The sequence below is a fragment of the Streptosporangium sp. NPDC048886 genome, assembly GCF_055586905.1.
The window spans coordinates 208,832-261,314 of sequence record NZ_JBVJHH010000011.1 but is presented as its reverse complement, the minus strand read 5'-3'; the positions used below and the strand labels follow the sequence as shown (position 1 = coordinate 261,314).

The window sequence follows — 52,483 nt, the reverse complement described above, 5'->3', positions numbered from 1 at the left end:
GGGCGGCGTGTGGGCGCTCCCGCTGGGGGGGGGCGGCCGGGCGGGGGGGGGGTCGGGGGGGGGGTGGGGGGGGTGGGGGGCGGCGGGCCCCGGGCCGGACCCCTCACCCGCGTCACGGCGGAGCCCACACCGCGCGGCGGCCGGCCGGACGCCCCGTACGGCGGCGCCGGCCGGCGATCCCGTCGCGGCGGCTAGCGGGAGGCCTCGTCCAGCATCGCCAGCTCGTCGTCCCGCAGGGTCAGCCCGGCGACCGCGAGCAGCGGCTTGAGCTGCTCGACGCTGCGGGCGCTGGCGATCGGCGCGGCCACCGTGGGCTGGGCGGCCAGCCAGGCGAGCGCGACGGTGGCCGGGGCGGCGTCGTGGGCGGCGGCCACCTTGTCCAGGGCCTCCAGCACCCGCGGACCGCGTTCGGTCGCCAGGTAGGCCGACGCCTGACCGGCGCGGGGGCTGTCCACCTCGACCCCGGGCCGATACTTGCCGGTCAGGAAGCCGCGGGCCAGGCCGAAGTACGGGGTGCTGGTCAGCCCCGCCGCGGCGACCACCTCGCGCAGCGCGCCCTCGTAGTCGCGCTCCAGCAGGTTGTAGTGCTGCTGCAGCACCCCGTACCGGGCCAGGCCGTCCCGCTCGGAGATCGCCAGCGCCTCGGCCAGCCGCTCGGCGCCGTAGTTGGAGGCGCCGATGTTGCGCACCTTGCCCTCGCGGATCAGGGAGTCGAACGCGCCGAGGGTCTCCTCCAGCGGAGTCTCGGCGTCGTCGATGTGCGCCCAGTACAGATCGATGTGGTCGGTCCGCAGGCGGCGCAGCGAGTCTTCGGCCGCCGCGCGGATGTTGGCCGCCGACAGGCCGCGACGGCCGCCCAGCGAGCCGACCTTGGTGGCCACCACGACCTGGTCGCGGTTGCCGCGGGAGACCATCCACTCGCCGATGATCGTCTCCGACTCCCCGCCGGAGTGCCCGGGGGCCCATTCGGAGTAGACGTCGGCGGTGTCGATGAAGTTGCCGCCCGCTTCCGCGTAGGCGTCCAGGACGGCGAACGAGGCGTCGCGGTCGGCGGTCCAGCCGAATACGTTGCCCCCCAGGCAGAGGGGGAAAAGGTTCAGCTCAGAAATGCTCATGGTCGTCAGCTTATTGGCTGAATAATCGCGCACTCAGCGGGCATCCCGGCAGGCTGCCGGGCAATTATTATGTCCGGCGTCAATAGGGACGGTCGGAGGCTCTCATGGCACCCGGTTCACGGCTACGCGGACTCCTCATCGGCGCTGTGATCGTGGGCGGGCTCTGCGTCCTGCTCGTGGCCGCCGCGATCGCCCTGGCCGTCAACCAGCGCCACCCGGCCCCCGCGCCGGCCGCCTCCCCCGCCTCCGCCCAGCCGTCGGAGACCTCCGGCGGCGCCGAGGTGGTCAAGGAGCGGCGGCTCGGCGGACGCAGGATGGAGCTGACCCTGCGCTCCCCGGCCCTCGACGGCGTCACCACGGTCCGGCTGCTGCTGCCCGAGGGATGGTCCAAGGACTCCGGCCGGAGCTGGCCGACGCTCTGGCTGCTCCACGGGGGACTGGACGGCTACCAGGCATGGTCGAAGTCGGACATCGAGGAGCTGACCGAGGACGCGCAGGTCATCGTGGTGATGCCGGACGGAGGCAGGTGCGGCAGCTACTCCGACTGGTACAACGGCGGCGACGGCGGTCCGCCCCGGTGGGCGACCTACCATCTGAAGGAGCTGCTGCCCCTGCTGGAGAGCCGCTACGCCGCGAGCGGGGAGCGGGCCGTCGCCGGATACTCCATGGGCGGTCAGGGGGCGATGCTCTACGCCGCGACCGGGAACTTCCGGGCCGCGGCCTCCTTCAGCGGGGCGGTGCACATCCTCATGCCAGGAGTCGACCTGGCCGTCATGCTCGGCACCACCGCGGGCTGCTTCGGCACCGACTGGAAGCGCATCTGGGGCGACCCCCATGACGACCGCGGGATATGGCAGGCCCACGACCCCTACCACCTGGCGGGCAGGCTCCGCGGGGTCCGGCTCTACGTGGCCGCCGGTGACGGCCGCAAGAGAGAGGGCGAGCTCTTCGGCGACATCACCGAGGAGCTCGCCGACCGGGCGGCCAGATCCTTCACCGGCCGGCTCAAGGAGCTGGGCATCCCCGTCGAGACCCATTTCTACAGCGGACGTCACAACATGACCTACTGGAACGGGGAGCTCCGCCGCGCGCTGCCGATGCTGCTCGACGCCATCGGCGCCAGGTGAGCCGCCGGCCGGGCCCGCCCGGGCGGGCCCGGCTCCCGCCACGGGCCGTACGGGGTGGCCAGAGGGCCGCCGGGACGGTCAGTGGCCGCCGGACAGGTCCATGTCGCGTGGGGTGAGCAGCCACACCGCGACGGCGGCGGCCAGCATGAGGCCGCCGCCGGCCGCGCCGGTCACGGCCAGCGAGTCGGTGAAGGCGGCCTGGGCCTGGCGGGCCAGCTCGGCCCCGGCCCGGCCGGCGCCTCCGGCCACCTCCAGCGCCCCGCCCAGCGACTCGCGGGCCACCTCGGCGGCCCGGCCGGTCACGCCCGCCATGACCGGCTCGGACGGCGCGAGCCCGCCGCGGTAGACCGCCGCGGCGACGCTGCCGAGGACGGCCACGCCCAGCGCCCCGCCCAGCTCGTAGCTGGTCTCCTCGATCGCGGCGGCGCTGCCGGCCCGCTCGGGCGGCGCGCTGGACATGATGACCGCCGAGGCGATCGCCAGCGACCCCATGCCCACGCCGATCAGCAGGAGCGCCGCGGCCACGGCCGGGTAGGAGAGCGGGGCCGGTGCGGCGAAGAGGACCAGGAACCCCGCCCCGGCGACGGCCAGACCGCCGGCGAGCACCGTCCTGGTGCCGACCCGGACGGCCAGGCGGGGGGCCAGCGGCGAGACCAGCCCCGCGCCGGCCGCGGTCGGCAGCAGCCGCACCCCGGTCTCCAGCGGGGAGTAGCCCTGGACGAGCTGCATCCACTGGGCCATCAGCAGCAGCATCCCGGCCATCGCGACGGAGGTGGTCAGCGCGGCGACGGTGCCCGCGGTGAAGGAGGGACGGCCGAACAGGCGGACGTCCAGCAGCGGATCGGGCCGGTCGAGGCAGCGCCTGACGAACCAGACCAGCGTCACCACCGCGACGGCCAGGGAGATCGGCACGCTGGGATCGCCGAACCCCTCCTTGCCGAGGTGCTTGATCGCCCACACCAGGGCGACCATCCCCACGATGGACAGCGCCGTGGCCGTCGCGTCCCAGCGGCCCGGGCGCGGATCGCGGGACTCGGGCAGCAGGAGGAGGCCCGCGACGACCGCCGCGACCATCACCGGGACGTTGACCAGGAACGCGGCGTGCCAGCTGAACCTCTCCAGCAACGCGCCGCCGAGGATCGGGCCCAGCGCGCCGCCGAGCGCGGCCATGGCCGACCAGACGCCCAGCGCGGTGGCCCGCTCGCGCGGATCGGTGAACAGGGTGCGGATCATCGACAGGGTGGACGGCATGATCATGGCGCCGCCGATGCCGAGGAACGCCCGCGTGACGATCACGTCGCCGGGGCTGTCGGCCACCAGCACCGCGGTCGAGGCGAGGCCGAAGATCGCGAATCCGGTGAGCAGCATCTTCTTGCGGCCCCACCGGTCGCCCAGCGCGCTGACCGTGACGAGCAGGCCGGACAGCACGAGCGCGTAGACGTCCACCATCCACAGCAGCTGCACCGAGTCCGGCTTCAGGTCGGCGGAGATCGCCGGCAGCGCCACGTTGAGGATGGTCATGTCCATGACCACCAGCAGCAGGCTCGCGGACAGGACGCCGAGCCCCGCCCAGCGGCGCGGGTGCGGCGCGCCGAGTGCCGGTCCCCGTCCGGCCGCGCGCGTCATGCGGTCCCTCGCAGGAAGGTCTCGACCAGCAGCCGCTCGATGTCCCTGCGCGCGACGTCGCCCCGCCGCAGGCTCTCCCGCACGGCGATGATGAGGCCGTAGGCGGTGTTGCTGATCCACCTGACCGGCAGGCCGGGGCGGAGCACGCCGGCCCGCTGCGCGGCCAGGTAGAGCGCGAGCTCGCGCTCCTCCAGCTCGTCGGCGCGCTCGCGCAGCCCGGGCAGCTTGGTCATCACGTGCTCGGTCAGCGCGAAGCCGTACTCCTGCACGTCGTCCACCATGCCGGCGAGCAGGTCCCGCAGGGCGGCGGCGAGACGCTCGGGGTCGGCGGAGGCGGTGGCCTCCTCGATGGCGGCCCGCCGCTGCACCCGCTCCCAGCCGTCGAGCGCCTTGCGGCCGAGGACGGCCAGCAGCTCCTCCCGGCTGGCGAAGTGCCGGTGGAGCGTGGCGCGGCTGACCCCGGTGGCCTCGGCGATCTGGGCCATGGAGGCGGTCGGATCCTCGTTCAGGTGCTGTATCGCCAGGGCGATGATCTGGTCGCGACCCACGGCCACCATGCATCTCCGTTTCATATGAGACAACTTCGTCTCAAACACTACATGACCGTACCGACTCTTCCGGACGGCGCGCGTACGGCGCTCTCCCCCCGGCGGCATGGAAATCCGGCCTGGCCGGGGGCTATGGTCGGGCTGTGGGCAGCCTCAGACAGCGCTCCGGCAGGGCCGGGCGCCCGCGCGACACCTCGGATCCCGGCACGCGCACGCGCATTCTCGACGCCGCGGAGGAGCTGTTCGCCGGGGGCGGTTACGAGGCCACGCCCACCGCGGAGATCGCCCGGCTGGCCGGGGTGCCCAAGGGGCTCGTCTTCCACTACTTCCCGAAGAAGATCGACGTGCTGGTCGCCCTGGTCGACGAGCGCACGCTCGTGGAGGAGGCCCCCGAGGTGGAGGCGGTCCCCGGCGACGCGGCCGGGGCCCTGTCGCGGCTGGCCCGCCGGCTGCCGCTCAGCGCGTCCCCGGCGATGCGCCGCATCCTGTTCCGGGAGGCCGACACGCACGGCTCGGTCCGCGACCGGCTCGGCCGGCTGAACGGCGAGATCATCCGGCGGGCCCGGTTCGCGCTGGAGCTGGCGCTGCCCACGGCGCGCGGCGACGCCGCCCGGCTGGAGGTGGCCGCGGTCACCTTCGCCGCGGTCCTGCTCTACCAGGAGAGCCTCTGCCAGCTCACCGGCCACCACATCGACCCCGACGCGGTCGCCGAGCTGATCGCCCACGCCCTGGGCTGAGCCTCCGCCGCCCGCCCCGCCTGCCTTGGGCCGCACCGCCCGGCACCGCCCGCACCGCCCGGAACCCGGCGTTCCACGGGTGGCCGGTGGCGGCCGATCTCAGGCCGGGACCGCCTCGACCTCCGTCTCCCTGACCGGACGGGGCCCGGCCAGCTCCGTCAGCTCGTCCATCGCCTCCTGCAGGTGCCCCATCAGCCGCCACACGTCCTCCACCCGGTCGGGGCAGGCGAGGATGCCGAAGTTCAGTGAGCCGTCGTAGGAGAAGCAGGTGATGTTGACGCCGCCGCTCACGTCGGTCAGCACCGACATCGGGTAGTAGGCGAGCACCCGGGCCCCGCACAGATACAGCGGGAGCTGGGGCCCCGGCACGTTCGAGACGATCAGATTGATCGGCGGCAGCACGATCGAGGCCAGCCGGAAGACCGTGGAGGTCGCCAGCGCGGTGACGGCCGCGGGCAGCATCGACGGCAGCTCGCTCAGCCAGGTCGCGGGGGAGCCGGCGAAGCGCCGCTTGGCCGTGCGCATCGTCCGCCCCGTGATCCGCAGGCGGTCGAGAGGGGAGGAGACGTCGGTCGGCATCGGGACGACCATGACGGAGAGCCGGTTGCCGACCGTCTCCTGGACGCCCGGGGCGCGGACCGCGACCGGGACGTCGGCGACCAGCGGCTGCTCCGGCAGGGCGTCCCGCTCGCGCAGCCAGGAACGCAGCGCCGCCGCGCACAGTGTCATGACCACGTCGTTGACGCTGATCCCGAAGGTCCTGGCGATCCGCCTGACCTCCGCCAGCGGGATCGAGCCGTAGGAGAAGCGCCGCTCGGCGCTGATCGGGCCGTTGAACGGCGTGCGCGGGACCGACAGGGAGGGCAGCTCCGGCAGCTCCCCGGTCCGGCCCCGGATCATCCGGGCCGCCGCGGCCACCGCCCGGGCCCCCGGGAGGGCGGCCGCCAGCGGGATCGCGTCGAGGTCGGCCGCCATCCTGCCCAGTGAGCGCAGCGCTCTGGCCGGGTGGGTCACCGACCGGGTCACGGCCGCGGCGAGCATCGTGGCCGGCCCGGGGGCGGCGGTCGCCGCCGGGGACGCGGGCGGCTCGACCACGCGGGGCTCGGGAGTGAGGTCCAGCAGGGCGGCCAGGGTCTCCGCGCCCGACACCCCGTCGACGGCGCAGTGGTGGACCTTGGCGTAGAGGGCCACCCGGCCGCCGGTCAGGCCCTGGATGAGGTGCATCTCCCAGAGCGGGCGGCCGCGGTCCAGCCGCCGCTTGTGGATCCGGGCGACCGCCTCGGCCAGCTGCGCCTCGTCGCCGGGCAGGGGGAGGGCCGTCTCGTAGACGTGGTCGGCGACGTCGAGCCCGGCGGCCTCCGTCCAGTAGGGGTGGTCCAGGCCGAACGGCACGCCGGCCAGGCGCAGGCTCAGCGCCGGGGCGAGGTGCAGCCGCCCGCGCAGCAGCTCGATCAGGGCCTCACGCGTGAGGACACCGGCGGGAGCCCAGGCCGGGTCGAGGATCGCCACCCCGGCGACGTGAGCCGCGGTGGTCGCCGATTCGGCGTGCAGGAACTGCGCGTCGAGTGCGGTCAGCTGGCGCATTGATCGAGCCTCCGGATGGAGAGCGGACAAGGACGGGAATGGCCATCATCGTTCAGGTCGGTTACCGCCTCGTTTCGTCTGGGCGACCTTGGGAGTCTTTCAGATGAAGTCGGATGATCCGGCCGTGAATTACGGTGCGGGACCTCCGTCGATCACCGGGTACGCGCGCCGTGCAGGGAGAATTCAATGCCCTTCCGGAGGAGTAAGAGTTGTGTATTGAATTGCCCTGTGATCGGTGCGGCCGGTGTGCCCGGGGCGGTTCTGGACTATCCGTTCACGACGATCACGGGATGGTGAACGACGGCGTCGAAGAGATATCCGTAGTCGTTGTGCGTGGTCCGGTCCGGCTGGACCGCGCCGGTCTCGTCGGTGGCCCGGGCGAGCAGGGTGTGCGGGCCGGCCTGCTGGGGGTTCCAGGTGATGTGCCAGCGGGTCCAGGCCGGCACGACGTGCGGGCCGCGCAGCTGGGCGCGGTGCCAGGTGGCGCCGCCGTCGAAGCTCACCTCCACCCCGGCGATCCGGCCGTTGCCCGACCAGGAGCGCCCGTGCAGCACGTGCGGCCGCCCGGCCGCCAGGGTGGCGTGCCAGGGCAGCTCGAAGGCGCTCCTGACCCCCTGGGCGGTCAGCGGGGGGCTGCCCTCGGGCGGGTAGGCGGCGCCGAACATCCGGTAGAACTCGGTGTTCCACGGCGAGGCCAGCGGTGAGGTGGAGACCTCGATGTCGCCCACCCACTTGATCGAGGCCAGGCCGATCCAGGAGGGGACGATCAGCCGCACCGGATGGCCGTGGTCGGGCGGGAGGGGCCGGTCGTTCATCTCGTAGGCGAGGATCACGTCCTTGAGCGCCTTGGACACCGGGATCGGGCGGCGCACCCGGCCGTGGTCGACCCCGTCGGCCACGTAGGGGGCGTCGAGTCCGCGCGGCATGACGTCGACGGCGTCAGGGGTGATCCCGGCGCGCTCCAGCACCGTGGCCAGCGGCACTCCGCGCCAGCGGGCCACCCCGATGCCGCCCAGCCGCCAGGGGGTGCCGGAGATCTCCTGGCCCTGCTGGGTGGCGAAGAAGCTCCGGCCGTTGCCCGCGCACTCGATCGCCGCGTCCCGCGTCACCGCGGGCAGCGCGAGCAGCTCCTCGTAGCCGAAGCTCCTGGGGTTGCGCAGCCCCGTGCCGTGCAGCTCCAGCCGCCAGGTCGCCGCGTCGATGATCGGGGTCGAGGTGTGGTTGCGCACGAAGAACCGGTCGTTGGAGACGTGGTAGCCGACGCCGCGCATCGCCTCCCAGCGCATCTCGGCGTTCGTCCCGTGCCCGATGAACGTCTCCGGCGGCAGCGGCTTGACGATCCCCGTGACGCCGCCGGCGGGGACCGGCTCCCCGTCGACGGCCGCGAGCCGGAGCCGGTCGCGCCCGCCCCGGGCGAGCTGCCCGGCGCGGGCGCGGTGGTGGACGGCCTCGTCGTTCAGGTCCTCGTACGGCATGCGGCGCCTCCCCTTCCCTTACATCTATTTCCTACCAAAAAACCATGCAATCTGCGAAGGGGGAGTGAGGATTATGTGACTGTCAGCGATTCAGAAAGGCTAGCAGCCGATCCAGCGGCCAAGTGTTGATCACGTCGTCGGCGGTCAGCCAGGCGCGCTGGGCGAGGCCGACGCCGAAGCGCTGGTTGTCCAGGTGGGGGACCGCGTGGGCGTCGCTGTCGATGGAGAACTTCACGCCGTGGTGGCGGGCCAGCCGTACGAGATCGGCGGGCAGGTCGGAGCGGTCGGGGAAGGAGTCGATCTCCATCGCGGTGCCGGTGCGGGCGGCGGCGCGGAACACCGCGTCCCAGTCGGCGTCGACCGGCGGGCGCCCGCCGATCTTGCGGGTGGTGGGGTGGCCGATGATGTGCACGTGCGGGTTCTCGCACGCGGCGATGAAACGGCGGGTCATCTCCTCGCGCGGCTGGCTGAAGTGCGAGTGCACGCTCGCCACGCACACGTCGAAGCCCGCCAGCACCTCCGCGGGCCAGTCGACCGAGCCGTCGGGGGCGATGTTGAGCTCCGAGCCGTGCAGCAGCCGCATGCCCGGGTGGTCTCCCTGGAGCCGGCGCAGCCGCTCGCGCTGCTCCAGGGCCTTGTCCAGGGTCATCCGCTGCATCGCCAGGTCGGGGGCGTGGTCGGTCACCGCGTAGTAGGAGTAGCCGCGCGCGCCGGCCGCCGCGACCATGTCCTCCAGCGAGGCGATGCCGTCGGTCAGGTCGGTGTGGGTGTGCAGGTCGCCCCGGAGGTCGCCGACGGTGACGAGCGCGGGCAGCTCGCCCCGGAGCGCGGCGGCGATCTCCCCGCCGTCCTCGCGCAGCGTCGGCGGGATCCACGGCATGCCGAGCGCCTGGTAGATGTCCTCCTCGTGCTCGGCCGCGATCACCCGGTCACCGTCGAACAGGCCGTATTCGGAGAGCTTCCAGCCCTTCTTCACCGCGATCTCGCGCAGGTGGACGTTGTGCTCCTTGGACCCGGTGAAATACTGCATCGCGGCGCCCCACGAGCCGGCCGGGACCACGCGCAGGTCCACCTGGAGGCCCTCGACGGTGCGGATCGAGGTCTTCTTCTCGCCCGAGGCGATGACCTCCGCGGTGTAGGGCATGGCCTTGAAGTCGTCCATCAGGGTCACCGGGCCGACGGCGAGGATGTCGATGTCGCCGATGGTGTCCTTCATCCGGCGCAGCGATCCGGCGTGGGCGATCCGCTCGGCGGCCAGCGAGGCGACGATCCGCTCGGCCAGGCGCATGGCCACGCCGGTGTGCACCCTGGCGCCGTCCCGCTCGAGCTGCTCGATCCCCTTGAGCAGGTTCTCCTCGGTCTTGGCGCCGAAGCCCTTCAGGCCCTTGAGTCGTCCCTGCCCGATGGCCTCGGCGAGGGCCTCGGGGGAGTCGATGCCGAGCTCCTGGTAGAGGAAGACCGCCTTCTTCGGCCCGAGCGAGGCGACCCGGGTCAGCCTCCGCACCCCGCCGGGGACCTTCCCACGCAGGTCGTCGAGCTGGCGGAAGCTCCCCCTTTCGAGGTATTCCTCGACCTTCTTGGCGATCGCCTCGCCCACCCCCGGCACGCTCCGCACGGCCGTGGCCGCGATGTCGTCGGGGAAGCCCGCGATCGCCTTGGCCGCCTTCTGGTAGCTGCGCACCCGGAAGGCGTCGCCGCCCGTCATCGCGAACAGCTCGGCGTATTCCTCCAGGGCGGCCGCCACAGCGTCATTAGCTCGTGCCATGGGGCTCAGCCTAGAAGATCGCACCGACGTTTTCCCGGCCGTCCCGCCGGGACGGCCGGGCTCACGCCGCCGCGCCCGGGTCCGGGCGCCGGCCGTCCCGCCGGGGGCCGTTGGACGTAGGCCGAAGGCCCGATGCCGGACGCGGGCCCCGGCCGTAACGTCGTAGGAGCAAGTCGTTTCCCAGACGTCACCAGGAGGTCCCGTGCCAGCGCAGCTCGACCACACGATCGTGCACAGCAGTGACCGTTCCGCCTCCGCCCGCTTCCTCACCGGGCTGCTCGGCGCGCCCGAGCCCCGGGCCTACGGGCCGTTCGCCGCCGTCCCGCTCGCCAACGGCGTGACCGTCGACTACGCGGACTCCATCGTCCGCGCCGACCGGATCGTCATGCAGCACCTGGCGTTCCTGGTCTCGGAGGAGGAGTTCGACGAGATCTACGCCCGCATCACCGAGCGCGGGCTGCCCCACTGGGGGGATCCGGGTCATACCGAGCCCCAGCAGATCAACCACCGTCACCGCGGCCGGGGCGTGTACGTCGACGACCCCGACGGCCACTCGCTCGAATTCCTCACCCACCCGTACGTCATGGACGAGTGAGCGCACCCGCCCTCCCGGGAGGGTCAAGCATCCGTTGGCGAACGCGGGGACAAGGCGGACGGACGGGCGGGTAGGGAAGGCCGGTGAAGGGCGAAAGCCACACGGAAACCTGGCAGGTCCTCCCTCCTCCGGCCACGGCGGAGGAGGCCCGGGCCGCGCCCGGCGGTCCCGGCGGCCCCGCGCCGCCGGGACGCATCCGGTCGCTCCGGCCGCCGGGTCACCGCTGAACGGATGTCGCATGGAAGAGACGGACGAGATCCGGGGGACGGCCCTCCCGCTGGAGGAGGCGGCCGACCTCGACCCCCTCATGGATCGCATCGGCGACGCCCGGTGCGTGCTGGCCGGCGAGGCCAGTCACGGAACCCACGAGTTCCACGCCTGGCGGGCGGCGCTGACCCGCCGGCTCGTCGAGGAGCGCGGCTTCTCCTTCGTGGCGGTGGAGGGAGACTGGCCGGACTGCTGGCAGGTCCACCGCTCGGTCACGCTGGCCGACGGCTCCCCGGAGGATCCGACGCAGGCCCTGGACGCCTACCACCGCTGGCCCACCTGGATGTGGGCCAACGCGGAGACCGCGCACTTCTGCCGGTGGCTGCGGGGGCACAACGCGCTCCGGCCGGCCGGGGAGCGGGTGGGCTTCTACGGCCTGGACGTCTACAGCCTGTGGGACTCCCTCCGGACCGTCGTCCTCTACCTGCACGAATACCACCCCGACTACGTGGAGACGGCGTTGGAGGCCTACCGCTGCTTCGAGCCTTGCGGCGAGGACCCCCAGACCTACGTCCGGAGCGTCCGGCTGGTGCCGGAGGGGTGCGAGCGGGAGGCGGTCGAACTGCTGTGCCGGGTACGGCACGCGCTGCCCGCCGAGGCCGCCGACCCGGTCGAGCGGCTCAACATCTGGCAGAACGCCGAGGTCGCGGCGGCCGCCGACCGCTACTACCGATCCATGATCAGCGGTGGGGCGGAGGCGTGGAACGTCCGCGACATCCACATGGCCGACACCCTGGAGCGGCTGCTGCACTTCCACGGCGACGGCGCGAAGGCGGTCGTGTGGGCGCACAACACCCACGTCGGCGACGCCAGGGCCACGGACATGGCGCGGGGCGGGATCGTCAACCTCGGCCGGCTCGCCAGGGAGCGGCACGGCGCGGACGGCGTCGTGCTGGTCGGCTCCGCCACCGCCCACGGCGAGGTGGTCGCCGCCCCGCGGTGGGGGGCGCCCATGGAGGTCATGCCGGTGCCCCCGCCGCCTCCGGACACCCTCGAAGGGCTGCTGGGCGGCGCCGGGACCGGCCCGGAGCAGCGCGCCCTGTTCGTCTTCGCCGACCGGCCGGACGCCCGCTGGCTGAGGGCCCGGCTGGGGCACCGCGCCATCGGCGTGGTCTACGACCCGGTACGGGAGTGGCGCAACTACGTGCCCGGCACGATGGGCGACCGTTACGACGCCCTGTGCTGGATCGCCAGGACCTCCGCGCTCCAGCCGTTGCACCTGGAGCGGGAGGGCCGGGGAGAGCTGGAGACCCTGCCCACCGGGGTGTGAGGCCGGAGCCGGACCCCGGCGTGGCGGTCCCTCAGCGCCCGGAGGCGGAGATCACCTCGGAGACCAGGCCCGGGGAGGTGATCCGCCGGGCGTACTCCGGCTGGCGCAGCTCGCCGCCCATGAACGGGTGGGGGTTGCGGTGGACGGCCGGGCTGGGTGCGTCCACGAGGGCGGCGAAGTGGATCTCCTTGACCCCCGTCGCCGCCACCACCCGGTCCACGTTGCGGGGCGTGATGCCGCCGCCGGGCATGATGATCAGATCGTCGCCCGCCCGCTCGACCAGGGACGCGATCAGCGGCGCGCCCTCCAGCGCGGTGGTGTCCTGGCCGGAGGTGAGCACCCGGTCGACGCCCAGCGAGGTGAGCGCGCCGAGGGCGGCGAACGGGTCGGCGGTCATGTCGAAGGCCCGGTGGAAGGTGACCGAGAGTCCCTCGGCCGCGCCGATGAGCCGCTTGGCCACCTCGACGTCCACCTCGCCCGCCGGAGTCAGCACCCCGATCACCACGCCGTGCGCGCCCGCCTCCCGGAAGGTGGCCACGTCGCGCTCCATGGCCGCGATCTCGTGCTCGTCGTAGATGAAGTCGCCGCCCCGGGGACGGATGATCACGTGGACGCGGATCGACGAGACCGCGGCGAGGGTCGTCTCGACGGTGCCGAGGGTCGGAGTGAGGCCGCCCTCGAAGAGCGCCGAGCACAGTTCGACCCGGTCGGCCCCGGCCTGCTCGGCCGCGAGCGCGCCCGCCGTGCTGTCGATGCAGATCTCGTAGGTGAGGCTCATTCTTCTTCCCCCAGAACATGGATCTCGCCGACCGGGACGCCCCCGCCCAGCACCGGAACACTCGCGAACTCCCCGGCCGTTGCGACGTCGCCGCCCGCCGCCCGGAGGGTGGCCAGCGCGATCGCCGTCGTGGCCCGCGGGCTGCCGTCGATGACCTTGACCGCCGCCGCGTGCCCGCTGGCGAGCGCGACGACGAGCACGCCCTCGGCCCCGCCCTTGGCCACCGCCCCGGGCAGCGCCCGCATCAGGGAGGTGTTGACGTGGCCGGTCCCGCCGACGTATTCGGGATGCTCGCGCATCGCGTCGGCGACCGCCCGCGGCGCCGTCCCGGGCGCGGCGAGGACCAGGGCCTGCACGGCCCGCGCCAGCCCGGTCAGCGACAGTCCGAACAGCGGCGCGCCGCACCCGTCGACGGCCACGTGGGCCGTCTCCTCTCCCGACAGCTCCTCCACGACGCTCCGGACCCGCCGCTGCACGGGGTGGCCGGCGTCGAGGTAGGAGTCGACGGCCCATCCCGAGGCCACGGACGCGGCGAGCATCGCGGCGTGCTTGCCCGAGCAGTTCATCCGCTCGCGCGAGGCCGCCAGGCCCTCGCGGATCAGACCGTGCCGGGTGCTCTCGTCCTCCGGCCAGTCGGCGGGGCAGCCGAGGGCCTCGAAGCCCAGCCCCGCCTCGCCGAGCATCTCGGCGACCAGCCGTACGTGGAAATCCTCACCCGTGTGGCTGCCGGCGGCGATGGCCAGGCGCGGGCCGTGCAGGTCGGCGCCGGACAGCAGGCACGCCAGTGCCTGGAACGGCTTGGCCGACGAGCGCGGCAGCACCGGGGCGCCGACCAGGCCGCGGGCGACGGCGGTGCCGCCGTCGGGCGCGAGGCCGACCGCGCTGCCGAAGTGCACGCTTTCGGAGAATCCCGAACGCACCACCTCGGCGAGCGGGACGAAGCCGGAGGCTCCCCCGGCGGGCGGGACGGGTTCAGGCACGGGAGAGTCTCCTTCGCGGTTGGCGGGCTCGCGGTTGGCGGGCTTCGAGGGTGCGGGCGAGTTTGGACAGCGACGCGTTGACCACCAGGTAGACCAGCGCGACGACGATGTAGGTCTGGATGAGCAGGCCGTTGTAGGTCGCCAGGACCTTGCCGCTGTAGAGCAGCTCGGCGTAGCTGACCACGAAGCCCAGCGAGGTGTCCTTCAGCAGGCCGACCGACTGGCTGACGATCGAGGGCAGCACGCGCCGGGCCGCCTGCGGGAGCACGATCATGCGCATGGTCTGGCCGTGGGTGAGCCCGACGGCCAGGCCCGCCTCGCTCTGACCGCGCTCGACGGACAGGATCCCGGCCCGGAAGATCTCCGCGAACGCCGCCGCGTTCGACACCGCCAGCGGCACCACGAGCTTCCAGAACAGCGGCAGGTCCAGCCCGTAGCGGGGCAGCGCGAACAGCACGACGTAGACCAGCAGCAGCGCCGGGACGGTCCGCACGACCTCCACGTACGTGGCGGAGGGCACGCGCACCCACCGGCGCCGCGACAGCCGTCCGAGGGCCAGCGCCAGCCCGGCGGCCATCGCGAGCACGGCCGAGACGACCGCCGCCAGCACGGTGGACCACAGTCCGTCGAGCAGGTAGCGCCACATCGGCCACGTCGCGTACGGCTGCCAGCGGTCGGCGTCGAGCTGGCCGTTGGCGGCGAACTGGCGTATGGCCAGCGCCAGCAGGGCGAGCACCGCGACCGCCCCCACCACGGTCGCGATCCGGATCCTGCGGCGGGCGCGCGGCCCGGGCTCGTCGAAGAGCAGGCTGCTCATCGGACCATCACCAGCCGTCGTTCGAGCCGCCCGGTGACGAACCCGGCACAGGCGGCGATCAGCGCGTAGGCCAGGCCCGCCCCGACGAAGATCGGGATGGGCTGGGCCTCCATGAGGTTCACCCGGTTGGCCGCGGCGGTCAGGTCGACCACGCCGACCGCGGCCGCGAGCGAGGTGTTCATCGTCAGCGCGATGAAGACGTTGCCCAGCGGCTGGATCACCGTGCGCAGCGCCTGCGGCAGGATCACGTGGCGCAGGGACTGGCCGAAGGTCAGCCCGAGCGCGCGGGCCGCCTCGCCCTGCCCGGCGGAGACGGCGTTGACGCCGGAGCGCAGCGCCTCGGCGATGTACGCGGCCTCGTAGAGCGCGATGACCACGATGGCCGTCTCCAGCAGGCCGGCCTTGATCCCGATCTCCGGCAGGCCGAAGACGGCCAGCACCAGCAGCACCAGGAGGGGCAGGTTCTGGAAGGTCTCCACGTAGGCCGTGCCGATCCCGCGCAGCACGCCGACCGGGCTGACCCGCATGGCCGTGATCACGAGCCCCATGACCGCGGCGCCGGCGAACGACGCCGCGGTCAGCTGGAGGGTCACGATCAGTCCCTGCCAGAACTCGGGCAGGTGATCCAGGATCGCCGACATCAGGAGCCCGGCACCGAGCCGATCTGCGGCGGGGCGGGAGCCTCGCCCTGCACGACCGTGCCGATGGAGTTCTTCCAGGTCTGCTGCCAGAGACCGGCGGCCTGGGTCTTCTTCAGCCAGTCGTTGACGAACTTCTTGAACTGGTCGTCACCGTGCTTGAGGCCGATGCCGTACGGGTCGGTCGTGAAGGGCTGGCCGACGACCTGGATCGAGGGGTCCTTCTGGGCGTTGGCGATCAGGAGCGTCTCGTCCTGGACATAGGCGTCGCCGCGTTCCTGCTTGAGCGCCTGCATGCACTCGGGGTCGCTGCCGAAGGTCACGATCTTCGCCTGCGGCGCGAGCTTCTTGATCGCCGGGATGGCCGGGGTGTTGGCCCCGGCGATGACGGTCTTGCCGTTGAGGTCCTCCGGCTTGGCGATGCCCGAGGTGCCCTTCCGGACCGCGAGGGTCAGGCCGGAGGAGTAGTACGGCCCGGCGAAGGCGACCTGCTCGGCCCGTTCCGGCGTGATCGTGTAGGTCTGGAAGACGACGTCGACGGTGCCGTTGCTCAGCAGCGCCTCACGGGTCTCCGACGCCGAGTTGACGATCTTCACCTTGGGCTCGCCGATGATGTACTTGGCGAGAGCCTTGCCCATGTCCGCGTCGAACCCCTCGACCTCGCCGGTCGTCGGGTTCTGCTGCGACAGCAGCGGGGCGTCGAGCGACCCGCCGACGATCAGCTCGCCGCGCTGCTTGATCTTCTCCATCGTGGAGCCGGGCAGGATGTCGGCGGCGGCCGCCACCGGCGCCTTGGCGAGCAGATCACCGCCCTTGGCCTCGCCCGGCACCGCCGGGCTGCCCGAATCCGTGCCGGAACAGGCCGAGAGGCCGATCATCGACACGGCGGCGACAGCGGCCATCCGCTTCATGGACACCATCGGGCCCACCATCCTTTGCGATCAGTGAGTGAGTACCTTGGCCAGGAAGTCCCTGGCCCGGTCGGTCTGGGGAGCTTCGAAGAAGGCGTTCGGCTCGGCCGTCTCGACGATCTGGCCGCCGTCCATGAACACCACGCGGTCGGCGGCCCGGCGGGCGAAGCCCATCTCGTGGGTGACCACGACCATGGTCATGCCGTCGGCGGCGAGCTGGACCATCACGTCCAGGACCTCGCCGACCATCTCGGGGTCGAGCGCCGAGGTGGGCTCGTCGAAGAGCATCACCTTGGGCCGCATGGCGAGCGCGCGGGCGATGGCCGCCCGCTGCTGCTGGCCGCCCGACAACTGCGCGGGGAGCTTGCCGGCCTGCTCGGCGATGCCGACGCGCGCCAGCAGCTCCCGCGCGGTCCGCTCCGCCTCGGCACGGCTGACGCCGCGCACCTTCACCGGGGCGAGCATGACGTTCTCCAGCACGGTCTTGTGCTGGAAGAGGTTGAACGACTGGAAGACCATGCCGACGTCGGCCCGGAGCCTGGCCAGCTCGCGGCCCTCGACCGGGGCGGGGACGCCGTCGATGAGGATGTCGCCCGAGCCCGCGCTCTCCAGCCGGTTCAGGCAGCGACACAGCGTGGACTTGCCCGACCCGGAGGGGCCGATCACCACGACGACCTCGCCCTGCGCCACCTCAAGGTCGATGTCGCGCAGCACGTGATGATCGCCGAACCATTTGTTCAGCCCTTGCACCTGAATCATTGCCGTCTTCCTTCGAAATCGAAGATAAAGCGGAACGTAATGGATGATTCCGGCTGAAGTCAACACGTTGCCGTAGTAAGTACAGACGTGGTATTCCTCTGTCCATGTCAGGCAAAGAGAGGTTGCTCGTGCGGGGAGCCCAGGGCGATCTCATGCGTCTCGTCGCCACCGGCCACGCCGAGTCGCGCGCCGAGCTGGCCCGCCTCTCCGGCCTGGCGGCGTCAAGCGTCTCCCTGCGCGTGGAGGAGCTGATCGGGGCCGGGCTGCTCGTGGAGGAGGGGTCGGGCACCTCTCGCGGCGGACGGCGGCCACGGCGGCTGCGGGTCAGTCCCACCGCCGGGCTGCTCGCGGTGGCCGACCTCGGAGCCCACCACGTCCGGCTCGGCCTGCTCGACCTCAGCGGCACCCCCCTGGTCGTCGAGGAGCGTCCCTGCGACATCGCGCTGGGCCCGGAGGCGACCCTCGACTGGATGGCGGCCTCCTTCGACGAGCTGCTGCTGGCCCACGGCCCGCCCGGCGTCCCCCTGCGCGGGATCGCCACCGGCATCCCCGGGCCCGTGGACCCCGCCAGCGGCCGCGTGGTGTCCCCCTCACGCATGCCCGGCTGGAACAGCTTCCCCGTCGCCGAGCATCTCGGCGCGCACTACGACCTGCCGGTGCTCGTCGAGAACGACGCCAACCTCCTGGCCGTCGGCGAGGCCCGAGCCTGGCCCGGCTGCGACAATCTCATGGTGCTCAAAGCCGGCAGCGGCATAGGGTGCGGCGTGATCGTCGACGGCCGCCTGCACCGGGGCAGGGGCGCGGCCGGCGACATCAGCCACGTCCGGGTCAGCTCCGACTCCTCCGTCGTGTGCTCCTGCGGTCACTCCGACTGCCTGGAGGCATACGCGAGCGGGGCGGCGCTGATGGGCGCCCTGACCGAGCAGGGCATCGCCGTACGGCGGCCCGCCGACGTCGTCGCGGCCGTCAACGACGGCGTGCCCGAGGCCACCGCGCTGGTCAGGAACGCCGGCCGCCTCATCGGCGAGGTGCTCACCGTCCTGGTGAACTTCCTCAACCCCGACGCCATCGTGGTCGGCGGCAGCCTGTCCACGGCCGAGCCGCTGATCGCGTCGATCCGGGCCGCGGTCTACGAGCGCTGCCTGCCGCTGGCCACCCGCGACCTGGAGATCGCCGTCACCCGCTCGGGTCCCGACGCGGCGCTGCTCGGCGCCGGCTCCCTGCTCCTGGACACCGTCCTGGGCTGAGCGGGCGGGCCCGCCGGGCCACACGGGCCCCGGCCGACCCGCGCCGGAGAACCGGCGCGGGTGGTGGCCCCCTCCGAGCCTGCCAGTGGGGCTTGAGCACCTACCGGGTCATCGCCGAGTTGCAGTTGCTGTTGGCCTGCTGGGCCGGGGTCTGCCCCATCTGCCGCCGCGCGTTACCCGGACACGCCCAGCCTGTCCCCGCCTAACCAAGCACTACTAGGCGATGACTGGTGGCGGACCCATGTCCGCGTGGTGGGCGAAGCCGTGATCCATGCCGAAACCGGTGCCCGGCTGATCGGGGCCGGTGCCGAGGGCGAGGTCCGTTTCCGGCAGGTCGCTGGAGTTCTGCCCACCGAAGTCCGTGCCCGGCAGATGACCGTGGGGTGTGCCGTCGCCGGTGTGGTGGCCGGTGCCGCCGACGTGGGGGTCGCCGAAGTCCGTACCTGGCAGCGTTCCCGTCGAAGGCCCCTTCGACGGGAACGCGTCGTCGCTCGCCCCGGGCCGGAGGTCTCCATGGTGCTCGGTCGAGACCGTTGGCTTGTGCGCGGGGGTGGTGTGGGAGTCACTGGAACCTGGACCCCCGTGTGACTCCAGGACGCGGGGTGCCAACGACTGTGGATCGTCGATTCCGTTGTGCGACTGGACCTGGTCCAACTCGCTCTGCGCGATTCCTGGCCGGTGCGCCGCGTCCGCGGGTACGCCGCCGTCCAGCCCGGGTTGCGCGTGGTGCGGCCTGATCTGCCACTCCTCGCGAGCACCCGCGTCGAAGAGGATCGGCTGCTCGGGGGTGCCGCCGGCGGCCGGCGTGTGTGGTGCGGACGCCGCGGGTGCGGGCGTGGCGTGGTCTGCGGGCTCCTGCGGAAGGCCGGCTTCGTGGTGCGGCGCTTTGGGCTGCGGCGCCAGGTCCGTCTTGTGAGCCTCGTGGGAGGCCGAGTGTTCCGTCATGGTGAAGGGCGGGGAGTAGTGTTCGGCCGCCTGGTGGTCGGCCAGGGTTTGCGACGCGGTGTGTGGCGCGTGCTCCTGGCCCATCGGCGTCTTGCCGGGATGTTCGGCCGGCTGGTGTTCGGTTGTCGTGTGCTTGTCAGAGCCCGAAGCCATCGTCGCCACTCCGTTCTGGTCTGAGGTGGGAGGCCGGAGGTCAGGTCCACGGCCCTCGGATCGGCAGGCGTTCGGAGGGGATGCGGGATTCGAGGTAGCGGCCGATCTTCTTGACCAGCGCCGGAGTTCCGACGCCGGACATTTCGATCCGGGTGACGGACGACGCCCCGTTGTCGTTGTAGCGGATCCCCAGCGACGCGGTGTGCGTGAAGTAGCTGCCGAGGGTGCGCAGATAGCTGGGCGACTCAACAATCTGGTAATACCAGATGAATTGGACGGTGCGCCGGATAAGTCCTCTCCTTACCTCGACGCCGTATTCGTAGACGTCCGATCCATTGATCCAGGAATTCAGGAGAGCGCCCGGAATCCCGATGACCACTATGATCAGGATGAAGGTCGTGCCACAGACGGAGAGCAGCGTGTCCAGGGACGGCAGGGCCAGCGCGTCCCCGAGGTTGCCGAAGATCCGCACCGGTGGGCGGAAATATCCGGTGACGATCCCGCCCACGGCGACGAGCAGCGCTGCCGCCCCCGCGACCCGAGGTGCCCCGAACAGGATGCCGGCGACGACGAAGAGCGGCACACCGGGCAGGTCGCCGACCAGTGCGGCCACCAGCAGGACCGCGGCCACCGTGGACAGGAGCGCCTTGCCCAGCATGGCGGGGGCGAGGTGTCTGGCCTGGAGCCGGAGCGCGTCCTTCAGTTCGCCGCGGTCGACGGCGTGGCGGCTGTCCACCCGGGTGCGCAGCGGCGGCGGAACCTCCTCGCTTGAGGGGAAGGTGTGGCTCAGGTCGGTGGAGCTGCCGGGAGCGGTGCCCGAAGGCGGCTGCTCGCACTGACGCAGTCTCGCGCGCGCATCAGAGAACTCGGCGAACTCCAGGACGCGCCGGTAGGCGTCCGTGGCTCCGGCTCGGTCGCCTGCCGCCTGCAGGATGCGGCCCAGGCGGTAGGCCGCCTCGTGATGCTCGGGCACGGCGGCCAGCACGCGGCGCAGGTGGGGGACGGCGTCGGCGGCGCGTCCCAGGTCGGTCAGGCACACGACGAGCGCGTAACGCGCGGCGGTGTGGTCCGGGTCGCGGCGGAGAATGCCTTCCAGGAGTGTCAGTGCCTCCTGCGGCAGTCCCTTGCGACGTAATTCGCTCGCTTGCTCGTAGGCTATTCGGGCATCCTGATCGGATTTTTCCGATGGCTCCGATAAAGGGTCCGTGTCTGCGGTGTCTGCTTCTCGCACGCCCCATTTTCGAGCTACGTGAACCGCTTTGCCAAGCGATGATTCCAAACAGTGACCAGTCGAATCCGCCAGGTGAATTATCAGTATATTTCATGATAATTGGGCGTCCTTGCGCCAGGCTGGGACGGTCGATCAGGGTAGAAGCTCCCCAGGCCGACGCGGGCCACAGCGAGGGCGACGGCGAGGCCGAAGCCTCCGGTCGAGCAGGCAGCCGACCAGGAGGCCGGGCGGGGTCGCCTTGGGCGTGCGCAGGAGCAGCCGGGAGCGGCGGCCTCTGGACCGGTTCCGCGCGGTACTGCGCGCGGAGGCGGCGGGCTGGAGGTCGTGCGGGGCGTACTCATGTAGGGGGCGGCCCACATAGGCCAAAACCCACATTCGATCTTGCTGGGCTGCTGGCGTACCGGATGACGCACCCGAGTCGCGCGGCGGCCGTTCCGGTGGACCCGCAGGCTGCCGACACCTGACGGCGGCCATCGCTGTGACCACAAACGTTTCCCGGGTTGCCTGGCACGCTGACTTCGGCCCGCAGGTTCGTGGACCAAGGGTCAGGCTTATCGAATGCACCACGCACCCGTGCCACCCGACTACACCACCAGGCATGGGTACATCAGTCGATGCGGCGGTTGGCGCGCGCTCGCCACAGCACCTGCCGCGCCTCCTTGCTGGAGAGACGGGTCAGCCCCTGTACGGCCCAGTACCGGAAAGCCTCGTCCTCGTCGTTGACGAGCTCGCTCAGCAACGGCAACGCCGACGGGGATTTCGCCTCCCCGATCAGTTCCAGCAGCCAGCAGCGGAGCCCGTGGTCCTCAGGCTCAGCGCGGAACTCCGCAATGAGTTCTTCGACATGTTCGACAACGTGTGATCGAAGCAAGGAGAAGCCGTCTTCCCTTTTCTGCGGATCAGCACAGCGCATCAGCCGCATGGCTTCTCCGAACCGCTCTGTCACCCGACCAAGGCTAATCAACCCGGTGAATGTCCGTGGTCACAGCACCAGGGTGCATCCCGTGATCTTTGGCGCCGATCTGGTGTAGATCATCCGTGTGGATGAGGAGCGTCTGAAACGTCATGATCTAACGGATGAGGAGTGGGCGCGGCCAGGGCCACTGCTGCCGGTGAGCACGGGCTGGGGTGCGCGGTGGAAGGACCACCGCACGGTGATAAATGGAATCTTCTGGCGGACCTGGACCGGCTCGCCGTTGCGGGACCTGCCGGACGGTTATGGGCCCTGGAAGACCGTATACAGCCGGCATCGCCGCTGGTCATTGGATGGGACGTGGGAACGGATCCTGGATGGGCTGCGTGCGGGATGCGACGAGGCGGAAGGCGAGGACTGGACGGTCAGCGTGGACTCCACCGTGGCGCGCGCACCAGCACGCGGCCGGGGCGCGGCACGCCCCGGCCGCCGACATCCCCTTAAGGGGCCCGCGAAGATCACAAACCGGTGACGTCGGGCCGCGAGGCGCTCGGCCGGTCGCGCGGCGGGCTGTTCACCAAGATTCACCTGGTCGCCGACCGGCGATGCCGTCCCATCGCCCGGCTCACCTCGCCAGGTCGGCATGCCGACTGCCCGCGGTTCATCCCGTTGATGGACTCCATCCGTATCCGGCGCCGCGGCCTGGGCCGGCCCCGCACGCGGCCGGCGCGAGCGATGGCCGACAAGGTCTGCTCCTCTCGCGCCAACCGCCGTTACCTGCGTCGGTTGAACGCCGAGGGCCTGGACGGGCTCTGCGACCGGCCCGGGTCCGGCCACAGATCGCGGATCACCCAGACCGAGCGATCGCGGATCATCGCGCTGGTCAAGACGGTCGTCGGCCTGTACACCGACCCGCCGCCCGGCGCGGTCGTCGTCTGCGCCGACGAGCTGGGGCCGGTAGTTCCGCGCACTTTCCCGCCCGCGCCCGCCTGGTCCGCTGACGGCCACCGGGTCAAGGTCCCGTTGGAGTACTTTCGCGGCCCTGACAAGACCTGGGTATACGGCGCGCTTCGTGTTGCGGACGGCGCTGCGGTCACGATGACCGTCCCGTCCCGCAACAGCGTCTTCTACCAGCGATTTCTGCAGCAGGTCGAAGAGGCCAATCCCGGCGAGGGCGACATCTTCATGATCGCCGACAACCTGTCCAGCCATGACAGTCTGGCCACCCGGACCTGGCTGGCCGACCATCCGCGTATCCGGCATGCGTTCATCCCGGTCGGCGCCTACTGGCTCAACCTGCAGGAAGCCTGGTGGCGGATCTTCCGCCACCAGGCTCTGGCCGGAGTGTCTTTCGCTGATGGCAAGGACATCGACCAGGCCACCTGTATCGCCACCACCCAGCTCAACCAGCGGGCCGAACCCCGGGGCTGGGGACGGCCACCGCCGGTCCCCATGCCCCTACGCCGCCAGTTCACCTACAGCATCTGAGGAACCCAGCACTAGTCGCCTTTGCTTTTTCTCTCCGTCCACAGCTCGTACGTACCGTCCCCCGGGAGCACCCAAATTTCCTCGTCAGGCCGGGTAATCGTCCGTAGCAGGGTCGCCTTGCCGGTCGCCTTCGAGACCCGGTAGATAGCCACCCCCGTCTTGGTCCTCGATCGGACGATCACGTGTCCCGCCTGGTCGAAGTCGAGGTCTTCGATGTACTGCCCGCGCGGCAACCGCACGGTCACCGTTCCGGTCGCGCGGCCGGTACGCAGGTTGAGCAGGCGCAGCTTGCGATACTTGCCGTACGTGCCGACAGGCGTCGCCGCCGTGACGTAGTCATTCGCCAGCGCCCTCGGCGACAGCCGCGTCTTCAGCCGCATCCGGGCACGCAACCCTCGGTCGAACACCGTCAACCGTTCCCCTTCCAGCAACAACCGCTTGCTGTCCGGGCTGAATCCGCGGAAGCCCCACTCATCCGTCTCTCCGCCAGGCTCCAACACCTTGCCTTTCCGCAGGTCCGCGAAGACTCCCAGCCCCGGCCCCGAGGTCCCCGTGACCACGTAACTGCCGTCGTCCGACACCCACGGCCACTCCTCGCCGATCGTGTCCGCAGTGAACTGCCGTGACACAACCCTTTCCTTGCTGTTCAGAGTCCGCTCGACGAACCGCCCATCCGATTTCCGGAAGTAAAGAAAATGCCGCCCATCCCCACTGACCAGGAACGGCGCCCGGGCACCGGCATTGACCGCATTCTTAGGCGCCTTGGCGAGCGCCTCCGGCACCTCCACCACGTCTCCGTTGGTGAGCACCAGTTCCCAGGTCTGTGTCAGCTGCGCGTACGCGATCGTGACCGGTGTGGCAGCCGCCGCAGGCTGTCCGATCAGTGTTACGGCGGCGAGGAGGAATGTCGCGAGAGTTGTACGCAATCTCATGCTTCATGAGATGCCAGAAGTCATCGGAATGTTGCCGGTTTCTTTCCGAGGTCCGAGAGCTTCAGGCCTCCATGGCCAGGTTCCAACGGTTCTTCCGACTGATGTCGGCCAGCAGTCCTCGCACATACTGAGGGTGGAAGCTGGACGTTACGGCGGTTCGAGGGCGAGCCCGGTCTCATCGACGACGACGATCGCCCTGCCCGTGCGATCGTGTCCGGTGACCACGCGGCGGATCTGCTGGTGCATTGTCATGTCTCCTTCTCGGTGGGGTTCGGAGAGTTGGCGCCGGTGGTGACGATGGCCGGCGCGCGTGCCATGAGCTCAGCGGGATCCGGTCCGCCTCCCTCGTCCGCCCAGCCGGTCAGGGCAGTGGTCGCGGCGGCCAGGCACGCGCCGGCGGCCACGTTCAGCCGGAACTCCTCACACTGGGGAAGTCAGTCCAGCGCGGCCGCCTTGCGCAGCAGCACTGAGCGTTCGCGCTGGTTGGCGCAGAGCCGGGCGGCCAGCTCCAGTTCGGCGCGCGCCTCCGGTCGCCGGCCGAGGCGGGCCAGCAGCTCCCCGCGTACGGTCGGAACCAGATGCGAACCGGGGAGCCGGTCCAAGGCGATCAGCTCGTCCACGATGGCCAGGGCCTGCGCCGGACCCGAGGCCATGGCCACGGCAACGGCCCGGTTGAGCTCGACCACCGGCGAGGGCGCGACCCGGCCGAGCGCCTCGTAGAGCAGCACGATCCGGTCCCAGTCGGTCGCCTCGACCGAGGGCGCCGACGCGTGGGCGGCGGCGATCGCGGCCTGCAGGCCGTAGGGGCCGAGGCCGCGGGTCGACGCCCTGGCCAGCGCGGCCAGCCCCCGGCGGATCGCCGGGAAGTCCCACAGCCGCCGGTCCTGGTCCTCGAGCAGGACCGGCGTGCCGTCCGGGCCGGTCCGGGCCGGGAAGCGCGCGGCCGTCAGCTCGCACAACGCGAGCAGGCCGTGCACCTCCGGCTCGTCGGGCTGCAGCGCGGCCAGCGTGCGGGCCAGCCGGATCGCCTCGTACGCGACGTCGGGGCGCAGCAGCCGGTCGCCCGACGTGGCCGTCGACCCCTCGGTGAAGATCACGTAGAGGACGCTGAGCACGCCGCCCAGCCGTTCCCGGCGCTTGCCGGCCGACGGCAGCTCGAACGGCACCCCGGCCGCCGCGATCGTCTTCTTGCCCCGGGTGATGCGGGCCTGCACGGTCGGCACGGGTACCAGGAACGCGCGGGCGATCTCCTCGCTGGACAGGCCGCCGACCACGCGCAGGGTCAGCGCCACCCGGGCCTCGCGGGAGAGCACCGGGTGGCAGCTGACGAACATCAGCGCCAGGACGTCGTCGTCGATCTTGTCGGGGTCGATTTCCTGGTCGACCGCGGGGTCGGCCGCCAGTAGGGCGTATCGGTCCTGGAAGGCGGTCCGGCGGCGGATCGCGTCGATCGCCCGCCGCCGCGCCGTGGCCATCAGCCAGCCGGCCGGATTGGCCGGAGCGGCACGCGGCCACGACACCAGCGCCTCAGCCACCGCCTCCTGGGCCGCGTCCTCGGCCAGCCCGAAATCGCCGGTGAACCGGGTCAGCGCGGCGACGATCCGGGCCGACTCGATCCGCCAGACGGCCTCGACGTCGGCCGTACCCATCAGATCCGGCCGTTGCTCTCGCTGCCCTGCGGGACCTCGTCGGCCTCGGCCACCCGCCGGACCTCGATCTTGGACCCGCGGACCGCCGGGACCCGCTTGGCCCACTCGACCGCCTCCTGTTCCGTGGCGACATCGAGCAGGAAGTAGCCACCGAACAGTTCCTTGGTCTCGCCGTACGGCCCGTCAGTGACCACCGGGGCCTCGCCACTGAAGTCGACCACGACGCCCCGGCCCGGATCGTCCAGCCCTTCGGCCGCGAGGAGGACATCGGCCTTGATCATCTCCTCGATGAACCGGCCGGTCGCGGCCATCGCCTCGTCGATCGAAGCCATCATGGCCGCGTTCGTCTCATCGGTGCCCCGCATGATCAGCATGTACTTCGGCATCGCGTTCTCCTCATCCGGCGGGGCCGCCTCTCGACCCTCGCACCCACACGTCGAACGAGCGGCCCGCGGATCGACACGGCCCCGGAGAAATCTCGCCGCGACGCAGCCGATCCCGGCCCCGGCCCCGCCTCCGGGGAGGATCGGACCGGATTTTGGCGCTATAGAGACGACCTTGACGACGATTCGGTGACGACGGCTGGTTGCCCTGGTCGAGCGCCCTGGCGTGCCTGCTCGCGCCTGTGGATCTCCTCTCATTTCTGAGAATCGCTTGGGCCCTCAGACCTTGCAGTTGTCCGCGGTCAGAGCGGAGCCAACGGGACAGTCGTCGATCGCCCGGACGATCGCTGGGCCATCAGCTTTTGATTCAGCTCCTCATCCGACGTCGAAGGGGGGCAGCTCAGCCAGGTTCAGAATGGCTGCCGGCGGGAAGTCCGGCCACGAACTCGGCGGGTCTTGGTCCAGGTTGCGCAGGTGCTTGTCGATGAAGCGCTGGGCATTGCGCAACACTCCGACTGTAGTGGCGGCATCGATGGCGCAGTCCTGCAGTGCGTCAGCAAGCTCGTCGAGATCCAGTACCTCGTAGCGCCGGCTGACCGGGGGCACGACGATGTCCACGTAGAGGTCGTGAACCAGCAGCCGCTTCGGGCCCGCTTCCTCCAGTTCGACCAGGTCGATGTACCAACCGCCTTCGAGCGCGTCGACGAAGGTGACGGGCTTCCGGATCTGTATGCCTTCGCCCGCGATGACAGAGCAGCGATCGATCGTGGGTCGGCCGGGAACCCGCCACGGAGGAAGGGTCTTGACAGCGTAGGCCACGATGTTGTCGCCGGTTCGGACACCGGAACACCATCAGCTCAAAGGCCTGGCCACGAGCGTGCAGACCCACAAGACTTCCCCGTGCCGAACAACCGCGGACAGGGGCGCATTGTCTGCGACAGCGGGGGTCTCGTCCTGGGAGAACACCTCGCCTCGGCACCGGTGACTCCCGCTGCTTATCTGCGACAGCGGTTCGGGAGGCCCCTTGCGGCGGCGGTGCACCGGCTCAACGCCAGCGAGAACGCATCCCGCCTCGGCGCGGCCGCGGCCACCATCAACGCCCGCCTGGACGCCCTCGTTCGGCGTGCGCCTGGCGGCGCGAGCAGGGCTGGCTGCCCGGTGACCCGCTGCGCCGTACCCGCCGCCGCTCGCGCACGAGACCAAGGGCCACGCCCCGCACTGCCGCGTGCTGTTCACCGTCTACGAGCTGGAGCGGCTGGGACGCGACGCCGCCGAGCTCACCGCGCCGGCGGATGCGGTCACAAGGAGGCCGCTCTGCGGGCCGGGAGAGCCGGCGCGCGGGACCGGGCCGGGCGCGTCAGTGGGCGACGGCCCGCGGGCGGTACGGCTCGGCGAGGAAGGCGAGCTCCTTGTCCGTCAGGGCCAGGTCCACCGCGGCGACGGCGTCGTCGACGTGCCTGTCCTTCGTCGCGCCGACGATCGGGGCCGACACCCCCGGCTGCCGGAGCACCCAGGACAGCGCCACCTGGGCCGGGGGGACCTGGCGCTCCCGGGCCACCTGGGCGACCCGGTCGAGGATCTGGCGGTCGTTGTCGGCGTCGGTGTAGAGGGCGCCGATGCGCTCGTCGCTCCCGGCGCGGGTGGTGGCCTCCTCCGAGCCGGCCCGGGCGAGCACGCCGCGGGCCAGCGGGCTCCACGGGATCAGGCCCACGCCCTGGTCGGCGCAGAGCGGGTTCATCTCCCGCTCCTCCTCGCGGTAGAGCAGGTTGTAGTGGTTCTGCATGGTGACGAACTTGGTCCAGCCGTTGACCTCGGCCACGTGCTGGGCCTTGGCGAACTGCCAGGCGCTCATCGAGGAGGCGCCGAGGTAACGGGCCTTGCCCGCGCGGACCACGTCGTGCAGGGCCAGCATGGTCTCCTCGATCGGCGTCTCGGGGTCCCAGCGATGGATCTGGTAGAGGTCCACGTGGTCGGTGCCGAGACGGCGCAGCGAGTTGTCGATGGCGGAGTGGATGTGCTTGCGGGACAGGCCGCGGTCGTTGAGACCCCTGCCCATCGGGAAGAAGACCTTGGTGGCCAGCACATAGTCGTCCCGGTCGGAGAAGATCCTGCGGAGCAGGCGGCCGGTGACCTCCTCGCTGCTGCCGGCGGAATACACGTCGGCGGTGTCGAAGAACGTGACCCCGGCGTCGGCCGCGCGGCGCACGATCGGCTCCGCCGTGGCCTCGTCGAGGACCCACTCGCTCCACTTGGCGGGGTCGCCGTAGCTCATCATGCCGAGGCAGACCCTTGACACCTTCATGCCGGTGGAACCCAGGCGCACGTATTCCATGGCGGAACCTCCTGATCATCGCTGTCAAGGCTCAGCCTACGGCCGGCGATTCGAGTCACGAATTCATCTTCATCCCGGCGACGCATCGCCACGGCTCGCGGATCGCCCGGAAACGATCATTGGGAGGGGCGGTCGGTCTTGTGGCTTCCGCCGAAAGCGTCCCTCAGTCAAGGTTGCTCAGCTCTCGATACGCCTCGCGGAGCTCTGCGCCTTGGGAACATCGCGCGCTTCGATCATCACCGAATACGTCGACGGCTATTTACAACGTTGAATGCAACGTTGTACAAACGGCTGGTAATGGAGATCGCCCAGGCTGGATGCCCGATGTGAGCGTCGGCGAGAGGCGAACCCTAGCGAGAGGGATCCGAATGCGCGCCAGAATCGTCCAGCGCATGACAGCGCTGTGCGCGGGGTTGGCCTGCCTCATCGCGGCGGCCCCGGCCGCGTCCTCCCCGCGGGAGGCCACCTCGGCCGCTCTACGGCAGAGCGCCTCGGGCGGCGTCTCGGCAGCCGCCTCGGCGGAACGTGGCAGCGGGGGCGGGACCTACACCAATCCGGTCAGCGGCGGTTTCGCCGACACCTTCGCCGACCCCGCGATCATCCGGGGCGAGGACGGCTGGTGGTACGCCTTCGGTACCAGCGATCCCCTGCGCGAGGGGGAGAGGAGTGCCCACCACCTGCCGATCTCCCGGTCACGTGATCTGGTCTCCTGGAGCCACGTCGGTGACGCCTTCACCGCCCAGACCCTGCCCACGTGGGCCGACAGGGCGGCGGGCGCGAGTCTGTGGGCGCCCGACATCCGCCGCGTGAACGGCCGCTACCGGCTGTACTACGTCGTCACCCAGACCACCGTCACCCCGGAGCGCAACGACAACGCGATCGGGATGGCCACCGCCCCCACTCCGGCAGGCCCCTGGACCGACTCGGGGGCACCCGTCGTCGGCCCGCGCAGGGGCGGGGGCCCCGACGACTTCAAATGGACCTTCGATCCCAGTCATGCCGTCGACACCGACGGGACCGAATACCTTGTCTATGGCTCCTACTACGGCGGGATCCACATCACACGGCTCGACGCCACGGGTGGCCGGGCGGTGGGCGACCCCACCATGATCGCCATCGACAACCGCTTCGAGGGCGGCTACCTCCTGCGCCGCGGCGGCTACTGGTACCTGTTCGCTTCCTCCGCTGACTGTTGCGCGGGCCCGGCCACCGGCTACAGCGTCTACGCCGGCCGTTCCCGCGCCATCACAGGGCCCTATCTCGACCGCGAGAGCACGCCGCTCAACACCTCACGGGCCGGCGGCACGATCGTCATCGCACCGAACGGCAACCGCTGGGTGGGCACCGGACACAACGCCGTGGTGACCGACCCGGCCGGGCAGGACTGGCTGGCCTACCATGCCATCGACCGAGACGATCCCTATCTCGACGAGCCGTTCGGCATCAACGAGCGGCCGATGCTGATCGACCGGCTGGATTGGATCGGCGGGTGGCCGACCGTCCGGGGCGGGGCGTGGGCGTCGGAGGAGCCGCAGCGGGCGCCGGGCGTGGCCACGGGGCGCAGGCCCGTGCGCGACCCGCGCCCGGGGCCGCTGGACCGTGCCCGGAGCGATGAGTTCGACGGTGCGGACCTGCAGCAGGGATGGACCTGGGTCCGCGCTCCGCAAGGACGCCTCGGCGGCGGCGCGCTCCGCTGGCCGACGCAGGCCGCCGAGCTCAACCGGGAGGACAACACCGCCTCGGTGCTCCTACGTGGGGTGCCCGAAGGCGACTGGACCGCCGAAACGAAGCTCCGCATCGACCTGGGCACGGACACGGTCCGCAACTACCAGCAGGCCGGTCTGATCGCCTACGGCGGCGACGACCTCTACGCCAAGCTCGTGCATGCCGCCATCTGGAACACCCGCCAGACCGAGTTCGGCAAGGAGATGCCCTATGCCGGTCGGATCGCCTACGGCGGCACGATCGTCGGGCCGCCCGCCGATACGACGTGGCTGCGCCTCGTCCACCGCGTCGACCCGCGCAACGGCGAGCACGAGCTGCGCGCGGCCACCAGCCGCGACGGGAAGTCGTGGATCTTCGGCGGCGTGTGGACGATGCCCGCGGAGACGGACCTGCGTGTCGGGCTCATCTCCCTGGGGGGTGCCGGAGCCACGGCCGAGTTCGACTACTTCCGCCTCTACCGGCGCTGACGGCACCCGCCTCACACAAGCCCGGACCGAGGGTCATCAGCGTGCTGCGGGCGCGTTCAGCTGGGCCATCAGGGTCTGGTTGTCCTCGATGTGCCAGTCCTCGACGATGCGGTCACCGCCGACGTGCTGGATGTCGATGGCGTTGAACTCCACCTTCTGGCCGTGCCCCTCCTTGCCGTCGAAGGTGCCGGTGAAGTGACCGCGGAAGACCAGCCGTGCGGTGATCTTGTCGCCGGTCACCAGCAGGTCCGACAGCTCGCAGGTCAGGTCGGGTACGGCGGCGCGGAAGTTCTTGGAGGCGGACGCCGGTCCGGCCGGGCCCTGCGGGCGGCCCTCGGGCAGGGTGTTGTCCCGGAAGTTCGGGCTGACGGAGGCGTGCAGATACTTGGCCTGGCCGGTGTTCCAGAAGGTGTAGAGCTGCTGGGCCAGGTGCACGGCGGTACGGGCCCGGCGGGTGCCGATGGAGCGATCCACGGTGATGTGCTTGGGGCGCACGAGGTCGTGGGACCGGTCGACCAGGCTCCATGCCCACCGCTGGTCGGAATGCGCGGAGTGGGGCCGCGGAGACGCGGAGACGCCGGCCTGAGCTGCCGCGGCGACTCCGGTGGAGAGGCAGGCCGTGGTCGCGGCGACTGCGATGACACGCTTGAAAACGGACATGGTGCACACACCTTCGAGATGAGTGAGATTGAGATGAGGTCCGAGTCCGGGATCGGCTGATCCGGTGCTGACCGGGTAGGGGTCAGATCTGGCGGAGGGCTCCGCCGTCGACGGCCCACTCGGCGCCGGTGACCTGTGCCGTCAACGGTGACAGCAGGAAGGCGATGACGCGGGCGACATCCTCGGGGGTGCCGAGCCGCGCGGTGGGCAGCCGCCGTACCTGGCCGACGAAATGCTCGATCGCCTGCTCGCGGTCCAGGCCGAACTGCTCGGCGAGCTGGTCGGCGAATCCGCCCGGAGCGTCCCACAGCCGGGTGCGGGTCGGCCCCGGGGAGACGACGTTGGAGCGGACCCCGTCCCGGCCGTACTCGACGGCCAGGGTCTTCGACACCGACAGCAGCGCGGCTTTGGCCGCCGCGTAGTCCACCAGCGGCATGTCCGGCAGCCGGGCCGCCTCGCTGGTCACGTGCACCAGACTGCCGCCCTGGCGCAGCAGGGCGGGCAGGACGGCCTTGGTCATCCGGACCGCGGTGTGCAGGTTGAGGTCGAAGGTGGCCTTCCACTGTTCGTCGGTCACCTGCAGGAACCCGGTACGGGCGTCAAGACCGCCGAGGTTGTTGACCAGTCCGTCGATGCGGCCGTGCCGTTCCAGCACGGCATCGGCGATCCGCCGCGCGGACTCCGGTTCGGTGAGGTCGGCCGCGATCCCCACGACCGTGGGCGCGAGCCGCTCCAGCCCTCGCGGGTCACGCGCGACGCCGACGACCGTGGCCCCTTCGGCTGCCAGCAGGGCCACCGCCGCCTTGCCGATGCCCGCGGAGGCTCCCGTCACGATGACGACGGCATCGTCGAGCTGTAGATCCATGGTGGGTGCTCTCCTCGCGTGGGTCAGACGAGACGGCCGCCGCCGTCGACGTGCAGAACGGTGCCGGTGACGTACGGGCTGGTCAGCGTGTAGATGACCGCCTGCACCAGGTCGTCGACGGTTCCGACCTGGCGGGCGGGGTTGCGCTCGGCCACGCCGCGCAGGAACGCCGCCTTCTCCGATCCCATGCGGTCCCAGGATCCGGTGTCGACGATGCCGGGGGAGATCGCGTTCACCCGCACCGGCGCCAGTTCCACGGCCAGCGCCTGCACCAGGAACGACAGCGCCCCGTTGGTGGTGGCCATCACCGCCCGCTCCGGAGCGGGCCGCCAGGCGGCCACCCCCGAGAAAAAGGTGAACGAGCCCTCCTCGCGTACCCGCGGGGCCAGATGCTTGGCCAGCAGCAGCGGGCCGATCACTTTCGCGGAGAACGCCCGCTGGATGTCCTGGAGATCGAGCTCCGTCACCGGCCCGTTGGCGTGCATCGCCGCGGTGGACACCAGATGCTGGAAATTGCCGACCTCGGCGGCCAGATTCGCGATGGAGCCCTCGTCCGTCAGATCGACCGGCGTCACCTGTGCCGGGCCGGCGAGCTCACCGGCGGTCCATTCGAGCTTGCGCGGGTCCGGCCCGGCCAGCACCAGATCGGCACCCGCGGCTGAAGCCGCCCGGGCGAGGGCGCGGCCGGTATGGGAGCCTGCCCCGACGATCACCAGCCGCTGCCCGGCAAGAACGTCTGTGACAGTCATGATGGTTCTCCTTGGCTTTTCAAAGGGATATGTCGCCCGAATGGCGACACATCGACTCTGCGCGACCCGCATCAATAAGTCCAAGGCTTACTTTTCATTACTGCGATAACATTTGTTCATGGCAACGCTGCGGCAGCTCGAATACCTGATCACGGTGGTCGACACCGGCTCCTTCACCCATGCGGCTGAGCTGCTCCACGTCACCCAGCCAGCGCTGTCGCACCAGATCCGCGCGCTCGAGAAGTCCGTCGGAGGAACGTTGCTCGAGCGCCTCCCTCGCTCGGTCCGGCCGACTCCGATGGGTCGGGCGATGTTGCCGTACGCCCGCGCCGCCCTCGCCGACGCCGACCGCGCCCGCACCGCCGCCCGCCAGGCCGGCGGCCTGGAGGCAGCCGAACTGCACGTCGCGACGCTCTATTCGATCACCCTTGGCGTCCTGCCCGCCGTGCTGCGCGCCTGGCGCCGGCAGTATCCGAGCAACCAGGTACGCCTGTTCGAGCACCGGCACGCTGACGAACTCGCCGCCGCGATGGCCGCCGGGCAGGCCGACCTGGCCATCGGGCCGCCGCCTGCGCATTGGGACGGACCGATCCGGGAGATCGGCATCGAGGAGTTCGTCATCGTGGTCGCCGCCGACGATCCGCTCGCCGCCACCGGTCAGGCCCATCTCGACCTGGGGGCGCTGGCCGACTGCGCCTGGGTGCACTACGCACCCGGCAACGGCCTGGCGGAAGTTCTCGACCAGGCGTGCGCGGTGGCGGGATTCCAGCCGCGCGCCGCGATCCGTACCGAACAGAGCGCGGCCGCGCCCCTGCTCGCCGCGGCCGGTCTCGGGCCCGCCCTGGTCCCCGCCAACAGCATTCCCGCCGGATTCGACGGTCGTCTCCTCCGCCCGCGGCCCGCCATCCGCCGGCCCCTGGCCGCCTACACCCGGACCCGCCCCGACGCCCTCACCACCGCCTTCACCCGAACCGTCACCGAGCACGCCTGCGTCTTCCCCCAGCACGTCCAGGCTCTCCTCGAAGCCGACGTCGCGGCACCGGTCACAGCGCTCCACCTGATCCGTCACTCGGAGGAAAAGGGCTGAAAGCTGCCAGGAGGAGGGCCGGGAGACGTCGTCGCCCCCGATGGCAGGTCGCCGGCGGCAACGGTGCCGCGTACCCGGCGCCCGGTCGGGGAGGCCGTGCCGTCAGCTCCGCGGTGGAGCGGACCGCGCCTGCCGGCCGCCGGGCAGTTCCACCGTGGGCCAGGCGGCGGCGTAGCGCGGTGGCCGCGCGTCCTCGTAGATCACGATCAGTCGACCGCTGAAGATCGTCAACGCGACCGGTCGAGCGGATGCCGAAGGATCGTCGCGACACCTTCGGCGGGTGTCGTGCCCGAGATCATCAGGGCCGTCACACCGGGGGCGGGTCACGGGTGCCTTCGCGCACGCCGGCGTCGGAGCGCCCCGTTCCGTCGTGGAATCGGCCGATCACTGTGATGGACTCATGTCCGGAACCGACAATCATGCTATGAGCTCATCTCGGCATGACCACGCCCTGCCCCCCTCCCGCGTCCAGGAGGTCGCCGACGGCGTCTACGCCTACATCCAGCCCGACGGGAGCTGGTGGATCAACAACACCGGCTTCCTGGTGGGACGGCGCGGAGTGATCAGTGTGGACTCCTGCTCCACCGAGCGGCGCACCCTGGCCTACCGCGAGGCCATCAGGTCGGTCACCGACCGGCCGGTCACGACATTGATCAACACCCATCACCACGGTGACCACACCTTCGGCAACTACGCCTTCCCCGAGGCGACGATCGTCGGGCACGAGCGGACCCGGGAGATGATCCTGGCCGAGGGGATCCCGGAATACCGCACCCTGGCCTGGACCCCGGTCGACTGGGGCGACCTGGAGGCCTGCCCGCCGTTCCTCACCTACACCGACGGGGTGACCGTCCACTCCGACGAGCTGCGCTGCGAGGTCCGCCACGTCGGCGGCCCGGCGCACACGACCAACGACTCGATCGTGTGGATCCCCGAGCGGTCGCTGCTGTTCGCCGGCGACCTGGTGTTCAACGGCGGCACCCCGTTCGTGATGATGGGCTCGGTCCAGGGGTCGATCGCGGTCCTCGACCGGCTCCGGGAGCTGAACGCCGAGACGATCGTGCCCGGCCACGGCGGGGTGTGCGGGCCCGAGGTCATCGACCGCGTGCAGGGATACCTGCGGTTCGTGATGGCCACCGCCGAGCTCGGCCGGGCGGCCGGCCTGTCGCCGCTGCAGGCGGCGCGCGAGGCCGACCTCGGCGAGTACGCCGGGCTGCTCGACCCCGAGCGCATCGTCGGCAACCTGCACCGGGCCTACGCCGAGCTGGACGGCCTGCCTCCGGGGGAGCCGATCGACCTCGTCGCCGCGATGCTGGAGATGGTCGAGTTCAACGGGGGCAGGCCGCTGACCTGCCTGGCCTGACGGCGGTCACCCGACGGTGCGGGCGGTGACGGCCTGACCGCCTCCGGGCCGGGCGGCCCGGCCGGGCCGCCCGGCGCCGGGCTCAGGACAGGTGGCGCGCCCACCATTCGAGGACGGCCTCGAAACGCTGGCGGCGGTGCCGGGGACGGCCGCTCCGGCTGAGCTCGTGGCCCTCGCCGGGGAACAGCAGGAACTCGGCCGGCACGCCGTTGCGGCGCAGCGCGACGAACATGCGCTGGGCCTGCTCGACCGGGCAGCGCCAGTCCTCCTCGGAGTGGACCACCGCGAACGGCAGGTTGATCCGGTCGGCGTGGTAGAGCGGGCTCATCGCGCGCTGGACCTCGGGGTCGGGGCCGCAGTACGCCTCGGCGAAGAACCAGCCGATGTCGGAGGAGCCGGTGAAGGAGTCCCAGGCGTTGACCGCCCGCTCGCTCCAGGCCGCCCTGAACCGCGCTCCGTGGTGGGCGGCCAGCCAGCTCGTCATGAACCCGCCGTAGGAGCCGCCCATCACGCCGACCCGCTCGCCGTCGCACTCGGGCCGGGCCAGCGCCGCGTCCAGCAGGGCCAGCACGTCGTCGGCGTCCACGGTGCCGAAGGCGCCGATCACCGACTGGCCGTGGGCCTGGCCGTACCCCGCCGAGCCGCGCGGGTTGGGCAGGACCACCGCGTATCCGGCGGCGGCGTAGACCTGGGTCTCGTCCAGGAAGCCCCAGCCGTGCTGGTGGAACGGGCCGCCGTGCACGTTCAGCAGGACCGGGTGCGGCCCCTCGCCCTCCGGCAGGGCCAGCCAGCCGTGGACCGGGTAGCCGTCGGCGGAGACGGCGGTGATCTCCTGGAGCGGGCGGATCCCGGCCAGCGACCCGCAGAAGTCCGTGAGCGTCCCGTCCGGGGTGACCACCTCGCCGGGGCTCTCCGGGGTGGACACCACCGCGATGACCTGCCCGCCGTAGGAGGTGAACGCCTTGACGGCCGCCCGCTCGCCCAGGACGAGGGGGAGCTTCTCCAGCGGGCCGTCCTGGATGCCGGAGGGGACCAGCCGGAGTTCGACCGCGCCGCGCACCCGCACCGTGACCAGGACGCCGTCCTCGGCCGCGACGGGGGTCATCGGCTCGATGTCGACCGACTCCTCCTCGGTCAGCCGCACCCCGGCCGCCGGCTCGCCGCCGATCACCAGGGGAGCGCGGTAGAGGCCGGTGTTGCGGGCCACCGCGTGGATGCCGGAGAAGGCGCTGCCGAGGTAGAGCACCTCCCCGCCGGGCAGTGCGACGGGGTAGCCGGCCGATCCGGCGCTGCGCACCACCAGGACCGGCGTCCCGCCGGCGGCCGGCACCGCGTACAGGTCGGTGTGCAGGGACTCGCCGTCCAGGTCGCGGGCGGCCGAGACCAGCACGTGCTCGCCGTCGAGGGTCCAGCTCGGGAAGTTGACGTCGTAGGGCCCTTCGGTGAGCTGCACCGGCTGCGGGATGTCGGCCAGGGCGTTGACCACGAACAGGGCCGGCCGGCGGTCCAGGGTGAAACCGACGCCGTCGTGCCGGTAGCGGAACCCGGTGATGCGGCGCGGCGCCTCGGCCGCGGCGCTGACGTCCTCCTCGGTGCCGTAGCGGCCGTTCTCGGGGACCCGGGCGACGAAGGCGATCCGGCGGGAGTCGGGGGCCCAGACCGGCGCGCCCGCGCCGAGCGGCAGATCGGTGACCGGGCGCGCCTCGCCGCCGCCGGTGGGCATCACGTGGAGCTGCGGCCTGCCGCCGCCGCTCGCGCGCAGGAAGGCCACCCAGGCTCCGTCGGGGGAGATCTGGGGCGCGCTGTCGTGGTCGCCGAAGGTGAACTGGACGGGCGGGCCGTCCTGGGGGAGCCGCCACAGGCCCCCGCGGTAGGCGTCGGCCTCCAGGTCGGGGCGGGACACGTCGACGAGGATGAGATCCTCGTGAAGGGTGACGCTGCCGGGGACGTGCAGCAGGGCGAGATCTTCTGGACGCATGCCCAGGGACGTTATCACCGTATTAATCGTCTTTTATGGGACGCAAGCGTGGTTTGTACACACAGAAGATGCCGCGGGCCTACAGGAGGGTGAGCCCGCCGTCCACGGCGAGGACCTGGCCGGTGACGTAGCTCGCCTCGTCCGACAGCAGGAAGGCCGTCACCTTCGCCACCTCCCAGGCGGTGCCCTGGCGGCCCATCGGGATCATCACCTGGCCGCGGTGCTCCCAGAGCTTGGCCGCGTCCCGGCCGAGCGGAGTGTCGATCAGGCCGGGGGCGACCAGGTTCGCCCGGACCCCGCGGCCGGCGCCCTCCAGCGCGACGTGCCTGGCCAGGCCCACCAGCCCTGCCTTGGAGGCGTCGTAGGCGGGGATCAGGCTGCCCGGCCGCAGTCCGGCCACCGAGCCGATGAACACGATCGAGGCGCCGGGGCCGAGCAGCGGCAGCGCGCCCCTGCAGACCAGGAAGTGGCCGCGCAGGTTGACCGCGAACACCCGGTCCCAGTCGGCGGCGCCGGTCCCCGCCAGGGCCAGCCCGGAGCCGATCGCGGCGTTGAGCACGACGCCGTCCACCGCGCCCGCCCGTCCGGCCAGCGCCTCGCAGGCGTCCCCGTCGGCGAGGTCCACGGCGACCACCTCGGCCCGCCCGCCCTCGCGGCCGATCCACGCGGCCGTCTCGGCGGCCGCGTCCTCGTCCACGTCCGCGCAGACCACCGCGGCGCCCTGCCGGGCGGCCTCGACCGCGATCGCCCGCCCGTTCCCGACCGGCGCCTCCGGGTCGGAGGACGGCCGGGTGCCCGCCCCTACGACGAGCACACGTCTACCTACCAAGCGACCGTTCACAGGCGTGATGGTAGTAAGTAACCTCTGATCTGTGAATCCCCGAGTCGAGCCCCTGCCCCCCGAGCAGTGGGACGGGTTCCTCACCCGCGTGGTCGAGGGCACCGGTCCCTACAACGTCTTCACCACACTGGCCCGTCACCCCGCGCTGTTCCAGGCGTGGATCGGGTTCGGCGCGGCGCTGCTGTACGGCACGCTGCCCGCCCGCGACCGGGAGCTGGCCGTCCTGCGCACCGCGCACCTGCGCGGGAGCGCCTACGAGTGGGCCCAGCACGTACGGCTGGCCCGGGAGGCGGGGCTCTCCGAGGCCGAGATCGAGGCCGTCCGCGGCCACGGGCACGAGTGGGCAGCCGACGACCGGCTGGTGCTGGACGTGGCCGAGGAGATGCACCGGTCCGGAGATCTCGCCGACCGGACGTGGCAGGCCCTGTGCACCCGCTACGACGAGCCCGGCCGGATCGAACTGGTCATGCTCGTCGCCCACTACGACATGCTCGCCGTGGTCCTGAACACCCTGCGGGTCCCCCTGGAGGAGTCCCCGGGGGACGCCGCCGCGACGTCCGCCGGCCACGCGCCCCCGCGGCTCCCCCCGGCCGTCGGGGGGTGAGGCCGGGAGGGCGCGCTCTCACCTCGACGGCACGATCATCGTGACGCCGGGGACGGAGCCGAGCGCGGCGAGCGCGGGACCCGCCTCGTCGAGGCCGATGGTGCGGGTGACCAGCAGGTCGGGGCGGAGCAGCCCGCCGGCGACCATCTCCAGCATCGCCGGGTAGGCGTGGGCGGCCATGCCGTGGCTGCCGAGGAGTTCGAGCTCGTGGGCGATCACCCGGTTCATCGGGAGCGAGGTGAGGCCGGGGAGCAGGCCGATCTGGACGTGGCGGCCCCGGCGGCGCAGGCTCTCGATCGACGACGCGCACGTCCGCGGGCTGCCGAGCGCGTCGATCGAGACGTGGGCCCCGCCGCCGGTCAGGTCCCGGACGCGCGCGGCGACGCCGGCCCCGGCGTCGGCCCCCTCGGCGTCCCGGGCGGGCGGAGCGGGCGCGGCGCCGCCGGCCCGCCCGGCCGGGGCGTCCGGCGGGACGGCGGGGGCACCGGGCGAGGCCGCGCTGACGCAGGCCGCGGCGCCGAACCGCCGGGCCAGCTCCAGGGCCTGGGGGGAGACGTCCACGGCGACCACCCGGGCGCCCGCGGCGGCGGCGATCATCACGGCGGACAGGCCGACGCCGCCGCAGCCGTGCACCGCCACCCACTCGCCGGGCCGTACGCGGCCGACCGTCACCACGGCGCGGAAGGCGGTGGCGAAGCGGCAGCCCAGGCTCGCGGCGGTGGGGAAGGCCATCTCCTCCGGCAGCCCCACCAGGTTCACGTCGGCGTTCTCGATCGCCACGTATTCGGCGAAGGAGCCCCAGTGGGTGAACCCCGGCTGGGTCTGGCGCTCGCAGACCTGCTGGTCGCCGGCCGCGCACGCCGCGCAGCGCCCGCAGGCGCAGACGAACGGGACCGTCACCCGGTCGCCGGGCCGCCAGGCGCCGACCCCCGCCCCCACGGCCTCCACGACCCCGGCCAGCTCGTGTCCGGGCACGTGCGGCAGGACCCGGATGTCCGGATCGTGGCCCTGCCAGCCGTGCCAGTCGCTCCGGCACAGGCCGGTCGCCTCCACGCGGACCACCGCCCCGCCGGGCGGCGGCCCGGGGGCGGGCACCTCCCGGACCCGCAGATCGGCCCCGAAGGCGTCGAAGACCACCGCTCGCACTCGCACACTCCTCTGACCGGCACGGTCCGCCTGTCTCGGCGGCCCCCGCAGCATCTCAGCATCCGCGGGGCGTCATGGGAAGGAGCGCCGGATACGCCGTCCGGGCCGTCACTTGACGCACGGACTGATTAGAACCCTCGGCTGGGGACAGAGGGAGGGGGCAGGCAGGCCAACGGATCGGATGGTGAGATGGGTCAGCAACTCGACAAGGACCGATTCTCCGAGGCGGACTTCGCCCGCTTCGGGGAACGGCTGGCAGAGCAGCTCGGCGCGCTCCGCGGGCTGCTGGCCAGACCGGGCTTCGGTGACGGGCCCGCGACTGTCGGGGCCGAGCTGGAGATGTTCCTCATCACCCCTGAGGGCCGGCCGCTGCCGCGCAATCACGAGGTGCGCGCCGCCGCCGACGACGGCCGGATCGTGCCGGAGCTCGGCCGGTTCAACCTGGAGGTCAACCTGACCCCGCTGCCGCTCGCCGGGCGCCCCTTCAGCGCCCTGGTCCGGGAGCTGCGCGAGACGATGGCCCTGGTGGACGCGGCGGCGGCGACGCAGGGCGGCCAGGCCCTGGCGATCGGCATCCTGCCCTCGCTGAGCGAGTTCGACTTCACCCACGAGGCGCTCAGCGACGAGGGCCGCTACCGGGCGCTGGCCCGGGGCATGCGGCGGCTGCGCACCGAACCGTTCCGGGTCCGGATCGAAGGGGTCGAAGAGCTGGAGCTGGAGGTCGAGGGGGTGATCCTGGAGAGCGCCAACACCTCCTGGCAGGTCCACCTCCGCACGGCCCCCGCCGACTTCGCCCGCGTCTACAACGCCGCCCAGCTCGCCACCGGCCCGGTCCTCGCGGTCAGCGGCAACTCGCCGGGCTTCCTGGGCCGGCGGCTGTGGGAGGAGACCAGGATCGCGCTGTTCGAGGAGTCGGCCGACGACCGTGACGTGGAACGGCCCGAGCGCAGGGACCGGCGGGTGGCCCTCGGCTCCGGATGGGTGCGCAGCGCCGAGGAGATGTTCGAGACGTGTGTCCGCGACTACGAGCCGGTGCTGCCGATGACCTCTCCGCCGGGTCCGCAGGCGGAGGGGGAGGCGCCGGAGCTGGCCGAGCTCCGGCTGCACCAGGGCACGGTCTGGCAGTGGAACCGGCCGATCTACGACCCGGCGGACGGTGGCCACCTGCGGGTGGAGATGCGCGCCCTGCCGGCCGGGCCGACCCCCGCCGACATGGCGGCCAACGCCGCCTTCCTGCTGGGGCTCACCTCGGCCATGTCGGCCGAGCCGGTCGAGGAGTTCCCCTTCGCCGCGGCCTACCGCAACTTCTACCGGGCCGCGATCCACGGCCTGGACGCGCCGATGGCCTGGCCGGGGCTGGGAGAGGAGATCCCGGCCGCGCGGCTGGCCCTGGAGCTGCTGCCCGTCGCCAGGGCCGGGCTCGAACGGATGGGCGTCGACCCGGCCGAGGCGGACTGGACGCTGGACATCATCCGGGAGCGGGTCAGGCTCCGCCGTACCGGCGCGATCTGGCAGCGCGAGGCCCTGGGCGGCCTGGGTGGCGATCCGGCGGCCCGGGCCCGCATGGTGACCCGCTACCGGGAGCTGTCGCTCACCGGGGAGCCGGTGCACACCTGGCCCATATGATCAGAAAAGGGATCCGAATCCCGGCATACTCATGAACTCCACATCTTGATCCGCCCGCCCGGGCGCGACCGGAGAAGGAGAACCCCCCCATGAGCGGGATGACGGCCGTAGCGGCGGAGCCCTTCCAGTTGAGGCGGGACGGCGGCGACTACGGGGCCGGGGTCCGGGCCCTGGAGAAACACCTCAAGCGCGTGCCCCTCGACACCGTGCTGGCCAAGGCCAACCGCGTCGCGGTCCGGAAGGGCTCCACCGGCGCCGGGGCCTTCGGGACGATGAGGCCCCGGCCGGTGGACTGGTACTGCTTCGAGGCGTCCGACAACGCCGTCCGCGAGTGGTATCCCCAGGGGCTGACCTGTGCCTCCGACGCCGGGATCGGCGCGGGCGTGTACGTGGTGAGCTGGTACTACAAGCCGGAGACGGGGGCCGAGCGGGGAGTGCGCCTGTCCTTCCTCGACACCGCGACGCTCCGCTACCGGCACGTCCTGCTGGTGCGGGCCCGCGCCGACGGCGACATCGCCCCGATCAACATCCACGCCGGCGGCATCGCGTGGTACGGCGGCCTGCTCTACGTCGCCGACACCACCCGCGGCATGCGGGTCTTCGACACCCGGCACATCTTCGAGGTGGACGGGGACGACAAGACCACGATCGGCCGCAAGGGCGGGGTGCACAACGCCTTCGGCTACCGCTACGTGATGCCGCAGACCGGCGCCTGGACCTCGGCCGGCGGAGCCCTGTTCTCCTTCGCCGCGATCGACCGCACGACCCCGACCGACACCCTGATCTCCGGCGAGTACGTCGACGCCCCCGGCGCGACCGGCCGGGTGGCCCGCTGGCCGCTGGAGTCCGACGGCTCGCTGCGCGCCGACGGCGGCGTCGCCTCCGCCCTGGACGCCTACCGCCTGCCCGCGGCCAGGATCCAGGGCGCGCTCTCCCACGAGGGCACCTGGTATCTCAGCCAGGCGGCGGGCGCCTCCAAGAACGGCACCCTGATCGTGGTCGGCGACACGCTCGCCAGGCGCCCCTACCCGGTGGGCCCTGAGGACCTCACCTGCGTCCGAGACAGCCGGACGCTGTGGAGCGTCACCGAGTTCGCGGGCCGCCGCGTGATCTACGGCGTGCCGTTGTAGGGCGCCTCAGTGCAGCGACCCGCCGACCAGGCGGAGGTCGTCGCCCACGGAGACGGCGGCGGTCACGATCGCCGTCAGCGCCTCGGCGGCCACGGCCACCGGCATGGACGGCCCGGCCTGGCCGAGCACCTGCCCCGGGGCGTACGGCACGTGCACGAAGCCGCCGCGGACCTTGGGCCGCTCGGTGGCGATCAGGTGCATGAGGCCGTAGAAGACGTGGTTGCACACGAACGTCCCGGCGCTCTGCGACACGCTCGCCGGGACCCCGGCCGCCCGGGCCGCCGCCACGCAGGCCTTCACCGGCAGCGTGGCGAAGTAGGCGGCGGGGCCGCCGCGCACCACCGGCTCGTCGATCGGCTGCCGTCCGGCGTTGTCCGGGATGCGGGCGTCGTCGAGGTTGACGGCCACCCGCTCCACCGTGACGTCGGGCCGCCCCCCGGCCTGCCCCACGCAGACGACCACCGTGGGGTCGTGCTCCAGCACTGCCGCGCGCAGGTGCTCCAGCGCCTGGCCGAACACGCACGGCAGCTGTACGGCCCGCACCCCGGGCACCAGCGCGACAGCCTCCCACGAGGGGTTGACCGCGGCGCCGTCGAACGGCTCGAAGCCGGTGAGCAGGACCGTCATCGCCGGCCCGCCGGGAGGGCGCAGGCCGGGGTGCCGCCGGGCAGGCGGTGGCGGTTGGCCGAGACGAGTCGGTAGACCCCCTGGGCCGCCCAGCGCAACGGCGGCATCCGCAGGAGGAGCCCCGGCAGGCTCCACGGCGGGCCGGCGGCGATCAGGAGCCTGGCGACCGCCTGCGCGCCGCCGTACACCCGGCCGCGCTCGACCCAGAGAACCTCGTGGTCGGCGCGCTCCCGCGTGGTGCCGAGCGCGGCCAGGTCGGCGCGCTGCCAGGGCGTGGCACGGGCCCGCAGCCCGATCCGGCGCTCGGCGAAGCGGACGCTCGCCGTGCAGAACCCGCAGTCGCCGTCGTAGAGCAGCACCGGTTGTTCCCTCATGGGACAGACCTTACCCAGCCGCTCCGATCACGACCGCGGGACCAGGGTGACGGCGACGGGGCGGTGGTCGGAGTGGTGGACGTCCGGGTTGGCCGGGTCCTCGCCGTCGAAGCCCGGGGTGACCAGCACGTGGTCGATCTGCTCGGCCGGCACGCCCACCCCGGCGACGGTCGACAACGGCCTGGCCGGGGCGATGGGGTCGGTCAGGCCGGAGCTCATGAGCACCCGCCAGGCCGGGTCGGCGGGCTCGAGGTTGAGGTCGCCGGCCACGACCACGGGGCGGCCTCCCCGCGCGGCGTCCTCGACGATCCGCCCGAGCTGTTCCACCTGGTCGAGCTCGCGCCAGCCGGGCGGCGGCTGCAGATGGGTGGCGATCACGGTGATGTCCCGGTCCCGCCACCTCACCCCGACCTCCAGCGCCTGCGCCCCGGTCGGGCCGCCCTGGACGAGCACGTGGTTGCGGACCGAGGTGACCGGCAGATCGGTCAGGAGCGCGTCGCCCCACACCTCGTCGGCCGCCGGAGCCCACAGGTAGCGCATGCCGAGCCGTTCGGAGATCAGCCGGACGCCGTCGTGGCCGCCGTTGAGCAGCCAGCCCCGGTCGGCCTCGCCGAGCACGACCACGTGCGGTCGCAGCGCCCTGAGGGTGTCGGCCTGCTGCTCCAGCGACAACCTGCCGGGCAGGCCGTACCCCATCCGGATGTTGTAGGCCGCCACCCGCAGCCCGTCGCCGGGCGGCTCCCATCTCGGCGCGCTCCCCTGCCAGAGGGGGACGGCCGCCACCAGCGCGGCCGCGGCGGCGCCGGCGGCCGGCAGCCGCCGGCCGTAGGAGCCCCGGGGCAGGCCCGTGCTGCCGGCCGTGCCCAGCGCGACCAGGAGCGCCGCGCAGCCGGGCACCCACCGGTTGGGCAGGTAGAGGTCGTAGGCGGCGTAGTAGCCGAAGACGAGCACGACGAACAGCAGCATGCCCCCGGCCGCGGCCAGGCCGCGCCGGAGCGGTCGGTCGGGGCCGGAGGTCGCCGCCGCGTGCGCCAGGCAGGCCCCCAGCGCGACCTGGCCGATGATCTGGGCGGCGATCGTCCAGCCGGGGGCCACGCCGTGGACGCCGTCCACAGTGGCCCTCCCGGCCGCGAACGCCGCGGCGGAGGCGGCCAGGGCGACGGCGGGCACCAGCGGGCGCCGGAGCAGCGGCTGCGCGGCGGGCGCCGCCGACACCACCGCGAACCCCGCCACGACCGCGGCCACGCCCGCGGCGGCGAGCGGTGCGGAGGAGCCGGCCGCGGCCTGGGCGTGCGCGGTGTTGCCCGTGTACAGGCCCCACAGCAGCAGCGCGGGGCCGATCGTCAGCCAGGCGCGCGGAGCGCCGGAGTGCTCCTCCTCGGCGGGCCGGGGCCGCAGCAGGAAGATCCCGAACAGCGCGAGTTCGGCCACCAGCGGCAGCCAGGGGAGCGGGCCGGGCCGCCACATCAGGTCGATGCCGTCCAGCGCCGCGTGGGTCACCGTGGCGGCCGCCAGCCCGGTGATCACCCCGGCCATCGCGGGCCGGGCGTCCTGGGCGGCCGCCGCGGTGGCCACCAGCCAGACCAGCCCGGCCAGCAGGCCCGCGCTCGCCAGGTAGAGCTGCGCGTCGCCGCCGGAGGTCGGCTGCAGTGCCAGCCGGGCCAGGAGCAGCAGGAGGCCGGCCCCGGTGGCCAGCAGCCGCGGTGGGACGGACCGGGCCAGCGGGACCGCGAGGAAGGCCGCCAGGAACCAGGAGACGGCGTACAGGCCCATCATCTCCGCGGGCGTGCTGCCCGCCCGGCCGAACAGTGTGATCAGCGACGGCAGGAAGACGCGGAGCACGTCGGCCAGCACCAGCACACCGAGAGCGACGTCCAGGCGGATCCGCATGCCACCTCCAAGGAATGTGAGCCATCCTCGCTTCCTTGGGGGGCTGTGACAAGGCCCGGCAACCCCGTGGCGGCGGCCAGGGGCCCGGCCCGGACGGCGGGACGCGCCCGGCGGCACTCGACGGCCGCGGAGCGCCCCGGCGGGGACGGACCCCCGCGGACGCGCGACTCACCTCCGGGTGGTCGCCGTCATCCGTCCAGATGCCGGAAGGCCTCGTGGGCGGAGCGGACGCTGTCGCGCAGCGCCCGCTCCAGCTGGTCGGCGTCCTCGGCCAGGCGGCCGATCTCCGGCACGGACTGCGCGTCGGCGCCGCTCTCGGCCAGGAGCTCCTCGTAGCGGGGGAGCCGGGCCCGCAGCAGCTCGATCTGGTCGTGGGCGCGCAGCGCGCGGTCGGCCTCGGAGACGTGGCGCGCGTAGCGCTCCAGGGCCTCCACCCGGGCGACGACGGCGGCCTCGCTGGCGGCCAGCGCCCGCTCCAGCGGCGCCATCGCGGCCGCCACCTCCGGCGTGCTCCCGCCGCGGGCCAGGTCGTGGTGTTCGGTCCGCAGCGCCGACAGCTTGGCCAGCAGCCGGGCGATCTCCCACTCCTGCGCCGGCAGCATCACCGCGTTGCGCACGTCGTCGAGCATGCCCATGGCGTTGACCCGGGAACCGAGGATGTGGCCGACCGCCTGACGGGTCCGGTCGAGGAGCGGGCCGGCGCCGTGGTCGAAGTCCTCGGGCAGCAGATAGCGGCCCTCGTACCACCGGGCCTGCTGGTAGAGCTCGTCGCCGGCCTCCTCCCGGCCCTCCGGCTCCAACGGCTCGCGCAGGACCAGCTGGCCGATGAGGACCACCACGACGATCAGCGCGAACACGTAGAAGAACTTCCCCCCGGCGTCCCTGAGGAGCACGCTCACCAGGGAGAGCGCCGAGATCGCGCCGCCTATCCGCAGTGCGCGGACCAGCGGGCGCGAGCCGCCCGGCCGGGGCTCGGGCCGCCAGCCGGCGCGGATCCGCGACAGCGCCCGCCCGTGCCGGCGGAACAGGTCGGCGACGTCCGCGGGCACCTCCGGATCGACGATCACCCGCTGCGGGCGCCCGTCCTCTCCCATGCTTTCCAGTTCATAGCTGTTCAGGTCGCCCGTCCAGATAGCGGAAGGCCTCGTGGGCGGAGCGGACGCTGTCGCGCAGCGCCCGCCGGAGCTGGGCGGCGTCCTCGCTCAGGTTTCCGATCTCCGGCGCGGAGAACCTCGCCGCGCCCGTCTCGGCGACGAGCTGCTCGTATTCGGGCAGGTGGGCGAGGAGCGCGTCGATCTGGCCCTGGGACCGCAGCGCGCGGTCGGCCTCGGAGACGTGGCGCGCGTAGCGCTCCAGGGCCTCCACCCGGGCGACGACGGCGGCCTCGCTGGCGGCCAGCGCCCGCTCCAGCGGCGCCATCGCGGCCACCACCTCCGGGGTGCTCCCGCCGCGGGCCAGGCCGCGGTGCTTGGCCCGCAGCGCCGACAGTTTGGTCAGCAGCCGGGCGATCTCCCACTCCTCGGCCGGCAGCATCACCGAGTTGCGCACGCTGTCGAGCATGCCCATGGCGTTGACCCGGGAGCCGAGGATGTGGTCGATGGCCCGCTGGACCCGGCCGAGCAGCTCCCTGGCGGGATAGTCGAAGTCCTCCAGGACCAGGTAGCCGCCCTTGTACCACTGCGCGTGCCGGTGCAGGACGCGCTCGACGGCGTCGTGCGGGGCCGGCTTCCTGGCGACGTAGACGCAGGTGAGGACCACGAGATAGATGCTGGCCAGGATCAGCAGGAACGCGATCGGCAGGCCGGCGATCGTGGCGATCGCCGCCATGCCCCCCGTCACGGCGAGGGGCGCCACGATGGCCGACGGGAGCCGGGAGGCGTTCTCCGGCGCCGGGCTCCACCCGGCCCGGAAACGGGAGAGCAGTGGTCCGTTCCGCCGGAGGAGGTCGGCGACGTCCGCGGGCACCTCCGGATCGACCACCACGCGCTGCACAGGCTGGCCCCCTTCACCACACGGTCAAACGAACATAGCGATTAACCGGTTTCACGTCATGCGTCCCTCTATGTTGCCTCTTTACGGCGATGTGTCGTGTGCCGAAAGAATGATCGTGATGATCCGTGGTGGGCGGGCCACTCCGGACCGGACCGGTCCGTCCGCCGGAGAGGACGCCGGAACAGAAAGATCCCCAGGCCGGAGACCTGGGGATCTTGATGGTGGACGATACAGGGATTGAACCTGTGACCTCTTCCGTGTCAGGGAAGCGCTCTCCCGCTGAGCTAATCGTCCTCGGGTGAACCAGAGCGGAAGACGGGATTCGAACCCGCGACCCTCACCTTGGCAAGGTGATGCTCTACCACTGAGCCACTTCCGCGTGTCTGCGTCGGGTCTCCCCGCCGCGGCACGTGCGCTACTTTACCGGATCCTTGAGACTCCGATGTCCGTGCACTGAGGTGGAGACGGGATTTGAACCCGTGTACACGGCTTTGCAGGCCGTTGCCTCGCCTCTCGGCCACTCCACCAGTCAGATCCCGGAGGACCTGCTGGAGCGGAAGACGGGATTCGAACCCGCGACCCTCACCTTGGCAAGGTGATGCTCTACCACTGAGCCACTTCCGCGTGATCCCCGGAAACGTCTCCGGGGCACGAGAAAACTCTAGCGCCTCCGGGACGCGGATGTGCGCAACCGGGCTCCCCGCCGGAGGTCTTCCTTGGTGATCACCTGCACGTCGGCGGCCCGCACGAACATGATCCGGTGGCCGAACTGGATCTGGCGGTAGCGGGCCTCACCCCTGACGATCCGGTGCGCGGCCGGGTCGAAGGTGCCCGCCCGCAGGTAGGCGGCACGGGTCGTCATGCCCAGGCTGTAGAGCTGCCCGGCCGGGAAGGAGTACTGCAGCGGGACCAGCTCCTGCCGCGGGACGCCCCTGGGGTAGGCCGACGCCTCGGGGTAGGCCCTGCCGTACACCTTGACGGGGGCGTGACCGGGCTTGGGCGTCACCAGCGGGCCGGAGGCGGGGACGGACGTGCGGGCGTCCGCGGGGTCGTGGAACCACGCCTTCTGCCCGAGATACCAGATCGCCGTCCAGTCGCCCCTGCGCTCGGCGAGCGCGTAGCGCTGACCGGCGGAGGCGCGGGCGGCGTGGTCGTAGACGCTGTAGGTGGAGGCGCCCGCCGGATGTTTGCCGATGTCCTTGACCAGCGGGGCCTCCTCGGAGGGGTGGCTGTGCAGCCAGACCGAGGAGGCGCCCCGCGGGGGACACTCGCCGGACTTGCCGCAGCCGGTGAAACGCGGCTGGTTGAGGGCGTAGTCCGGCTTGATCAGCACCGAGCGCGCGGCGGGGTCGGCGGAGCCGGTCAGCGGGCTGCCGAGCAGCTCGAAGTAGTGGCCCCAGTCCCAGTAGGGGCCGGGGTCCTGGTGCATGCCGCGCACGGTCGCCGGGGTGGTGCCCGGCACGTTGTCGTGGCCGATGATGTGCGCGCGGTCCAGGGGCACGCCGTATTCGCGCGCGAGGTGGGCGACCAGCTTGGCCGAGGCGAGATACATCGCCTCGGTGTACCAGGCGCCCTTGGCCAGGTAGCCCTCGTGCTCCAGGCCGATGGAGCGGGTGTTGACGTACCAGTTGCCCGCGTGCCAGCCGATGTCGGCGGCCCGCAGGTGCTGGGCGATGTGGCCGTCGCCGGAGCGCAGGGTGAAGTGCCAGCTCAGGTAGGTGGGGTCCTTGGTCAGCCGGGTTATGGCGTCGTAGCTGGTCTCCCCGTCGTGGATGACGATGTAGTCGATCCGGCGGGGGCCGTCGTAGCGGTCGTGGTTGCCGTAGCCGCCTTTCCTGAGCCGCTGGTAGGCGGCCGGCATCCATTCGCAGGAGACGGTGGGCGGGCAGTCGGGCGCGGGCGCCGACGCGCGGCGCAGCCCGGCCGGGGCGGGCGGCCGCCACGGGGACAGGCCCGGGACGGCGGGCAGGATCATCCGCTCGCCGTCGTCGGTCACGCGGGCCGCGCCGGCGCGGATCGTCGCGTAGACCTCGTCGGCGAAGAAGCGTGCCGCCCCGGCGTCCGCCGTCCCCGGGTAGCGGGCCACCGCGCCGTACCAGTCCGCCGGGTCGGCGCCCGCCGGTCCGCCGGCCCGCCGCTGGAGGTCGGCCAGCAGCGCCGCGCCGCCCTGGATGTTGGCCGCCGGGTCCCGGCGCAGCCGGGCGGGGGCGATCCCGGTCAGCTCCGCCGCCCGGCGCAGGGTGTCCGGGGGCGGGACCGCGGCGGTGGCCGGGAGGGCCGCGGGCGGGTGGGGGCGGCTCTCGTCGCCGCGCGGGTCCTGCCCGCGGTGGCCGCGGCGCCCCGGATCGGCCCGGACGTCGACCAGGTGCATGGGACCGTAGCCGGCCGAGACGCTGGGCAGCCCGTGGTTGGCGTCCCAGCGGGACTCCAGGTAGGAGACCGCGAGCAGCACGCTCTCCGGCACCCCGTAGGTCCGGGCCGCCCGGGCGAAGGCCGCCTGCCTGCCCTCCTGATCCTGCCCGGCCGGGGCCGGCTCCTCGGCGGCGGGCGCCGGAGTTACGGCGGGCGGAGTCCGCACGAGGGGCGGGGCGCCGCCGGGCGCGGGCGTTGCGGCGGCCGGGGCCAGTGCGGTGAGGGTGGCGACGACGGTGATCCCCGGCAGACGGCGCATAGTGATTCCTCCCGACCGCATGACTACGAAGAGTTATTCGAGGTTACCGACTGTCTCGCGATCGGGGCTGCTTTAGGTCGTCCGGGACGATCCTTGCCCGAAATCGGGCAGAAAACTTGGTGAAGGGCGTCGATGCTGCGTATGGTCCTGCTCTGTGTCCACGGCATGGCATCCGCATGAGGATCTGATTACCCACCTGACCCGGACGAGCGCGCTCGGTCCCGGGGAGGCGGCGCGGGTGGTGGCGGACGTGCTGGCCTACTTCTCCGAGCCCGTCGAGGACTTCGTCCGGCGGCGCCACGGCGAGCTCAAGGCCAAAGGGCTGGTCAACGACGAGATCTTCCCCCGGATCGCCGCCGAGATCACCTCCCGCCGTGTCGCGGCACCTGAACTCTCCCTGCGCCAGCTGCGCCGGATCGTCTACGGGTAAGGATCGGTCAAATGTGCGGAATCGTGGCTTACGTCGGACCAAAGGACGCGGCGCCGATCCTGCTGGAGGGCCTGCAGCGCCTTGAGTACCGGGGCTACGACTCGGCCGGCGTGGTGGTCTCCAACAAGGGTCTGAAGATGCGCAAGGTCAAGGGCCGGGTGGCCGACCTGGCGGCGGCCGTGCCGGCGCGGTTCAAGGGCACCCTGGGCATCGGGCACACCCGCTGGGCCACCCACGGCGCGCCCAGCGACGTCAACGCCCACCCCCACCTGTCCACCGACGAGCGCGTCGCGGTGGTGCACAACGGCATCATCGAGAACGCCGACGAGCTGCGGGCCAAGCTGGAGGCCGACGGTGTGGTCTTCCTGTCCGAGACCGACACCGAGGTGCTGGCGCACCTGATCGCCCGGACCGTCGGGGAGACCGACTCGCTGGAGGAGGCGGTCCGGCTGGCGCTCAAGCGGATCGTCGGCACCTACGGCATCGCGGTGATCGACGCCCAGCGGCCCGGCGAGGTGGTGGTGGCCCGCAACGGCAGCCCGATCGTGCTGGGCATCGGCGAGAAGGAGATGTTCGCCGCCTCCGACGTGGCCGCGCTGGTCCGCTACACCCGCCAGGTGGTCCACCTGGAGGACGGGGAGCTGGCGGTGCTGAAGGCCGACGGCTTCCACACCTTCGCCAGTGACGCGCGCGAGACGGCCAAGGAGCCGCTGACCGTCGACTGGGAGGCCGGGCACTACGACACCGGCGGCTACGAGCACTACCTGCTCAAGGAGATCTCCGAGCAGCCCGACACCGTGGCCCGGACGCTGCGCGGACGGCTGGACGACCGCTTCCACATCGCCCACCTGGGCGGCCTCAACATGGACGCGCGCGAGACCCGGTCGTTCCGCCGGGTGAAGATCATCGGCTGTGGCTCCGCCTACTACTCGGGCCAGATCGGCGCCCAGCTCATCGAGGAGCTGGCGCGGATCCCGGCCGACGCCGAGCCGGCCAGCGAGTTCCGCTACCGCAGCCCGGTCGTGGAGCCCGACACCCTGTATGTGGCGATCAGCCAGTCGGGGGAGACCTACGACACCCTCGCCGCCGTCCAGGAGCTCAAGCGCAAGGGCGGCCGGGTGCTCGGCATCGTCAACACCGTCGGCAGCGCCATCGCCCGCGAGTGTGACGGCGGCGTCTACCTGCACGCCGGCCCCGAGGTCTCGGTGGCCAGCACCAAGGCGTTCACCTCGACCGCGGTGGCCTTCGCGCTGCTGGCGCTCCACCTGGGCCGGGTGCGCGACCTGTCCCCGGCCGACGGCCGCCGCATCTGCGAGGGCCTGCGCCGGCTGCCCGGCCAGATCAAGGAGATCCTCGCGCTGGAGCCGCAGATCAAGGAGCTGGCGCGCAAGTACGCCGACTCGCCGAGCATGATGTTCGTCGGCCGGGTCCGGGGCTACCCGGTGGCCCGCGAGGGCGCGCAGAAGCTCAAGGAGATCTCCTACGTGCACGCCGAGGCCTACCCGGCCAGCGAGCTCAAGCACGGGCCGCTGGCCCTGATCGGCCCGGAGATGCCGACCGTGGCGATCGTCCCCGACGACGAGCTGCTGGACAAGAACCTCACCACGCTCGGCGAGATCCGCGCGCGCGGCGGCCGGGTGCTCATGGTCGGTCACCGTACGGCCGACCCCAAGCTGGCCGACGACTGCGTCGTGGTGCCCAGGAACGAGACGGAGCTGGACCCGATCCTGCTGTCGATCCCGCTCCAGCTCCTGGCCTACCACGCGGCCGTGGCGCTGGAGCGGGATGTGGACAAGCCTCGCAACCTGGCCAAGAGCGTCACGGTGGAGTGAACCCCCTCGGAACTGCCTGATGGCAGTAAGGCCCCCCAATGTGTGACACAAAGTGACGTGTCTGTAACCTGAAGTATTGGGGGGTCTGGAGGGAAGGGGCGCTTATGTACCGTAGGCGGTTCTTCGCGCTCGCCCTGGGGGTCATGGTCGCCGGCGGCTGC

49 protein-coding genes and 4 tRNA genes (1 of these 53 only partly in view) are annotated in these 52,483 nt (G+C 72.1%); 16 read left to right on the top strand and 37 right to left on the bottom strand.

What is annotated here, in order from left to right; translation table 11 throughout:
* Positions 1-191: 191 nt before the first annotated feature.
* Positions 192-1,115, bottom strand: a complete 924-nt coding sequence (locus ACZ6R6_RS16405) for an aldo/keto reductase (RefSeq protein ID WP_470094045.1) — start codon at positions 1,113-1,115, stop codon at positions 192-194.
* A 104-nt stretch (positions 1,116-1,219) separates the two neighbouring features.
* Here ACZ6R6_RS16405 and ACZ6R6_RS16400 point away from each other — a divergent pair, with 104 nt between their 5' ends.
* The gene (locus ACZ6R6_RS16400) at positions 1,220-2,242 is read left to right on the top strand and encodes an alpha/beta hydrolase (protein ID WP_470094043.1); all 1,023 of its coding nucleotides are present in this window, start codon (positions 1,220-1,222) and stop codon (positions 2,240-2,242) included.
* A 78-nt stretch (positions 2,243-2,320) separates the two neighbouring features.
* Here the strand turns inward: ACZ6R6_RS16400 and ACZ6R6_RS16395 are convergent, their stop codons facing one another.
* Both ACZ6R6_RS16395 and ACZ6R6_RS16390 read right to left on the bottom strand, forming a co-directional pair.
* Positions 2,321-3,868, bottom strand: coding sequence for an MFS transporter (locus ACZ6R6_RS16395; RefSeq protein WP_470094041.1), 1,548 nt, complete (start codon positions 3,866-3,868; stop codon positions 2,321-2,323).
* Positions 3,865-4,425, bottom strand: a complete 561-nt coding sequence (locus ACZ6R6_RS16390; RefSeq protein ID WP_470094039.1) for a TetR/AcrR family transcriptional regulator — start codon at positions 4,423-4,425, stop codon at positions 3,865-3,867. The genes ACZ6R6_RS16395 and ACZ6R6_RS16390 overlap by 4 nt, the downstream gene beginning before the upstream one ends.
* Positions 4,426-4,559: 134 nt before the next feature.
* Here ACZ6R6_RS16390 and ACZ6R6_RS16385 point away from each other — a divergent pair, with 134 nt between their 5' ends.
* Positions 4,560-5,153, top strand: coding sequence for a TetR/AcrR family transcriptional regulator (locus ACZ6R6_RS16385; protein ID WP_470094037.1), 594 nt, complete (start codon positions 4,560-4,562; stop codon positions 5,151-5,153).
* A 99-nt stretch (positions 5,154-5,252) separates the two neighbouring features.
* Here the strand turns inward: ACZ6R6_RS16385 and ACZ6R6_RS16380 are convergent, their stop codons facing one another.
* From ACZ6R6_RS16380 to polX, 3 genes are all read right to left on the bottom strand, one after another.
* Entirely contained in the window at positions 5,253-6,737 is a 1,485-nt protein-coding gene (locus ACZ6R6_RS16380; protein WP_470094035.1) for a WS/DGAT/MGAT family O-acyltransferase, read from the bottom strand.
* 266 nt (positions 6,738-7,003) lie between these two features.
* Complete coding sequence (locus tag ACZ6R6_RS16375; protein WP_470094033.1) at positions 7,004-8,212, bottom strand: sulfite oxidase; 1,209 nt, start codon at positions 8,210-8,212, stop codon at positions 7,004-7,006.
* An 82-nt stretch (positions 8,213-8,294) separates the two neighbouring features.
* Positions 8,295-9,977, bottom strand: coding sequence for a DNA polymerase/3'-5' exonuclease PolX (gene polX, locus ACZ6R6_RS16370; protein WP_470094031.1), 1,683 nt, complete (start codon positions 9,975-9,977; stop codon positions 8,295-8,297).
* Positions 9,978-10,179: 202 nt separating this feature from the next.
* Here polX and ACZ6R6_RS16365 point away from each other — a divergent pair, with 202 nt between their 5' ends.
* The gene (locus ACZ6R6_RS16365) at positions 10,180-10,572 is read left to right on the top strand and encodes a VOC family protein (protein WP_470094029.1); all 393 of its coding nucleotides are present in this window, start codon (positions 10,180-10,182) and stop codon (positions 10,570-10,572) included.
* Positions 10,573-10,810: 238 nt separating this feature from the next.
* Complete coding sequence (locus ACZ6R6_RS16360) at positions 10,811-12,109, top strand: erythromycin esterase family protein (RefSeq protein WP_470094027.1); 1,299 nt, start codon at positions 10,811-10,813, stop codon at positions 12,107-12,109.
* A 31-nt stretch (positions 12,110-12,140) separates the two neighbouring features.
* Here ACZ6R6_RS16360 and ACZ6R6_RS16355 read toward each other — a convergent pair whose 3' ends face one another.
* The 6 genes from ACZ6R6_RS16355 to ACZ6R6_RS16330 are packed head-to-tail and all read right to left on the bottom strand — an operon-like array spanning position 12,141 to position 16,992.
* Positions 12,141-12,887, bottom strand: coding sequence for a copper homeostasis protein CutC (locus tag ACZ6R6_RS16355; protein WP_470094025.1), 747 nt, complete (start codon positions 12,885-12,887; stop codon positions 12,141-12,143).
* Complete coding sequence (locus tag ACZ6R6_RS16350; RefSeq protein ID WP_470094023.1) at positions 12,884-13,867, bottom strand: asparaginase; 984 nt, start codon at positions 13,865-13,867, stop codon at positions 12,884-12,886. Before ACZ6R6_RS16350 ends, ACZ6R6_RS16355 begins: the two co-directional genes overlap by 4 nt.
* The gene (locus ACZ6R6_RS16345; protein WP_470094021.1) at positions 13,860-14,684 is read right to left on the bottom strand and encodes an amino acid ABC transporter permease; all 825 of its coding nucleotides are present in this window, start codon (positions 14,682-14,684) and stop codon (positions 13,860-13,862) included. The genes ACZ6R6_RS16350 and ACZ6R6_RS16345 overlap by 8 nt, the downstream gene beginning before the upstream one ends.
* Positions 14,681-15,325 (bottom strand): amino acid ABC transporter permease, encoded by a 645-nt coding sequence (locus ACZ6R6_RS16340; RefSeq protein ID WP_470094019.1) that lies wholly within the window; start codon positions 15,323-15,325, stop codon positions 14,681-14,683. Before ACZ6R6_RS16340 ends, ACZ6R6_RS16345 begins: the two co-directional genes overlap by 4 nt.
* The gene (locus tag ACZ6R6_RS16335; RefSeq protein ID WP_306868351.1) at positions 15,325-16,242 is read right to left on the bottom strand and encodes a glutamate ABC transporter substrate-binding protein; all 918 of its coding nucleotides are present in this window, start codon (positions 16,240-16,242) and stop codon (positions 15,325-15,327) included. Before ACZ6R6_RS16335 ends, ACZ6R6_RS16340 begins: the two co-directional genes overlap by 1 nt.
* Before the next feature lie 21 nt (positions 16,243-16,263).
* Positions 16,264-16,992, bottom strand: a complete 729-nt coding sequence (locus ACZ6R6_RS16330) for an amino acid ABC transporter ATP-binding protein (protein WP_470094017.1) — start codon at positions 16,990-16,992, stop codon at positions 16,264-16,266.
* A 104-nt stretch (positions 16,993-17,096) separates the two neighbouring features.
* On the opposite strand from ACZ6R6_RS16330, the gene ACZ6R6_RS16325 reads away from it, so the two are divergent.
* Positions 17,097-18,239, top strand: a complete 1,143-nt coding sequence (locus ACZ6R6_RS16325) for an ROK family protein (protein ID WP_470094015.1) — start codon at positions 17,097-17,099, stop codon at positions 18,237-18,239.
* Positions 18,240-18,455: 216 nt separating this feature from the next.
* Here ACZ6R6_RS16325 and ACZ6R6_RS16320 read toward each other — a convergent pair whose 3' ends face one another.
* From ACZ6R6_RS16320 to ACZ6R6_RS16310, 3 genes are all read right to left on the bottom strand, one after another.
* Entirely contained in the window at positions 18,456-19,337 is an 882-nt protein-coding gene (locus tag ACZ6R6_RS16320) for a hypothetical protein (protein WP_470094013.1), read from the bottom strand.
* A 40-nt stretch (positions 19,338-19,377) separates the two neighbouring features.
* Entirely contained in the window at positions 19,378-20,568 is a 1,191-nt protein-coding gene (locus tag ACZ6R6_RS16315; RefSeq protein WP_470094066.1) for a tetratricopeptide repeat protein, read from the bottom strand.
* A gap of 607 nt (positions 20,569-21,175) precedes the next feature.
* Complete coding sequence (locus tag ACZ6R6_RS16310) at positions 21,176-21,514, bottom strand: HEAT repeat domain-containing protein (protein ID WP_470094011.1); 339 nt, start codon at positions 21,512-21,514, stop codon at positions 21,176-21,178.
* 94 nt (positions 21,515-21,608) lie between these two features.
* Between ACZ6R6_RS16310 and ACZ6R6_RS16305 the strand changes: the two genes are divergently transcribed.
* Both ACZ6R6_RS16305 and ACZ6R6_RS16300 read left to right on the top strand, forming a co-directional pair.
* The gene (locus ACZ6R6_RS16305; RefSeq protein ID WP_470094009.1) at positions 21,609-22,013 is read left to right on the top strand and encodes a transposase; all 405 of its coding nucleotides are present in this window, start codon (positions 21,609-21,611) and stop codon (positions 22,011-22,013) included.
* Positions 22,010-22,969, top strand: coding sequence for a transposase (locus ACZ6R6_RS16300; RefSeq protein ID WP_470094007.1), 960 nt, complete (start codon positions 22,010-22,012; stop codon positions 22,967-22,969). The genes ACZ6R6_RS16305 and ACZ6R6_RS16300 overlap by 4 nt, the downstream gene beginning before the upstream one ends.
* An 11-nt stretch (positions 22,970-22,980) precedes the next feature.
* Here the strand turns inward: ACZ6R6_RS16300 and ACZ6R6_RS16295 are convergent, their stop codons facing one another.
* The 6 genes from ACZ6R6_RS16295 to ACZ6R6_RS16270 form a co-directional block, all read right to left on the bottom strand.
* The gene (locus ACZ6R6_RS16295; protein WP_470094005.1) at positions 22,981-23,901 is read right to left on the bottom strand and encodes a hypothetical protein; all 921 of its coding nucleotides are present in this window, start codon (positions 23,899-23,901) and stop codon (positions 22,981-22,983) included.
* A 248-nt stretch (positions 23,902-24,149) separates the two neighbouring features.
* Positions 24,150-24,305, bottom strand: coding sequence for a hypothetical protein (locus ACZ6R6_RS16290; RefSeq protein WP_470094004.1), 156 nt, complete (start codon positions 24,303-24,305; stop codon positions 24,150-24,152).
* A gap of 30 nt (positions 24,306-24,335) precedes the next feature.
* Positions 24,336-25,550, bottom strand: coding sequence for an RNA polymerase sigma factor (locus ACZ6R6_RS16285; RefSeq protein ID WP_470094002.1), 1,215 nt, complete (start codon positions 25,548-25,550; stop codon positions 24,336-24,338).
* The gene (locus ACZ6R6_RS16280; RefSeq protein WP_470094000.1) at positions 25,550-25,936 is read right to left on the bottom strand and encodes a YciI family protein; all 387 of its coding nucleotides are present in this window, start codon (positions 25,934-25,936) and stop codon (positions 25,550-25,552) included. Before ACZ6R6_RS16280 ends, ACZ6R6_RS16285 begins: the two co-directional genes overlap by 1 nt.
* Before the next feature lie 372 nt (positions 25,937-26,308).
* Positions 26,309-26,752, bottom strand: a complete 444-nt coding sequence (locus tag ACZ6R6_RS16275) for a DUF402 domain-containing protein (RefSeq protein ID WP_470093998.1) — start codon at positions 26,750-26,752, stop codon at positions 26,309-26,311.
* A gap of 538 nt (positions 26,753-27,290) precedes the next feature.
* Complete coding sequence (locus ACZ6R6_RS16270) at positions 27,291-28,265, bottom strand: aldo/keto reductase (protein ID WP_470093996.1); 975 nt, start codon at positions 28,263-28,265, stop codon at positions 27,291-27,293.
* A 392-nt stretch (positions 28,266-28,657) separates the two neighbouring features.
* Between ACZ6R6_RS16270 and ACZ6R6_RS16265 the strand changes: the two genes are divergently transcribed.
* The gene (locus tag ACZ6R6_RS16265) at positions 28,658-30,457 is read left to right on the top strand and encodes a glycoside hydrolase family 43 protein (RefSeq protein ID WP_470093994.1); all 1,800 of its coding nucleotides are present in this window, start codon (positions 28,658-28,660) and stop codon (positions 30,455-30,457) included.
* Between the two features lie 36 nt (positions 30,458-30,493).
* Here the strand turns inward: ACZ6R6_RS16265 and ACZ6R6_RS16260 are convergent, their stop codons facing one another.
* The 3 genes from ACZ6R6_RS16260 to ACZ6R6_RS16250 all read right to left on the bottom strand — a co-directional run bounded on the left by ACZ6R6_RS16260 (position 30,494) and on the right by ACZ6R6_RS16250 (position 32,731).
* A complete protein-coding gene (locus ACZ6R6_RS16260) occupies positions 30,494-31,117 on the bottom strand; it encodes an ester cyclase (protein ID WP_470093993.1) in 624 nt (207 codons plus the stop codon).
* A gap of 82 nt (positions 31,118-31,199) precedes the next feature.
* The gene (locus tag ACZ6R6_RS16255) at positions 31,200-31,982 is read right to left on the bottom strand and encodes an SDR family NAD(P)-dependent oxidoreductase (protein WP_470093991.1); all 783 of its coding nucleotides are present in this window, start codon (positions 31,980-31,982) and stop codon (positions 31,200-31,202) included.
* Positions 31,983-32,005: 23 nt separating this feature from the next.
* On the bottom strand, positions 32,006-32,731 hold the full coding sequence (locus tag ACZ6R6_RS16250) for an SDR family oxidoreductase (protein ID WP_470093989.1): 726 nt from the start codon (positions 32,729-32,731) through the stop codon (positions 32,006-32,008).
* A 118-nt stretch (positions 32,732-32,849) separates the two neighbouring features.
* Between ACZ6R6_RS16250 and ACZ6R6_RS16245 the strand changes: the two genes are divergently transcribed.
* Together ACZ6R6_RS16245 and ACZ6R6_RS16240 are read left to right on the top strand one after the other, a co-directional pair.
* A complete protein-coding gene (locus ACZ6R6_RS16245) occupies positions 32,850-33,818 on the top strand; it encodes a LysR family transcriptional regulator (RefSeq protein WP_470093987.1) in 969 nt (322 codons plus the stop codon).
* A gap of 424 nt (positions 33,819-34,242) precedes the next feature.
* Entirely contained in the window at positions 34,243-35,181 is a 939-nt protein-coding gene (locus ACZ6R6_RS16240) for an MBL fold metallo-hydrolase (RefSeq protein ID WP_470093985.1), read from the top strand.
* A gap of 82 nt (positions 35,182-35,263) precedes the next feature.
* On the opposite strand, the gene ACZ6R6_RS16235 is transcribed toward ACZ6R6_RS16240, so the two are convergent.
* Both ACZ6R6_RS16235 and ACZ6R6_RS16230 read right to left on the bottom strand, forming a co-directional pair.
* On the bottom strand, positions 35,264-37,159 hold the full coding sequence (locus ACZ6R6_RS16235) for a S9 family peptidase (RefSeq protein ID WP_470093983.1): 1,896 nt from the start codon (positions 37,157-37,159) through the stop codon (positions 35,264-35,266).
* 79 nt (positions 37,160-37,238) lie between these two features.
* On the bottom strand, positions 37,239-38,000 hold the full coding sequence (locus ACZ6R6_RS16230) for an SDR family NAD(P)-dependent oxidoreductase (RefSeq protein WP_470093981.1): 762 nt from the start codon (positions 37,998-38,000) through the stop codon (positions 37,239-37,241).
* Positions 38,001-38,031: 31 nt separating this feature from the next.
* Between ACZ6R6_RS16230 and ACZ6R6_RS16225 the strand changes: the two genes are divergently transcribed.
* Entirely contained in the window at positions 38,032-38,604 is a 573-nt protein-coding gene (locus ACZ6R6_RS16225) for a carboxymuconolactone decarboxylase family protein (RefSeq protein WP_470093979.1), read from the top strand.
* Positions 38,605-38,622: 18 nt separating this feature from the next.
* Here the strand turns inward: ACZ6R6_RS16225 and ACZ6R6_RS16220 are convergent, their stop codons facing one another.
* Positions 38,623-39,750 (bottom strand): zinc-binding dehydrogenase, encoded by a 1,128-nt coding sequence (locus ACZ6R6_RS16220; protein ID WP_470093978.1) that lies wholly within the window; start codon positions 39,748-39,750, stop codon positions 38,623-38,625.
* 189 nt (positions 39,751-39,939) lie between these two features.
* On the opposite strand from ACZ6R6_RS16220, the gene ACZ6R6_RS16215 reads away from it, so the two are divergent.
* Positions 39,940-41,376: a glutamate-cysteine ligase family protein gene (locus ACZ6R6_RS16215; protein WP_470093976.1), complete on the top strand. Its 1,437-nt coding sequence runs from the start codon at positions 39,940-39,942 to the stop codon at positions 41,374-41,376.
* Between the two features lie 89 nt (positions 41,377-41,465).
* On the top strand, positions 41,466-42,506 hold the full coding sequence (locus ACZ6R6_RS16210; protein WP_470093974.1) for a hypothetical protein: 1,041 nt from the start codon (positions 41,466-41,468) through the stop codon (positions 42,504-42,506).
* A gap of 6 nt (positions 42,507-42,512) precedes the next feature.
* On the opposite strand, the gene pcp is transcribed toward ACZ6R6_RS16210, so the two are convergent.
* The 10 genes from pcp to ACZ6R6_RS16160 form a co-directional block, all read right to left on the bottom strand.
* Positions 42,513-43,133 (bottom strand): pyroglutamyl-peptidase I, encoded by a 621-nt coding sequence (gene pcp / locus ACZ6R6_RS16205; RefSeq protein ID WP_470093972.1) that lies wholly within the window; start codon positions 43,131-43,133, stop codon positions 42,513-42,515.
* Positions 43,130-43,507: a thiol-disulfide oxidoreductase DCC family protein gene (locus ACZ6R6_RS16200; protein ID WP_451931135.1), complete on the bottom strand. Its 378-nt coding sequence runs from the start codon at positions 43,505-43,507 to the stop codon at positions 43,130-43,132. The genes pcp and ACZ6R6_RS16200 overlap by 4 nt, the downstream gene beginning before the upstream one ends.
* A 27-nt stretch (positions 43,508-43,534) precedes the next feature.
* Entirely contained in the window at positions 43,535-45,397 is a 1,863-nt protein-coding gene (locus ACZ6R6_RS16195) for an endonuclease/exonuclease/phosphatase family protein (protein WP_470093970.1), read from the bottom strand.
* Positions 45,398-45,585: 188 nt separating this feature from the next.
* Positions 45,586-46,491: a hypothetical protein gene (locus ACZ6R6_RS16190; protein ID WP_470093968.1), complete on the bottom strand. Its 906-nt coding sequence runs from the start codon at positions 46,489-46,491 to the stop codon at positions 45,586-45,588.
* A gap of 10 nt (positions 46,492-46,501) precedes the next feature.
* A complete protein-coding gene (locus ACZ6R6_RS16185; protein WP_470093966.1) occupies positions 46,502-47,389 on the bottom strand; it encodes a hypothetical protein in 888 nt (295 codons plus the stop codon).
* 219 nt (positions 47,390-47,608) lie between these two features.
* Positions 47,609-47,683 (bottom strand) — tRNA-Val (locus tag ACZ6R6_RS16180).
* A 13-nt stretch (positions 47,684-47,696) separates the two neighbouring features.
* Positions 47,697-47,768, bottom strand: a tRNA-Gly gene (locus tag ACZ6R6_RS16175).
* A 77-nt stretch (positions 47,769-47,845) separates the two neighbouring features.
* Positions 47,846-47,916, bottom strand: a tRNA-Cys gene (locus ACZ6R6_RS16170).
* 22 nt (positions 47,917-47,938) lie between these two features.
* Positions 47,939-48,013: transfer RNA gene (locus ACZ6R6_RS16165), tRNA-Gly, on the bottom strand.
* Positions 48,014-48,050: 37 nt separating this feature from the next.
* Positions 48,051-50,060 carry an N-acetylmuramoyl-L-alanine amidase gene (locus ACZ6R6_RS16160; protein WP_470093964.1) on the bottom strand — a complete coding sequence of 670 codons (2,010 nt, stop codon included), beginning with the start codon at positions 50,058-50,060 and terminating at the stop codon, positions 48,051-48,053.
* Between the two features lie 154 nt (positions 50,061-50,214).
* Between ACZ6R6_RS16160 and ACZ6R6_RS16155 the strand changes: the two genes are divergently transcribed.
* The 3 genes from ACZ6R6_RS16155 to ACZ6R6_RS16145 all read left to right on the top strand — a co-directional run.
* Entirely contained in the window at positions 50,215-50,490 is a 276-nt protein-coding gene (locus ACZ6R6_RS16155) for a hypothetical protein (protein ID WP_306868430.1), read from the top strand.
* Between the two features lie 23 nt (positions 50,491-50,513).
* Positions 50,514-52,322 (top strand): glutamine--fructose-6-phosphate transaminase (isomerizing), encoded by a 1,809-nt coding sequence (glmS, locus tag ACZ6R6_RS16150; RefSeq protein WP_470093962.1) that lies wholly within the window; start codon positions 50,514-50,516, stop codon positions 52,320-52,322.
* A gap of 104 nt (positions 52,323-52,426) precedes the next feature.
* Positions 52,427-52,483 carry the 5' end (the start) of a Bug family tripartite tricarboxylate transporter substrate binding protein gene (locus ACZ6R6_RS16145; RefSeq protein ID WP_470093960.1) on the top strand. 972 nt of this gene lie beyond the right edge of the window, so only the first 57 of its 1,029 coding nucleotides appear in the window; it begins with the start codon at positions 52,427-52,429; its stop codon lies off the right edge, out of view.

Excerpts from the sequence above, each read along its gene's own strand:
- ACZ6R6_RS16405 (WP_470094045.1), bottom strand. The coding sequence starts at position 1,115 with ATGAGCATTTCTGAGCTGAACCTTTTCCCCCTCTGCCTGGGGGGCAAC.
- ACZ6R6_RS16400 (WP_470094043.1), top strand. The coding sequence starts at position 1,220 with ATGGCACCCGGTTCACGGCTACGCGGACTCCTCATCGGCGCTGTGATC.
- ACZ6R6_RS16395 (WP_470094041.1), bottom strand. The coding sequence starts at position 3,868 with ATGACGCGCGCGGCCGGACGGGGACCGGCACTCGGCGCGCCGCACCCG.
- ACZ6R6_RS16390 (WP_470094039.1), bottom strand. The coding sequence starts at position 4,425 with ATGGTGGCCGTGGGTCGCGACCAGATCATCGCCCTGGCGATACAGCAC.
- ACZ6R6_RS16380 (WP_470094035.1), bottom strand. The coding sequence starts at position 6,737 with ATGCGCCAGCTGACCGCACTCGACGCGCAGTTCCTGCACGCCGAATCG.
- ACZ6R6_RS16375 (WP_470094033.1), bottom strand. The coding sequence starts at position 8,212 with ATGCCGTACGAGGACCTGAACGACGAGGCCGTCCACCACCGCGCCCGC.
- polX (WP_470094031.1), bottom strand. The coding sequence starts at position 9,977 with ATGGCACGAGCTAATGACGCTGTGGCGGCCGCCCTGGAGGAATACGCC.
- ACZ6R6_RS16360 (WP_470094027.1), top strand. The coding sequence starts at position 10,811 with ATGGAAGAGACGGACGAGATCCGGGGGACGGCCCTCCCGCTGGAGGAG.
- ACZ6R6_RS16355 (WP_470094025.1), bottom strand. The coding sequence starts at position 12,887 with ATGAGCCTCACCTACGAGATCTGCATCGACAGCACGGCGGGCGCGCTC.
- ACZ6R6_RS16345 (WP_470094021.1), bottom strand. The coding sequence starts at position 14,684 with ATGAGCAGCCTGCTCTTCGACGAGCCCGGGCCGCGCGCCCGCCGCAGG.
- ACZ6R6_RS16340 (WP_470094019.1), bottom strand. The coding sequence starts at position 15,325 with ATGTCGGCGATCCTGGATCACCTGCCCGAGTTCTGGCAGGGACTGATC.
- ACZ6R6_RS16335 (WP_306868351.1), bottom strand. The coding sequence starts at position 16,242 with ATGGTGTCCATGAAGCGGATGGCCGCTGTCGCCGCCGTGTCGATGATC.
- ACZ6R6_RS16330 (WP_470094017.1), bottom strand. The coding sequence starts at position 16,992 with ATGATTCAGGTGCAAGGGCTGAACAAATGGTTCGGCGATCATCACGTG.
- ACZ6R6_RS16325 (WP_470094015.1), top strand. The coding sequence starts at position 17,097 with ATGTCAGGCAAAGAGAGGTTGCTCGTGCGGGGAGCCCAGGGCGATCTC.
- ACZ6R6_RS16320 (WP_470094013.1), bottom strand. The coding sequence starts at position 19,337 with ATGGCTTCGGGCTCTGACAAGCACACGACAACCGAACACCAGCCGGCC.
- ACZ6R6_RS16295 (WP_470094005.1), bottom strand. The coding sequence starts at position 23,901 with ATGAGATTGCGTACAACTCTCGCGACATTCCTCCTCGCCGCCGTAACA.
- ACZ6R6_RS16285 (WP_470094002.1), bottom strand. The coding sequence starts at position 25,550 with ATGGGTACGGCCGACGTCGAGGCCGTCTGGCGGATCGAGTCGGCCCGG.
- ACZ6R6_RS16280 (WP_470094000.1), bottom strand. The coding sequence starts at position 25,936 with ATGCCGAAGTACATGCTGATCATGCGGGGCACCGATGAGACGAACGCG.
- ACZ6R6_RS16270 (WP_470093996.1), bottom strand. The coding sequence starts at position 28,265 with ATGGAATACGTGCGCCTGGGTTCCACCGGCATGAAGGTGTCAAGGGTC.
- ACZ6R6_RS16265 (WP_470093994.1), top strand. The coding sequence starts at position 28,658 with ATGACAGCGCTGTGCGCGGGGTTGGCCTGCCTCATCGCGGCGGCCCCG.
- ACZ6R6_RS16260 (WP_470093993.1), bottom strand. The coding sequence starts at position 31,117 with ATGTCCGTTTTCAAGCGTGTCATCGCAGTCGCCGCGACCACGGCCTGC.
- ACZ6R6_RS16255 (WP_470093991.1), bottom strand. The coding sequence starts at position 31,982 with ATGGATCTACAGCTCGACGATGCCGTCGTCATCGTGACGGGAGCCTCC.
- ACZ6R6_RS16250 (WP_470093989.1), bottom strand. The coding sequence starts at position 32,731 with ATGACTGTCACAGACGTTCTTGCCGGGCAGCGGCTGGTGATCGTCGGG.
- ACZ6R6_RS16245 (WP_470093987.1), top strand. The coding sequence starts at position 32,850 with ATGGCAACGCTGCGGCAGCTCGAATACCTGATCACGGTGGTCGACACC.
- ACZ6R6_RS16240 (WP_470093985.1), top strand. The coding sequence starts at position 34,243 with ATGAGCTCATCTCGGCATGACCACGCCCTGCCCCCCTCCCGCGTCCAG.
- ACZ6R6_RS16235 (WP_470093983.1), bottom strand. The coding sequence starts at position 37,159 with ATGCGTCCAGAAGATCTCGCCCTGCTGCACGTCCCCGGCAGCGTCACC.
- ACZ6R6_RS16215 (WP_470093976.1), top strand. The coding sequence starts at position 39,940 with ATGGGTCAGCAACTCGACAAGGACCGATTCTCCGAGGCGGACTTCGCC.
- ACZ6R6_RS16210 (WP_470093974.1), top strand. The coding sequence starts at position 41,466 with ATGAGCGGGATGACGGCCGTAGCGGCGGAGCCCTTCCAGTTGAGGCGG.
- pcp (WP_470093972.1), bottom strand. The coding sequence starts at position 43,133 with ATGACGGTCCTGCTCACCGGCTTCGAGCCGTTCGACGGCGCCGCGGTC.
- ACZ6R6_RS16200 (WP_451931135.1), bottom strand. The coding sequence starts at position 43,507 with ATGAGGGAACAACCGGTGCTGCTCTACGACGGCGACTGCGGGTTCTGC.
- ACZ6R6_RS16195 (WP_470093970.1), bottom strand. The coding sequence starts at position 45,397 with ATGCGGATCCGCCTGGACGTCGCTCTCGGTGTGCTGGTGCTGGCCGAC.
- ACZ6R6_RS16190 (WP_470093968.1), bottom strand. The coding sequence starts at position 46,491 with ATGGGAGAGGACGGGCGCCCGCAGCGGGTGATCGTCGATCCGGAGGTG.
- ACZ6R6_RS16160 (WP_470093964.1), bottom strand. The coding sequence starts at position 50,060 with ATGCGCCGTCTGCCGGGGATCACCGTCGTCGCCACCCTCACCGCACTG.